The organism is Pyrinomonadaceae bacterium (genome assembly GCA_036277115.1).
In the GTDB taxonomy this organism is placed as follows: domain Bacteria; phylum Acidobacteriota; class Blastocatellia; order Pyrinomonadales; family Pyrinomonadaceae; genus UBA11740.
In genome coordinates, this window is the sequence record DASUNM010000023.1 from 115,343 (window position 1) to 173,013 (window position 57,671).

Sequence of the window (57,671 nt, forward strand, 5' to 3'; positions counted from 1 at the left end):
CAGCATCTTCCGCGTCAGGGTTGATGATAAAAACTATTTCGTAACTTCTTTGTTCTGCCACGCTAATCCTCCAAAACTGGTAAATCGTGAATGGTAAATGGTGAATAGAACGACGGTCCTAATTCACACATCCATTCACCATTTACGATTTACCATTCACTAGTTAAAAAGCGACATCGCTTTCCGGATGCCGTCCCGCAAAACCGAATGCACGGCTTCAGCGGCCTTGTCTAAAATCTTTTCAACTTCAGCCCGCTGCGGCTTTCGAAAATTCTCAAGCACGAAAGCTTTCGAGTCACTAACCGGATGATCCGGCTGGATTCCAATCCGCAGCCGGATGAACTCGTTTGTGCCAATTGCCCCGATAATCGACTTCAGTCCGTTGTGCCCGCCGGCGCTGCCACGCTCGCGCAAACGAATCGTGCCGAACGGCAAGGCCAAATCATCACTGATGACGATCAAGTCCCGCGATGTGTCGTCAACATTTTCTTTCGCGAGCAAACCTGCGACCGCTTCGCCGCTCAAGTTCATGAACGTTTGCGGCTTCACCAGCCGGACACGTTCACCCTCAATCACCGCCGACCCAATCAGGGACCGACATTCGCGCCGCTTGACGGTCACATCTGCTGCCGCAGCCAACTTGTCAATCAACATGAAACCCAGGTTGTGGCGCGTCCACGTGTACTCTTCGCCCGGGTTTCCTAATCCAACGATTAACCGCATTGCCAATTGCGTGCGTTCAGAGTACCGACTTTAGTCGGGCTTTTCGCAAGTAAGAGCCCAACTGAAGTTGGTACTCTAACCGGATCGGCAATGTCACGACTTGGCGTCTTCGCCCTCGCCTTCGTCTTCCTTCTTGCCCTTGCCGATGACTTCGGGTTCGGCCGGCGCCTCGCCTTCCACCGGCGCAGCTTCGACGACTTCTTCCTTCACCAGTCCGACCGTAGCGATTACGGTTTCGGGAGATTCGAGAATTTCTATCCCCGCCGCGACCGGAATGTCGGAAACGTGCAGCACGTCGTGCACCCCGAGATTCGTCACGTCGACGTCTATGTGTTCAGGAATCTCGCGCGGCTCACAACGAATGTCGATGTTGCGCACGATCTGCTCGAGCACGCCCGACTCCTCGCGCACGCCAAGCGGCTCGCCAACCAGTCGCAGCGGAACTGTCGCTTCGATCTTCTCGCCCTTGACCAGTCGTTTGAAATCCGCATGAACCAGCCGCATGCGCACCGGATCAATCTGGCGATCCGCGAACATGACTTCGCTCGCACCCACGCCCTCGACATCCACCGTGAAAATCGTGTTGCGTCCGGTGTCCGAGCGAAGGATCGCGGCCAGTTCGCTGAGCTGCGCCAACGCCGCTACGCTTTCGCCCTCGCCGCCGTAGATGACCACGGGGACTTGTCCGTTGCGACGCGCGCGGCGCGAATCATTCTTCCCACGTCCTTCACGCGCCTGCGCTTTGATTACAATGTCTTTCTTCTCTGCCATGATTGCTCTCCAAAAATAAAGCTGTCAGTTTTCAGCGTTCAGCTATCAGCAAGCGAGAACACGAAACTAGTCGATGTTCCGCTCGCGACTATCTCAAATTGTTTTACTGAAAGCTGAGAGCTGACGGCTAAAAGCTGTTCAGTTTTTGCCCTTCATACGAAGAGCGAAGAAACCGAAGTCTCTTCATGGATCGACTTAATTGCCTTCGCCAAAAGAGGCGCAATACTAAGAACCGTAATGTTCTTGAGCTCGGCTGCCTTAGAGTTTAGCGGAATTGTGTTCGTAACTACAATCTGCTCGATGTCCGAAGCCTCCAGGTGCATGGCCGCGCGGCCCGAAAGTACCGGGTGCGTGAAGCATGCGTGGACGCGTTCCGCACCTGCTTTTTTCAATGCTTTTGCGACCTTCGTGATCGACCCGCCGGTGTCGCACATGTCATCGACAATCAAGCAGTTACGGCCTTGCACGTCGCCGACAACGTTCATGATTTCGGCCTCGTTCGGCTTGTCCCGGCGCTTATCGCACAGGGCCAGTTCCGCATCCAGCCGTTTCGCGTAAGCCCGGGCACGTTCGGCCCCACCTGTATCCGGCGCTACAACCGTCAGATTCGGCATCCGATTCTCGAGATAGTGCCGAATCATCACCGGCGCTGCGTACAAGTGATCCACTGGAATATCAAAGAACCCCTGGATCTGCGCGGCGTGCAAATCCATCGTCACAATGCGATCGGCGCCGGCGGTGCGAATCAAATTCGCGACCATCTTTGCCGCGATTGGCACGCGCGGCCGATCCTTTTTGTCAGAGCGCGCGTACCCGTAATAGGGCAGCACCGCCGTCAGCCGCTCAGCCGATGAACGCCTGAACGCATCCAGCATCACCAGCAACTCCATCAAATGAGAGTCAGTCGGCGGGCACGTCGGCTGCACAATGAAAACGTCCGCACCGCGAACGTTCTCTTCAATCTGAAAATTGAACTCGCCGTCCGAAAAGCGCGCGGTTTGGGCGCTGCCCAAATCGCAGTGCAGCTCGTGGCAAATCTCTTTTGCCAGAGCGCGATTCGCATTACCGGAAAAGACTTTTATGCCGCCGGTGGTGCTCATTAACTAGTGGCACAGACTTCAGTCTGTGAGTTTTAATCCTCACGCTTGGATCCACAGACTGAAGTCTGTGCTACGTGGAAAAATTGGCTGGGGCGGAAGGATTCGAACCTACGAATGCCGGATCCAAAGACCGGTGCCTTACCACTTGGCGACGCCCCAACATTATCGGTCTAGTACAAGACCAAATCACGAGATTTCGCCCGCCGCGCCCATCGCGCTTCGATAGCGGTTGCGCCCAACCGTCTTACAAGGAAACGCGCGCCAACCAGTTTCGAGTTCGATCGCCTGAATGGCGCGCTCCTGAGCGTCCTGATTTTCAAAAATCCCGAATACCGCTGAGCCGCTGCCGCTGAGCATGGCCGCGCCTGCTCCGGATTTCAGCAAGGCGACTTTCGCACGTTCGATCTCCGGTTCAAGCTGAAAAACTACCGGCTCGAAATCGTTGTGCAGCGAATTCAAATCGATTGAAGCGGAAGAGTCGCTCGCCTGCGAACGAAGTAGAATAGGTTTCGAGTCAGAGGATGTCAAGGCTGCCCGATTCAGCATACCGTACGCTTTTGCAGTGGAAATACTCGCGTTCGGTTTGATGACAAGAAGGTGCTTCGGCAAATCTTCGAGTGATTCAACTAGATTGCCACGACCTGTCGCGCGCGCGGTGCCTCCGTGAAGAAAGAAGGGCACGTCCGAACCGAGACCTTCGGCTACCAGGGCAAGATCGTCTGCTGAAATTTCGATTTTCCACAGTAATGCCAGGGCGAGCAGCGTTGCGGCCGCGTCAGACGATCCACCACCCAGACCAGCTTCCGCTGGAATGCGTTTTTCGAGACAAACCCTGACTCCCCGTCTGATCGAATAGCGTTCGCGCAGCGCCGCTGCGGCCCGCCAGACGAGATTGGTTTTATCAGCAGGAACCGACTGATCGTCGCACCACAACCGTATGACGTCGTCATTGGTTTCTTCGAAAGTTAGTGTGTCGTGAAGGCTGATGGTCTGCAGGACCGTGTCGATTTCGTGGTAACCGTCTGCCCGCTTGCCGGGAACGCGCAAGCTCCAATTGATTTTCGCGAACGCCGGGATTGTGATCGATCTTAAACCCATAGATGGTTTTAGAGGCGGGCTACCGCCCGCCAGCTTCTTGCGCATCACGGGCGGGCAATAGCCCGCCTCTAAACGGATGTAGGTAGGTTTGCTCGCTCAGACAACGACTTCGCTTCGCGATTGGCGTCGGCGATCACTTCGGCTTCGTTCATTGTCTGCAACTCGCCGTCGCGCATGACGATGCGGCCGTCAATAATCGTGGTCCGCACGTCGCTCGACTGCGCTGAGTAAACTACGGAAGAGACGACATCGGTTTCGGGCGCTGCATGCAGGCGATTCAGATTAACTATGATCACGTCAGCGCGTTTACCGGCTTCGATGCTGCCGATTTCGTCACCCACACCCAGCGCCCGCGCGCCGTCGATCGTTGCTATGCGCAACGCGCGCCCCGCCGGCAGCACCTCGGGTCCGTGTAGAACTTTTTGCAGCAGCGCCGCGGTTCGCATCTCGGTAAACATATCGAGGCGGTTGTTGCAGGGCGCTCCGTCAGCACCCAGCGAGACTGAAATCCCGCGTTCGAGCATCGCCGTCACTGGCGCGACTCCGGAACCAAGCTTCAAGTTCGACGAAGGACAATGCGCCACGTTCGTTTGCGTTTTTTGCAGCGTTTCGAATTCACGATCACTGACGTGGACGCAGTGCGCCAACAAAACGTGCCGGCCTGAAACGCCTAACGAATCCAGATATACGATATTCCGCAAACCGGTTTCGTTCTCGACCATTTCACACTCGGCCATGTTTTCGGATGCGTGCGTGTGAATCATCACGCCTCGCTCGCGTGCCAGCTTCGCCACTTCTGTAAGCAGCTCGCGCGTGCAACTGACTGCGAATCGCGGCGCGAAGCAAACGCGAATGCGACCGTCCGCCTTACCGTGCCACTGATCGATCAGCTGGAGCGATTCATCGATCGAGTCCTGAGTTCTTTCAGCCAGTGCCGGTGGAGTGTCCTCTCCCTTGTCCATCATGCACTTGCCGACGGTGGCCCGGAATCCCGTTTCTTCAACCACGCGAAAGACTTCTTCGGTGTGGCTTACAGTTTCCATTGTCAGCGCGCACGTTGTTCCGCCTTTGATTAGTTCTGCTATTCCCAGACGCGCCGATGCGCGAATTGACTGCGGAGTGTGCGCCGCTTCCATCGGCCAGATGCGCTTTTTCAGCCAATCGATGAGCGACAAATCGTCGGCCGCTCCGCGAAAGAGAGTCTGACAAAGATGAATATGCGTCTGAATAAATCCAGGCAGGACGGCGCAACCTTCAGCATCGATAACTTCATCAGCGCTGCTTGTATTCTGCTCTCCGACCGCCGCAATTCGTCCCTCGCGAATCAACAGATCGCCGCGCACGATGGAATTTTCAGAATCCATCGTCACAATCGTGCCGTTCTTAATCAGAATTGATTCGCTCATGAAATCGCCGCGCGGATTATGCGGAGATTATGGGAGGACTGTAAAGGTGAGGTCAGTACCAGGAGCGGTAACGACCGGGTCTTTGCATAACGCCGAAGATGCCTGCCGTGACCCGGTCGCTACCACCACCCCACGCCGGCTGCCCGCGCGGGGACCCCGGTCCGCTCCCGGTACTGACTCCATTGTCGCCCTACTTCTTCTCGCCTGCTGCCGCAGCTTTCTTTTGCTCGCCACCGTTCGGCGCAGCGGCTTCTTCACGCACCGGAAATCCCAAGGCACGCTTCACATCGTTCTCAATCTTGCGCAGCAATTCCGGATGATCTTTCAGAGTCTGTTTTGAATTCTCACGGCCCTGGCCCAGGCGGTCGCCTTTGTAAGAGAACCACGCGCCACTTTTTTCGACCACGCGATTCGCAGTAGCGAGATCGAGCAAATCGCCCTCGCGCGAAATTCCCTCGCCGTACATGATGTCGAATTCGCATTCGCGGAATGGCGGTGCGACTTTGTTCTTTGCGACTTTGACCTTGGTGCGGTTGCCGACCACGCGGTCGCCGTCTTTGATGGCGCCAATGCGACGAATGTCCAGACGCAGAGACGAATAGAACTTCAGCGCGCGTCCGCCGGTAGTCGTTTCGGGACTGCCGAACATCACGCCGATCTTTTCACGGATCTGATTGATGAAGATGAAGCAGGTGTTTGACTGGGAGACAATCGCGGTCAGCTTGCGCAATGCCTGAGACATCAGGCGCGCCTGCAGACCGGGAAGCGAATCGCCCATCTCGCCGTCGAGCTCCGCGCGCGGCACGAGCGCGGCCACAGAATCCACGACGATGACATCGACGCCATTCGATCGCACGAGCGCCTCGGCGATTTCCAGGGCCTGTTCGCCTGAGTCGGGCTGTGAAATCAGCATGTCATCGACATTCACGCCGAGTTTCTCAGCATATTGGGCGTCCATGGCGTGTTCAGCGTCAATGTAAGCGGCGACGCCTCCGGCCAATTGCGCTTGCGCCACGATATGCATCGCCAGCGTGGATTTACCCGAACTCTCCGGCCCATAAATCTCAACGATGCGTCCGCGTGGCACTCCACCAATCCCAATCGCCGCGTCCAGCGACAGCGACGTCGTCGAAATCGCCGGCACGTCCGAAACGTCACGCTCGCCTAGACGCATGATCGATCCTTTGCCGAAACGCTTTTCAATGTTGAGCAGCGCGGCTTCAATGGCGCGACTGCGATCTGCAATTCTGTCTTCTGACATGGGCATCTCTTTCTTCTGCTCCTCTTCGTTAGCTCAATTTGTGTTTTCACGTCCACGACCGCTCAAGACCGTCGCTATCCCGACTTGTCGGGATCCTGACACGAGCGGAGGATAACACAACTCAAGCGGGAATGGAACAGAGTTTCATGTGTGCAACACGGATTATTTCGGGAGGGTGGAAGCGTTTAGACTGCGCGTCTCGGCAGCCCTCTCTGCGCCTCCCGATGGGGAGTGAGAGCGCGCGTCGAATCATCAAGAATCCAACAGTGCCGCGCCAGCATACTCCAGTAGCGCCGCTTTGGTCGATGCCTAGATTTTAGCTACCAACGATCCGGCAAACTGACCAACTTTACCGACCATGTTGGGCTCACCGGCATGCTGCTCAATGACCTGGACAATCGCTGATCCGACGACCGCGGCATCAGCATAACGCCAAACATCCTGGACATGTTCGGGCCTTGAGATGCCGAAGCCGACGGCGACCGGCAGGTCAGAAAATCCACGCAGGCGAACGACTAGTTTCTCCGCCTCCGCGCTCATTTTTTCGCGAGCGCCCGTAACTCCCGCACGCGACACAGCGTAGACGAACCCGCTGGCGCGTTCGGCAATCATCTGCAAACGAGCATCGGTCGAAGTGGGCGCCGCCAGAAAGATTAGGTCAATATCATGAGCGCGCAGCATCGCCGAGAAGCGGCCGGCCTCCTCCGGAATCAGATCGGTCACGAGAATGCCGTCGATTTCCGCGTGTTCAGCTTCGCGAGCAAGTTTCTCCAGGCCGAATTGCAGAAGCGGGTTGAAATAGCTGAACAGAACGATGGGCACTGTCGTCTGCTTTCGGACAGCGCGCACCACGTCCAGGATAGCGGCCAAACCAAAGCCATGTCGCAAGGCGCGCTCAGAAGCTCTTTGAATCACCGGCCCATCAGCCATCGGATCGCTGAACGGGACGCCGAGCTCGATGACGCTGGCACCAGCGCGTGCGAGTTCGAGAATTAACTCTTCCGTAGTGCCGAGATCAGGGTCGCCGGCGGTGATGAAAGGAATGAAGCCCTTCTTGTCGTTGCGTTTGAGAGCCTCAAATGTGGCAGCGATCCGTGACATTCATGGCTCCGTAGGAGCCTGATGTTTATAGCTCCCGTCCAACCCAACAACACAGCCCCGTAGGAGCCGCAGAATTACGCCCCTCACGAGGCTGCCTCAAATTCAGAGCAGCCTTTTGACTGTAAACATTTTGTGGCTAACGGGACGGCAGAGCATCGCGAACACTGTCGACGTCTTTATCACCGCGACCAGAAAGATTCACAATCAGAATTTCTTCGGATTTCAATTCACGCGCGACGTTCATCGCGTGCGCGACGGCGTGCGCCGATTCCAGCGCCGGAATGATTCCTTCCAAACGCGATAACGTTTTGAAGGCCGCCAGCGCTTCATCGTCAGTCACCGAAGTGTATTCGACGCGATGCTGGTCATGAAGATACGCATGCTCCGGCCCAATCGATGGATAATCGAGTCCCGCCGAGACTGAATGCGTCGTCGCGATTTGTCCGCGCTCATCCTGCAAAACGTAACTCATGGTGCCCTGGAGAACTCCTGGTCGACCACCGCCATTCGCATTGAATCGCGCCGCGTGTTGCCCGATTTCGCCCCCCATGCCGCCGGCCTCGACGCCAATCATACGCACCGATTCATCAGATAAGAACGGGTGGAACATGCCGATTGAATTCGACCCGCCACCCACGCAGGCGACCAGGCAATCCGGCAGGCGTCCTTCCTTTTCGAGAATTTGTTCACGCGTTTCACGTCCGATGACACTTTGAAAGTCGCGCACCATCAAAGGATATGGATGTGGCCCCAGCGCGCTTCCCAGCAGGTAGTAACTATCCTCAACATTCGTCACCCAATCGCGCAGAGCTTCGTTGATGGCGTCTTTCAAAGTGCGTGAGCCGCCATCGACTTCACGAACTTCGGCGCCCATGAGCTGCATGCGGAAAACATTCAACGCCTGACGCTTCATGTCTTCGGCGCCCATGTAAACGACGCATTGCAGTCCGAACAAGGCACAGACTGTCGCAGTGGCGACGCCGTGCTGACCGGCGCCAGTCTCCGCGATGATGCGGCGTTTGCCCATGCGCCCCGCCAGCAGAATCTGGCCCAGCGTATTGTTAATTTTGTGAGCGCCGGTGTGAAGAAGATCTTCGCGCTTGAGATAAATGCGGGCGCCGCCCGAACGCTCAGTCAAACGTTGCGCAAAGAAAAGCGGAGTAGGCCGGCCAGCGTAGTCGCATAACAGCTTGTTGAGTTCGTTTTGAAAATTCTCGTCCGCGCGCGCAGATTCATAGGCCGCCGTTAGTTCTTCCAGCGGCGCCATCAGCGTTTCAGGCACGAACCGCCCGCCGTAGGGACCCCAGTGGCCGAGCGAATCAGGTTGTGTAATTGGCTTCACAAAAAACCAAATCGTTTAGCGGGGCTACTACCCCAAATTCGGCAAGCGGTGGCCCGCCCTAAACGACTTCTGGAGCGGTTAAGGAGTTTTCTTAATCGGATGCGTCGAGCGCACCCGCCCCGGCGATTGCGAGCCACCCGGGTCGTCAACGACGACGCGATTCTCGCGCCGGTACATGGTCAAACGATTGCCGTCGGTTGATCCTTGTTCGGCATCTTCGACGTGGGCCGGCTTCCCCTTCAAAACCGCAACTTCATCAACGGCCGTGTATTGACACCAATCACCTGTCCCTCGCTTGCCGGGTTGAATCAACACCACGTTGCGTTGCGCGATCACTCTCTCAAGTTCGTTAACTTCCTTTTGCAGGTAAACGTCGGCAACGCCCGCTGTCATGCGGTCAGTTCCCTGCTTAATGTCGACGTTGGTTTCGTAGTGCACCACGCGCTCGGCATCCGAGTAACGCATGTACTCCGACGTCACGAACACCGGCACCACATTGATGGTGCTGCCCGTTTTTTGCTTTGCCTGATAGAGCGCGGTCTGGACGTGTCCGCGCGCATCCATCTGCTTTTGTTCTCGATAAAGATTGATGACATCGCCGCGGACGAAGTTATCGTCCTGCCACATCCGTCCGTTGCCGGTGTATGTCGCGTTGCCGGAATCATGGGTAATCTCGGCGCGATCGGCGAGCAGATACACGGGACTCTTCACCTTGCGGAAAGGCGCAGCCCCGTTTGTTTGTTCCTGGCTGTAGTAGGTCGTCTGGACTTTTCCGCGACAGTAAGAGACGCGGGTCGAGTTATTCGAATCGATCTCGACGGCTTGAGTGCGCGCGCGCGAATCCCAAACGGTGGGTTCACCGCCGCGCAAACGAATAGTTTCATCTGCCGCCGTGTAGACGGCCGCGTCAGCAGTTCCATTGCGATCCAGCTCGTTAAACTTCGCTTCGCCCGTCGCATCGACCTTCTCTACGTCCTGTGTTTCGCGGACGAAGTCAGCATTCATTTTCTGCGACGTGATAGTTCTCGTCCCACGTTTGTCACTCGTTTGATAAGGCTGAATGACCGCTTTGGCTCCCCCGGTCGCGACGCAATTTCGCGTGATGTTGCCCACCTCAAAGAAATCACAGTCGAACCGCGTCGCGGTCAAAGTCTTCGCGTCGGCCTTCGCCGTTTTCTGCACCGGCTCAACGTACAACTCGGCATTGCCGGCCGCTTCGGCCTTTTCCAGGTCTTTGCCTTTCAGTCGCCAGATCATTTTGATCGAGTCCGCAGTCAAACGCTTGCTCGCGGCGCGCGGATCGCTTGCTCGCGTTTTCGGGGCCGACAGATTCACGACTGAGCGTCCCTCGCTCTTCATCTCTTTTATGACGCTGCGGTCACCCTGCGCCTGAAAGTTGATGTCCAAAATGTTCGCGCCGGAAAGCTGCACGTCCGAATCCGCATTCAGCGTTTGCGCGCGAATGTCGCGAACTGCGTAAGCGCGCTGCAATTGCTGATTTGCGTCAAGATAAAAGTCGATGTCGATTGCGTGAGCTTCCGCCGCATGTCCTTCAGTCAGCGAACGCAAATACGAGTTGCCGCGCATCTCGAGCTTCTGAAGCTTTTTCTCAGCATTGAGATTCGCGGTTAACGTTTCTCCGCTCATGATGTCCTGTTCCTGCTCGGCCGTGGCGCCGCCTGAGAAAATCAGACGCATTGACCCCTGCTCGAAAACGGCTTGCTTTGAACGGATCGTTACCGGCTTTGCCCGCGCGCCTTTTAAATTCGCGTTGTTCGTGGCTTCCGGTGCGACGGTGATTTCAACATCGTTCTTCAATTCGAGTCGTTTGTTCCTATCGTCGACGACTGCGCCCGTAGATTTACCTGAAATATTTTCGCGCTCAAACGTAATCGGCGAAGACGTTTCACCCATCTCTTGTTTCTGATGGTAGAGCAGTGCATCCGTCTTCACCTTCAGGGCTTCGTGCGTTTCAATCTGCACGTTGCCGTTGAACTGAATCAATTCGTTCGCTTGATCGTAGAGCGCTCGGTCGGCAGTGATGAGATCCGGCTTCGCACTGTTCGCGGGAAAGACCTGGAGATTGACCTGTTCCAGCTCGTGATGACCATCAGCGTAGGTTACATCGCGCGCGGCCCGCAGCCAGATATAGAGCCGGTTGTCTTTGGTGACGCGCTGCTCGTATCCGTTGATGATGCCGGTGATTTCTTTTGAGAGGGCGGGCGCTTCCGATCGCAAGCGAAACGGAGTGTTGTTGCGCATCTTGTAATAAGACACGCCGACGAAAATTGAGCCCGCGATTAACAGAAACAGCGCCAGCGCGCGGGCGATGGCCGGCACGCGCGCGCGCAAGTCAACGGCACTGATTCGTCTTTTGCGGTTAACGGCTTCCATTTAAGATCGAGTCGATTGTTTCGCCGCGGGCTACTGCCCGCCGGGCCTGGTTCATAAACGGCGGGCGGTAGCCCGCCGCTAAACAATCTCAGTTGTTGCTGCCTTCATGTCACGAACATTTAACTGCAATCTGATATCGCCCATCCACGATTGCGCCTCGAACTCGTAAGCAAGATCGATGCGCTGACCGGGCTGTGGCGTTGCTGCCGAGTCTTCAACTCCTCGCCACCAAATCGCTTCCACCGGCCGATTGTTCTCGCCGGCGACGCGGAACTTGAGATGCTGCGCCTTTATTACCTTTGGATCGCCAAGCACGCGCAGCCCGCGCGTCAGGAACACCGGACGCGGATTTCCGGCGCCAAACGGCTCCATCTGCCGCAAATCCTGCGACAGCGCGAAGGTCAAATCGTTCGCGCCTACTTCCGCATCAATTGTGATCGCCGGCGTCAAGTCATCTTCAGTCAAACACGACGCCGCATGTTCATTCAAGCGGCGTCGAAATTCCGCCACACATTCGCGACGAATCGAAAGCCCGGCCGCATGCGAATGCCCGCCGAATTTCTCAAACAGGTCGCTGCAGGCCGTCAGGCCATTGAACAGATGGTACGCCTCGATGCTGCGCGCGGATCCGTGGCCCATGTCGTCCTCGAACGAAATAACGACGCAGGGGCGATGCAATCGCTCGGCAATTTTGGACGCCGCCAGACCGATAACGCCGCGATGCCACCCGTCACCGGCAATCACCGCCACGTGCGTCTGCGAGGCGCGATCACTGCCGGTTTCGAACTCTTCGACCGCGCGATTGAAAATCTCGCGCTGCATCTCCATGCGCTCGCGGTTGCGCGTGTCTAGATGTTCAGCCAATCGACGCGCTTCCTCTCGATCTGTCGCATTGAACAAATCGACGACCGCGCTGGCTGCATCCATGCGACCGGCGGCGTTTATACGCGGGCCGATGCGAAAGCCAAGGTCGTATGCGTTCACTTCTGCGCCATCGCCGCAACCGGCAATCTCGATCAGCGCGCGCAAGCCGCAGTTCACAGCTTTCGGCAAATCCGAAAGGCCGAGCGCGACAATCGCGCGATTCTCGCCAACGAGTTTCGCGACGTCGGCAACTGTGCCGATCGCAACCATCTTCAGGAAGCCCGGCACAACTGATTCGCGCCCCCGCTCGCGAAACAACGCGTGCACCAGCTTGAAAGCGACGCCCACACCGGCGAGGTTCTTGTCGGGATAACTGCAATCGTGCTGATTCGGATTCAGCACCGCGAACGCGGGCGGCGCGCCTTCATCTTCGTCGGGCAGATGATGATCGGTAATGATGACGTCGAGCCCATGCTCGCGCGCCCAAACCAGCGGTTCATGCGCGCGAATACCACAGTCGACGCTGACCACCAGCTTGTAACCTTCGCTCGCCGCCTTCTCCAGCGCAGGTTGTTGAATGCCGTACCCTTCGGTAAAGCGATGCGGCACGTGATAGCCGCACGTCGCGCCGAGCATCCGCAACGCGCGCAGCAACACCGCCGTGCCCGTTGTGCCGTCCACATCGTAATCGCCGTAAATCAGAATCGGTTCTTGATGATCGATGGCCTTGAGTACGCGGGCGACGGCTTCCGTCATTCCTCGCATACGCATCGGATCGTGAAGCTGTTCAAGAGCGGGTTTTAAGAAGCGTTCCGCGGCCGCTAAGTTTCCATAACCGCGTGACAAGAGCAGGCCGGCGACTATCGGCGAGACGCCCAGTTCCCTGGCGAATTCGCGGACTTCAGCAGCGTCGCGCGAGCGCAGAATCCACTTCTTCGGCCGCTTCTCAATCGCGCGCGCGGGGGTCATGGCGGGAGTTTACTTGTTGTTTTGCGGAAGGGCTAATTATTTGGAGTGCTGCGGCTTGCGGCCTCTTTAGCTTCCTACCCTAAGCCTACTACTACAAAGCCGCGTCAAGCCGGACCAGTCCAAATCAGAGCCCCGTCAACCGGCCCGTCAGCAGCATGACCAGGATCGCTCCCCCAACCAGAATGCGATATCCGATGAAAACTCCGGTCGAGTGCGTCCGCAGAAAACGAAGCAGAAACCAGATCGAAAGGTAACCGACAATCGCGCTCACCACGGTGCCGGCCGCGAGATTAACCAGGCTTCCCGGCGGCAGCGTGTTTATCGCCTCAAATAATTCCAACACGCCGCTGGCGGCGATTGCCGGAATTGACAGGAGAAAGGAGAACCGCGCGGCCGTCTCGCGTGTTTGGCCGACAAATAGTCCCGCCATCATCGTCGAACCCGACCGGCTCGATCCCGGAATCAAAGCAAGGCATTGAGCCAAACCGACGGCCAGCGCGTCACCAAGACCGAGATCCTGAAGTCGCCTTTTTCTTTTGCCCACCACCTCAGCCACGATCAATAGCAGCGCGACGAGGATCATCATCGTCGCGATGATCCAAAGATTCTTTGTAAACGACCCTTCTATCTGTTTCTTAAAAGTGAGGCCGACAATAACGACCGGAATTGTGCCGATGATAATCAGCCAGCCGAGCCACGCATCGGTTGAAAGGCGCGCATGTTCATTCTCGCGGTTGAACTGATCGCGCCGGCCGTCTTTCAGAATCACCAGATGGTCGTGGATGAACGCGCGCGTGATTCGCCAGATATCGCCGGCAAAATAAACCAGCACCGCCAGCAACGTGCCGAGTTGAATCACCGCCATCGACGCCGTGGCTTGTTCCGGCGTCAGAGCCAAATCCATCGCGCGCATCGCCAGCACGAGGTGCGCCGTCGAGCTGATGGGAATGAATTCAGTTAAGCCCTGGACAATGCCGAGAAGGATCGCCTGGAACAAGGTCATGTCTGGTTTAAGCTTTGGACCTGACTAATCTGGATTTGAAGAGCTGGATGTGCCATGCGAGACGGCAGAGTATAAACTAACTTTGCCGTGAGTTGCATGCTTAGTTTGATGACGCGGAGTCAACCGCCGCCCATCTATGTCTCGGCAGCGGCAGATAATTTATCAAATACACAGGAGGCTTTTCGGCAATGGAGGTCATCCGAAAAATATTTACCGTTGGCTACTCTGGCATTATTGTCCTGTTCGTTTGCTGCGCCGTGGCCTTAATTTCCTTTGCCGCATTGGAACTATGGCACGGAATCAACCCGGGCGCGGTTTTGCCGCTGCGCGACCGGTTTAATTCTGTTCTGGAGAGCATCGGGTTGTTGACCATCGCCGTGGTCGCGCTCGAACTCGGCCAAACAATCATTGAAGAGGAGGTGCAACGGAAGGTACAGGCCAGTAGTCCCACGCGCGCGCGCCGCTTCGTTTCGCGCTTTCTGGTGGTCGTGGTCGTGGCGCTTTCTATTGAATCGTTGGTGGCCGTATTTAAACTCGCTCACGAAGATCCCTCACGGTTACCCCAGGCCGCGATGGTTGGCATTGCCGCCGGCGTGCTGCTCGCTAGTTGGGGAGTCTTTGTTCGTTTGAACCGGAGCGCTGAAGAGCTGGAGCCGGAAGCGATGGAGGAGACCAAGAGCGAGGATCGAAAGGTTAAATAGTCACGCAATTCCCCTACTCTCGGAACGAGTTTCTCCGCGAGATCCAATCGTACATCGCATTTGGCATGATCATGCCGGCGCGCACAATGCTCGCGAGCTGCCACGGAAAGGCGTAGGACTTTTTGCGTTTCTCGATCGCCGTTACGATCTTCTTTACCGCGGGGCCGAGCTCCTGAAGCCAGGGGAGTTTCGCTTGCCGTCCGGCGGTCAACGGCGTCTTGATGAATCCCGGATGAATGATCGTCACGTCGATCCCGTGCGGTTCCAGATCGAGACGCAAACTTTCGAACATCGCCGAGACGGCTGCCTTGCTCGCGCAGTACGCCGCTGACTTCGGCAATCCGCGATACGCCGCGAGGCTCGAAATCACCACCAAGTGGCCGCTGCGGCGCTTGACCATATCAGGAACAACCGCGGCAACACTGTTCGCCGCGCCCAGCACATTCACGTTGATTACGTTTGCGAGGCTGGCGGCATCCAGCTCGGCGGCATCGTTTGACGCCCCGATGCCTGCGTTGGCAATCAGCACGTCGACACGGCCGAATTCGGACTGCAATCGCGCGGCGGCGGCACGCATCGATTCGGCATCCTTAACGTCTCCTGGAATCGCAAGCACGTTCCCGGATTGTTGGTTGCCGTTCTTACCTGTTCCAATCTCAAGAACGATTTCGTCGAGAATGTTTTTGCGACGCGCGACCAGGCCGAGCTTCGCGCCGCGCGGTGCCAGATCAACGGCGAGTCCACGTCCAATTCCGGAAGAGGCTCCGGTTATGAGAACAACTTTATCGGTCCAGAATGACATCGGTGTGAAGTTCCGGAGGAACGGAATGTTTATAGCACACGCGCCGACAACCCAAAATGACTCCGCCTGAGCGATTCATCGCTCAGGCGGAGAAGAATTTGGAAATGAACGAGTTCTAAACATCAGGCTCCTTACGGAGCCCGGAATTGCAGAACTCGAAACCTGAAACCTGAAACTTGAAACTTAGACTTGCTGAATCACCGGCACAATCACAGGTCTCGCGCCCGTTTCTTTCTGAATGAAGCGCTTCAATTCCACCCGCACGTGCTCTTTTAGAAGCGATGCGTCCTGGAATGTTTGTTTCGACGCGCCGGCCAGCGCCGCCGTCACTACGCGCTGCGCATCTTCGGTCATTCCGTTCGACGATTCGAAACCGCGCACGCCCTGCGCGATGATCTGCGGCGGTGACCGCAATTCTCCGGTTTCGCGATTGATGACCACGACAAGCGTGATCATGCCTTCGTACGCCAGCTTCTTCCGCTCGCGCACCGTATCGTATTCAATTTCTTCAAAGCCCGAATCATCGATGAATGTCCGCCGGATCTCTTTCTTGTCGGTGATCACCGCGCGCTCGCCATCCAGCTCGAGCACATCGCCGTTTTCAATAAGCACGATGTTCTCTTCGGCATAACCGAGATGGTTCTTGACGAACTCTTTGTGGCGAAACAGCATGCGATATTCGCCGTGAATCGGCACGACAAATTTCGGCCGCACTGCTTCAGTCATGATGCGGATGTCGTCCTGCGAAGCGTGGCCGCTGACGTGAATCAGACGCCGCTTCTCTTCAATGATGTTCGCGCCGCGCTTGTAGATGTGACCGATCAGTTTCGAAATCGCGCGTTCGTTTCCGGGAATGATGCGCGCCGAAAGCACCACCGTATCGCCCTCTTCAATGGTGATGCCTTTGTAAAGCTGCGTGGCCATTTGATAGAGGGCCGCCCGCGGTTCAGCTTGCGAGCCGGTCACGAGCAAAACAATTTCATTGTCTGGAAGATTCTTGGCATCGTTGAGGCTGATGAGCATGCCGTCGTGAAGATCCAGGTAACCGAGCCGCTCGGCGATCTCCACGTTCTTCTGCATCGAGCGTCCAAGCACGCATACCTTGCGATCGAACTGCTGCGCCACATCGAACACGATCTGAAGCCGATGAATCGACGAGGCGAAGGCGGCCACAATGATGCGCCCCTGGGCTTCGGCGAAAATCTCTTCAAAGGCCGGAATTACCGCGCGTTCAGAAGGAGTCCTGCCGGGCACGGTCGCGTTCGTCGAATCGGAAAGCAGCGCGAGCACGCCTTCCTGACCATATCGCCGGAGGGTTCGTAGATCTATCGGTTCGCCGATGACCGGCGTCTCGTCAACTTTGTAATCACCCGTGTGAATGATGGTGCCGACGGGCGTTTTGATGGCGAGATGAAAACAATCGATAAGCGAATGCGAAGCGCGAATGAATTCAATCGTGAACGATCCAATCGTGACTACGTCGCGCGGTTCGACGCGATGCAGCAGCACGTCGTTGAGCAGGCCGTGCTCGTGCAGCTTGCTTTCGGCTAACCCGAGGGTGAAGTGCGAAGCGTAAACCGGAACGTTGATCTTCTTCAGGACATAAGGCAGCGCGCCCAGGTGATCTTCGTGACCGTGCGTGAGGATGACGGCCGTGATCTCCTGCCGGTACTGCTCAAGGATTTCGAAATCGGGAATGCAGATATCGACGCCGTAGACGCTCTCTTCGGGAAAACCCATACCTGCGTCAAGCACGAGCATCTCGTCGCCGTAACGCAGCAGAGTACAGTTCATCCCGAACTCGCCGATACCGCCGAGGGGAATGATTTCAAGGACGTTAGCCACTTATTGGATTTTGCTCGACTCTCTGGACGGGGATGAAATGAGTATAGCATGATGTGATCGCCATGCCCGACATGTTGGTAAATCTGCTGAAGCTGCCGCCGCTTCAGCCGTTACTCGATGAGATGAGCGCAGCCGGCGTCAACATTCGTCGTGCGCAACCTTTCGAGCTCACCCTGGTTCGCCAATTTATCGAACAGAATTTTTCGGTGGGCTGGGCTGATGAAGTGTCCGTCGGCTTCGCGCACAAGCCTGTCACGGTTTACGTTGCCACGCGCGACGCGGCCGTGATTGGTTTTGCCGGATACGAGTGCACCCGCAAGGCGTTCTTCGGGCCGACGGGCGTGGATGCGCGGGAACGCGGCCGCGGCGTTGGCCAGGCTTTGTTGGTTGCCGCGCTGTGGGGCCTGCGCGAACTGGGTTACGTTTACGGAATCATCGGTCATGCGGGTCCGATTAATTTTTACCAGGACGCCGTCGGCGCAGTTGTAATTCCCGACAGCGATCCCGGAATCTATACCGATCTGTTGAAGCAAGTTTTATAGCAATGCGTCTTCGCCGCTCCGCGTGGTATGTTGTGGCCAGAATGGGACTCGTTAGCGGCCATGTAACCCTCAAAAACCCAAGGCTGCCGGATCTCGCTCCGCTCGAAGTCGAGGCTCTGGTAGACTCAGGAGCAACACATCTTTGCATTTCCGAACATGTGCAGCTTCAACTTGAGCTGCAGCCAATCGATACAAAAGAAGTGACACTGGCTAATGGCTCGAGAACGTGCGTGCCTTACGTCGGGCCGATTGAATTGCGCTTTAAGAATCGGGTGGGTTTTGCTGGCGCATTAGTAATGGGCGATCAGGTTTTGCTCGGGGCGATACCGATGGAGGATATGGACTTGGTCGTTATTCCCAGAACGCGGACGCTCGACATAAACCCAGACAGCCCCAACTTCGCATCGTCGATCGCAAAATCGGGCCAGCTCGGTTCCGCAAGCTGGCGAACAGCAGCCCGCGTCTGAACGGTAATCCGATCACACTATTTACATTCACCTGGTTGAATGATCGCATTCACCAGCACCGCCCATTCTTCAATAGCCAATGTTTCCGCGCGACGCAGCGGTGGAATGCCGGCGTCGCACAGAACGATGCTCGCGCCGCCGCGTTTTGTAAGCAACTCCTGAATCGGCGCAGGCGCCTCGCGCAGATTATTGAGAATGGTCTTGCGTGGATGCGCGAACCCGGCACTGACCACTTGCCACAATAACGATTCGTCTTTTACGTCCGCGGCGATCCGTTCGCGAACCCGAAGACGAACCACCGTGCTCACTACCTTCGGGACAGGCCGAAAAGCGCGTGCCGGCACGTCGAAGAATTTTTCCGCGTGGCAATAGGCTTCAACAAAAACTGAAAGATAGCCGCGCTCAGACGAATCAGTTGTCGCCGTAATGCGATCGGCGACTTCGCGTTGCAGCATCAGAAACATTTCCGTGATGCAGGCGCGTTGTTCGATTAGTCTCTGGAGAATCGCCGTGCCGATGTTGTAGGGAAGGTTCGCTACTACGCGCGCTGCTCGTGCGGGTTGGATAAGCCGGCAGAAGTCTACCGTCAGCGCGTCTGCTTCGATCAGGGTGAAATTCGCATAGTCTTTGAACTGCTCACGGAGCTGCGGAATCAGACTTCGATCAAATTCGATCGCTAGAACGCGCGCGCCGCTTTCGAGTAAGCGATCGGTCAGCGCGCCCCGACCCGGACCGATCTCAATAATGGTTTCGTCGGATTTCGGTTGCACCGCGTCGATGATGCGGCTGACGACATTCTTGTCAACGAGGAAGTTTTGTCCGAAACGGCGCTTGGGAGAAGGATTTGTTTGTTGCATCAGGATGCTCCCTCCCTCACGGTCGGGCTACTGCCCGTGTTTTGGATAACCGGTGATTTCGACGTCGTCGCCATGTGGCCGAACCTCAACGTCCTGCAGCCGCATCGCGTCAGCAATACTCTCGGCTCCCGCGCCGGCGATCGCTGACGGCGCGTCCTGCCCCCCGATCAACATCGGCGCGACGAAGAACGTCACTTTGTTAACCAGGTTCGCTTCGAGAAGTAACGCCGCGAGTGACGGGCCACCCTCAACCAGTACGCTTTGAATCGATCGCGCGCCGAGTTCCGTCATGATGCGCTCGAGGTCGAGCACAGATCCTCCGGCAACGACTTCTACGCCGTGCGACTGAAGCGCCGTAAGTGAATCCTCTTTCGCTTCCCCGCTGGCAAAAACGATGACCGGCGCTTCATTACTCGTCTGCGCCAGCCGCGATTCGGGAGAGACGCGCAGGAACTGTTCGACCACCACCCGGACGATCGGCCGTCGCCTTTTCTTTCCTGAACGATCCGTGAGCAGCGGATCGTCGGTGCGCGCGGTGCGTCCGCCGACCATGATCGCGTCTGACTGATGACGCAACTCATGCACGCGCGCCCGCGCAACCTCGCCGGTAATCCAACGCGAATCGCCCGTCGCGGTCGCGACTTTTCCATCCAGTGACACGGCCATTTTCAGGTGCACGAACGGCCGGCCGGTGCGCATGAAATGAATATAGGCTTCATTGAGCCGCGTGGCTCCTTCCGCCAGCAGCCCCGTTTTGACTTCAATGCCGGCTTCGCGCAAATGAGCAAAGCCGCGCCCCGAAACTTTTGGATTCGGATCGTCGATGGGCGCGACGACGCGTCTGATGCCGGCTTTGATCAAAGCATCAGTGCACGGCGGCGTACGGCCCTGATGGGCATGCGGCTCTAAAGAAATGTAAGCCGTCGCCCCACGACCGCGTTCACCAGCTTGTTCGAGCGCGATTGTCTCAGCATGTTTGACATCGTCGAACGCGTAGAAGCCTTCGCCGATGATTTGCTGGCGGTCGTCGGCGATGACGCAACCAACCAGGGGTCCCGGACTAACCAGTCCAGTTCCCTGCGCGGCGAGCTCAAGCGCGCGCTGCATCATGCGTCGGTCGAAATCGATGGATTGGAGTCTGGAGTCTGGCGACAAAGCGACGTGATTGTGCCGCGTCGGCGGGAGCTTTGCCAAGCAGAGCTGAGATCTCAGATTTCAAATCTGAAATCCCAGACAGCTAGCCGCGTTTACGCGCCGGTTTACCTTCAGTCTGACTGAACTGCGCGTACGCGACGCGGAATAGCTCCGAAAGAGCTTTTGCCGTTTGCGGTGTCAGTTGCCGATCCGCGCGCAGGTGCGCCTCAACGATCTCAGGCGTCGATTCGTGCGGATAGTAGACGACCGGGTTCGGATCGCTGGCGGCACGATGGCCGTGGTGCATGACGCGTTCAATTGGCATGTCCAGCCACGCGGCGAGCCGGGCGATGTTATCGGCGTCGGGTTTGCCTGTGCCGTTTTCAATCCGCGACAGAGTAGAAGCCGAAACGCCCGTTTCATCAGCGACATCGCGCAGACTGAGTCCGTGCTGTTCCCGACGGCGCCGGATGGCACTGCCCAGTTCGGCGGTGTTGACTCGGGTCTTATTAGTCATGCGCGAAGCTTACCACGCAGCGGGTTTTAGCCGCAAGACTCTGTTTTACGGCCGCAACACGCGGGCAAAAAGAAAGGCGGGCCGTGACCCGCCTTCTGTTGCGACTGAGTGTGTGAAATTAAGGTTGCGTGGTGCGCGCTCGCATCGCGGCCATGGCCAGGTCGCGTGCTCGCGGCAGAACCTCGACGGCTTTCGCCACCTGACTGTCATGTCTCATCAGAACTTGCGTCGCGGTGACCGTTCCGTAGGAAGCCATCGCCAGGTTGTAACGCAACTGACTCTCGACAAACTGCCGGTTCCGATCGACGGTGGGAAGCAACGCTTTGAAGTTCTCGTCTTTCGCGACGTAGTTCCGGAACGCCTGGTAGAACTCGTTCGAAGACGGAAAATCATCTGCGTCGATCACGTGGTCGTAATCGATCGCGCGATCGACTTTGAATTTCTCAAAGCCCGCCACGCGGCCGCTCGCGACTTCGCGCGCGAAAAAGAATATCGGGCTGCGCAAACGGTTTTGAGCCGCGTTCACCAGGTCGGGATTCACCTTTTCGTCCGGCGTAATTCCACCGCCACCGTACACGGTGCGGCCCGTGTCGGTGCGCATGGCCGGGCCGGTCGGCTGAATCGGGGCGTTGTCGCGCGCAATGCCACCCCGATAGATGTAGTTGTACCAGCTGCCGTCCGAGAAATCGCGTTGAATCAGGCGCCCGGAAGGTGTGTAGTAATACGCTGAAGTGAGCGTCATTCCCGCGCCATGATCCAGCCGAATAATCGTCTGCACCAGCCCCTTGCCAAAGCTGGTCTGGCCCACGATCAATCCACGATCGTGATCCTGAACCGCGCCGGCCACGATCTCGGACGCTGACGCGCTGTACTCGTTGATGAGAATCACCAGCGGCACGCGATCCGGATTCGTTTTGTTTGAAGTGTAGATGCGATCGTTCATGCCGTGGCGGCCTTTCTGCGACATGATGATCTGTCCGGCCGGCAGGAATGTACGCGCAACGTAGATTGCCTGATCGAGCAAGCCACCCGGATTGTTTCGCAGATCCAGCACCAGCGACGTCATACCCTGCGAATGGAGGTACTCGAGGGCTGCTTGCAAGCCGTCATCGGTGTCCGAGTTGAACCCGCGCGTCATGTCGATGTAGCCCACACCCGGTCGAATGAAGTAAGCATCAGGCACGGAAGGCTGTGGCACCGCGTTGCGAATAATTTCGACGCCTTCCTGCTTTCCGCTTGACGCGCGTGTGACCGTCAGCACCACGCGAGTGCCGCGCGGGCCGCGAATCTTGTCGCGCACTTCGGCGGATCCCTTGCCGTGCATCGTGACCCCATCAACCGCGTCAATCCGATCACCGTAACGCAGTCCCGCGCGGGACGCCGGCGAATCCTTGAAAGTCGCACTGATGTACGTGTCTACCGAATTGCCGATCGCGTAGTTCAAGATTGAGGCGCCGATGCCGTAGTACTCGCTGCGCTGATCGCTCAACATGTCTTCGAATTCCTGGCGGTCGAAATAATTTGAGTGCGGGTCAAGCGACCTCAGCATGCCAAAGATCGAAGACTTGTAGACGTCGTTGTAGTCCAGCTTATTGCCGTCAATATAGTTTTGCCGGATGACTGCGAGTGCTTCCTGAAAATCCTGGGTAATCGCAGTTGGGTTGGAGCCGGGCGTGTTGACGCGCCGGCTGCGCGCGGCTGGGGGCGCCACGGTCTTGCCGGTTGTGTTACCGGAAGAGCGAGGCTGCGCCAGCACGAAGCCTGGCATAATGACCGCCAACAGAATTAGGGTTGCGAGTGCTACAGAAATCTTGTGCTTCACTGAGAACCTCATGTCGCTACCTTGAAAATCGAAGCGAAGACCTGAATGTGGGGAGATGCCACACCGAACACCGACGCGTGCTCGCTTACAATCTTAACGGATGCGAAAAAAGCGAGCAAGGTTGCGTTTTAGGAAAAGGCGGTCTTTGGACTTAGGACTTTGGATTTTTGTTTTAGGTTTTGGGTCTTGGGTCTTTGGGTTGGTCACTCCGACGGCAAAACAAGGCCAAAGCCCTAAGACCTAAGACCTTCTTAGGCCACATGCATCAGGGCCGTCCGCATAGCCGCGGCGGATTGCCAGCGATGAGCAGGATCTTTTGCCAAAGCGCGCTCGATCACTTCGGCCGCCCGTTCCGGGACTTCGGGCGCGCGGCGGCGCAAAGGCACTATCTGGCCTTCAAAAATAGCGCGGACCATCGCGGCCATGTCGCCTGAAGGGCCGACGTCCAGGGCAGTGTCGCCGGCGAGCAGGCTATACGCCGTCATGCCGAGGGCATAGATATCCGAGGTTGGTTTGACGTTACGGAAGTCTTTGATTTGCTCCGGCGGCATGTAGGCGAAAGTCCCCGCCATGTCTCCGGCCATTGTGATTCCGCTCATGCCGGTGTTGGTGAAGCTCTTCGCGAGACCAAAGTCCGTCAACTTGGCGATATAGTTTGGGGCCGCGCCCGTCAGGAGAATGTTCGACTCTTTGATGTCACGATGGATGTAACCCTGGCCGTGCGCGTAGGCCAGGGCGTCCAGCGACTGGGTGATGACATTGATGGCCTCTTTGTACGGCATGCGTCCGCCCCGCGAATCGGCCAGTCGCGCGGCGTCAGAGCCTTCGACATATTCCGTGACCAGATACACCGCGCCATTGTGAGTTCCGCTCTCGATGTAACGCACGATGTTGGGATGGTCGAGCGCCGCGGCCACGTCAATCTCGCGCATGAAGCGACGCAGGGCTTGATCAGTGACGGCAACCTCCGGCAGCAAAGTTTTGATGGCGACCGCTCCGCCCGTCTGTTCATTCCGCGCCAGCATCACGCATCCCATGCCACCGCGCCCAAGCATCTTGATCATCTCGTAGCCGGGAACGGGTTGTGGCTGACGCTTCAGCTCTTCACGGCACTCTTCACAGATAAAAGTCATCGGCTCGTTCGTGGCTGAGCCCTGGACACATTCGCGCCGGCCGCAATTGACGCATTCAATAGTGATTTCGAGAGGCTTGGTGAGCGTGGGCGCCTCAGCATCCAGCGCTTGCTTCTCGACTTGCACATCGACTTCGAGAACGGTCTGGCCGCCTTGAAGCCGATCACCGCTTTTCAGAAAAACTTCCTGGACCCGGTCGCCGTTGACGAACGTTCCGTTGGTCGAGCCGAGGTCGCGCAGGAAGCAACGTGGTGGCGCGATTTCGAGCAAGCAATGATGGCGGGAAAAGAAGCGATCTTCCGGAAGATAAAGGTGGGCGTTTTCGCTGCGCCCGATCAGAAACGTATCGTGCTGATCGAAAACAAACTCCTGCCCGTTGTACGGGCCGGCCAGAACTCGAAGCGTGACACGCATCAGCGAATTATCATTTGCTGATTTCGAGATCGTCGAACGCAACTTCGTTGGTGTCGCTGCTGTAGAAGCCGACGCGCCCGCGCAGAAAATCTTCGGAATCAGTTATCGAGGTTACAAATTGTCCGTTGATGTAAAAGTCGAGCCGTCGATCGCGAATTCGCACCTCGAGCTGATTCGGAGTTGTGCCGGTGCGAATCGTGCTGGTGGCGGTCCAGGTCACCAGTTTGGTCTCGGTGCTGTTCTTGTGCTGCACAATCGCGTACTTGGGATTGTCGCCGCTGTAGATCAGAAAACCGTAGTCGCGGAACTGATTGTTTTCCCGGGCGCCGTGGACCAGCAACCCGTACCCGGAATCCGGCGATTCGCCTTCGATACTGCGAACCGTGGCGCGCACCGTCGCATTGTCATCGTAAAATTCCGGCTTATCAGGCGCATACATCACGATGTAACCGTTGGTGCTCGCCTTAATATGATACTCGTCATCCTCGTACCAGGTGCGGCCGTACTGGGATGAGCCCGTGTACCAGGTCTCGGTCGAGAAATCGTCCGTGTGAGAAGCCAACGTCGAACGCGTATTTGCATTCGCATTCGAGCCGTTCGAATTGCGAGTCGTCCGATTCGAATTCGTGTTTGTGTTCGTATTCGTGTTGCCGTTGTTATTGTTGTTTCCCCCCATGCTCGCCAGCACGAGGACCAGAACTACGACGCCGATTCCCATGAATGCGAGCACGGCTCCAATGCCCAGAACCCATGGCCAAACACTGCGTTTCTGCGGGGTCATCGGAGGCATCGGCGACCACTGCGGTGGTGGCGGCGTCGAGGGTGGCGGCATCGATGGCGGCGGCTGTCCCGGCCCGTAAGCAATCGTCGGCTGCGGCGTGGTGTCCCGCGACTGCGGATACTGGATGGTGGCGCTCGGGTCGAAAGAAGACGGCGCGCTTGCGCTCACTAACGGTGAACCGTCATCCAGGCAAAAGCTTAGAGCATCGTCGGTATAAGTACGGTTACATTGCGGACAGCGCTTCATCTTCGGGCCTCGATTCGTGGAATTCCGTTAGCGACGCGATAACGTGGAAGCATCGTGAATCGCGCCGAGAGTCTATACGAGAAGGTTAAGATCGCTCAAGTGATGGGCTTCAAAGTGTCCGTCCGCAGCGGCCGCAGAATTTTGTGCCGGAAGGATAGGTGACGCCGCAACCCGGGCACAGCACTTCCACCGGTCGCGGCGCCGCTGACCACGCGATTTGTGCGCCGCCAAGTGACGCGCCGCATTTGCCGCAGAACTTTGTACCGGCAGGTTGATCGACGCCGCAGCGCGTGCAACGAATGCTGCTGCTCGGGCCAGGTGGGATGGGACGGTTCAGACTCGGGCTTGGAGTGATGCGTCGGGGCGGAGACGGCCGTCCGCTACTCTCGGCCGTCACTACATCGAACGACGTGCTGCCGCAACGTCCGCAGAATTTTGCTCCCGCCGCGAATCGCGAGCCGCATTTTGTGCACGACACAATTTGCGGCGCCTTGATGTCCACACCCGATACGCTGCCGAGACTCCCACCTTTTGATGGGGACAGTCCGCTGGACGCGGCGGACTTAAACTGGGCCTGAATGATTTGCTCCTCGGCGTCCCGGCGAATCTCGATTACGCGTTCGTCGTCTTTGTCCCCCGCGTGCGCAATGCGCAGCACGTGCTGTCCCGGCGGTATTGAACTGAGAATCAAGCGCCCCGAACGACCGACGCTGCCGTGGCGCTCGTCATCCACGTAAACCTCCGCACCCGCCGGCGCCATGACCACAACGCGCGTTTCTCCTTCTTCCTCTTCCTGAATCGAGGCGCTGCCGACGGCCTGATCGAATTCGTGAAACCATTCGGCAACAGTGGCCGAGCGCGCATCAGCGTCCTTAGTTAGCGCGTGCATGACGGCTTTTTCGACCGCGCTCGGAATGTCCGAACGCAGAGTACTCAGCGCCGGCGTTTCCTGCGTCAGCTTCTGCGCGAAGATCTGCATGATCTCGCCGGTGAATGGCGGACGGCCGCCCAGCATGTGATAGGCGATCGCGCCGAGTGCATAAACATCAGCGCGCGCGTCGAGCACGGCGCCCGCATGCATCTGTTCGGGGGCCATGTATTCAGGCGTGCCGAGAATTCCGCGCGAAGCCGGCCCTGAACCCGAAGTGATTCCGGCGAGACTCTGACTAATAATTTTAGCGAGGCCGAAATCCCCAACTTTGACGATGTCATCGCCCGCGAGCGTGCTGCCGTCTTTCTTTTTCTTTTGCACGATGAAGATGTTTGCGGGTTTAAGGTCGCGATGGAGAATGCCTTCGTCGTGGGCTGCTTCAACTCCGGCACAGGTCTGCCGCAAAAACGTCAGCGCGCGCTGCACCGGAATCGTGCCTTCGCGCCGCAGCAGTTGATAGAGAGACTCGCCTTCAACGTATTCCATCACGAGAAAGAAGACGCCTTCCTCGCTTTTGCCAAAGTCCGTGACGCCGATCACATTCGGATGCTGTACGGACGCGGCGGTGCGCGCTTCACGTTCAAAACGCGCGATCGCTTCGCCTTCCTGCAAGTCTTCATCAGACAGAACGTCCGGCCGAATTGTTTTGACCGCTACGCGGCGCGTGATCAGGTTCTCATCACGCGCGACGTACACCTGGCCCATCGCGCCGCGGCCCAGACGCTTCTCCAATCGATACCGCGCATTCAGCAGCGTGGTGCCTGGAAGAGTGAGCTTGGTTTTCGCTTGATCGTCAGGACAGAGGAGTACTTCGTCGTCGTAACAGCGTTCGCAGCGGGGACATTCGCGCATGTAGAGGTAAATCGGTCGCTAAAGCTGAACCGCCAGAATAAGTCGTCGCGCCTAAGCGGTCAATCGCAAGTTGTTTGACTGGAGCGCAAGCGTCCTCGCTTGCTGTGTTGTTTAGTCAGCATGCAAGCGGAACGCTTGCGCCCCAGTCTACGCAACAACATATTGCGGCCCGGGCCCGGCGACCCACTGGAAACTGGGCCAGAATAAATGTCTTTACTTGGTGGCCCAAGTGGTCTCATAATTTCGGCCCCTCGTGAATCATTTTGAGGGCTGGGTCGATGGCCCAGAGGAATGCGGGCGTCAGGCCCGCGTTTGTGTCTAGTGGCCCAGACTTTTGTCTGTGAGCGCTTCACGAATCACAGAGTGAAGTCTGGGCGACCCAACGGAGGATCCTCGATGCGTTCGATTTGGAAAGGTCACATACGATTTCTGCTCGTCGCGATTCCGATTCGCGTCTACAACGCGCTCGAAGCGTCTGAGCGAATTCAGTTCAATCAACTGCACCGTGACGATTTTGGTCCCATCGGTTACGACAAGCGCTGCAAGAAGTGCGGCGAGGTTGTCACGAACGATCAGATCACAAAGGGTTATCAGTACGAACCCGATCGTTACGCGATCGTCGAGCCGGAAGAGATCGCTAAGATCAAGATTAAGACGACGCGCGCTGTGGACATTCTCGGCTTTGTCGAGAGTGCCGAAGTCGCGCCGATGTTCTTTGACTCGCCTTATTACATTGGGCCCGACGGCCCGGTCGCGGAAAAGCCCTTCGCCCTACTGCGTCAGGTTTTGAAAGACACGGGCAAGATCGGCCTGGCAAAAGTTGTCCTTCGCGATCGCGAAGACCTCGTGGCGGTCTTTCCGCACGATGACGGCATCGTGTTGCAGAAACTGCGGTATCCAGCCGAAGTACGCAAGGTTGAAGACGTGCCGGAGATCGATGCGGCGCCGAAACTCGACAAGAAAGAGTTGGCGCTGGCGACCAGCCTGGTCGAACAGATGATCACAACCTTCGCTGACATCGACACCGTCGATCATTATCACGAAGCGCTGCGCAAGCTGATCGATTCGAAGATCAAAGGCAAGAAGGTTACGGAGTTTGAGAAGTACGAAGAGCCGCCCAGCATGGACATCATGACAGCGCTCAAGAAGAGCCTGCAGGCATCATCGCGCAAGCCCATGGTCAAAGCTGCGCCGGTCGCTTCGAAGAAGGCGCTTACTCTCGTCAAATCAAAACCCGCGACGGCGAAGAAACGGAAGGTTGGGTAGAGGGGTTTTACGTAGCCCTGCCGTTTACACCTCGCAAAAACCTCTCGTAGCCCAGCTTCGGATTTACGCCTTGTACCCAGCCGTAAACGGCTGGGCTACAGAAAGGCGGTAATCCGTTAATGAACAGTCCTCACACCGGCCGCACGGCTTTTTGAAACGCTTTCACTCCCAAAGCGTTCAGCACTTCCCCTTTTCGAACCCAGCCGCGGCGCGCGATGCCAACGCCGTACTTCACGTTATGCAGCGCGTTCATTGAATGCGCGTCAACGGAAATTACGAACTTGATTTTGCGTTTGCGAGCTTCGCGCACCCAGCGCGGCTCCATGTCCAGCCTGTACGGATCACCGTTGATCTCAACCGCCGCGCGTGATTCGGCAATCACATCGAGAATCCTTTCGACATCGCAATCAAAGGGCGGACGTCGCTGAATCAGACGCCCGAGCGCGTGTCCCCAAATCTTGAACACCGGCTGGCGCATGGCCGTGACCACCCGCTTCGTCATCTGTTCAGAGTTCATCTTGTAACGCGAATGGATGCTCGCGACGATTACGTCGAACTGCTCCAAAATCCAATCCGGATAATCGAGCGATCCGTCCTGAAGAATGTCTGACTCAGTGCCTTTCAAAATCTTAATCTTCGTTTGCTCCTGAACGCGGTCGATTTCTTCCCACTGTTGCTGCAGGCGATCGATCTTCACGCCACCGGCGTAGAACGCGGTCGGTGAATGATCTGTGATCGTTATGTACTTCATGCCCAGCGCTTCGGCGGTGCCCACCATCTGTTCGACGCTGTGCTTACCGTCGGAATACATCGTATGACAGTGCACCATCCCCCGAATGTCTTCGGTCGTGATCAAATCTTCAGGCAGCTTGCCTTTCAGTGCCGCTTCGATCTCGCCCGCGTCTTCGCGCATTTCGGGTGGCACGTATTGCAGTCCCAGTCGTTTATAGATCTCGCTTTCTGAGTGTGGAAGAGCCTTAAACGTCGATTGAGACACTCGGGCACTTTCCCCTCTCCGCACGCGGAGAGGGGTTAGGGGAGAGGATGGCAAGCGTGCCGAACCCCGCCCCAACCCCTCCCCGCTTGCGGGGAGGGGCAAAGCGAGCTTTTTCTTCGCGGCAATGGGCTGAAGCTTGTTTAAGTGCGCTTCGGAACCGGTGGCGCGCCACAGTGTGATCGCGAACTCCTCGGGCTTAACCGCGAAGAGCGTTGCCTTATAGCCTTCGCTCAGCACCACGGAGCAATATTCTTTGGTTTTTGATTCAGTTCGAATGACGAGGGGGAAACGCAGAAAATGTTCAACGACCGTCTGAGGTTTCTTTGCCGACGCGACGATCACAATCTGCGAGACCGTCTCTTGCCAGCGTCGCGTTGCGCCTGCCGCTTCAGCCTTCAACACACCGCGCGCCGTCGCGAGATATTCGAGAATCCGCTCGCTCAAGCGCCAGGCGTGATGAATGTGAATGAACTGCTCGCGCTTTTCATGACCGGCGATTGCATCAAGAATCGCAGCTTCAGTCTTCGCGCCAAAGCCTTTGACATCGCGCACCTTGCCGGCCTCGCACGCGGCGCGTAACTCTTCGACGCTGGAAATCCCCAGCGCTTCCTGAAGACGTCCGACTTTCTGAACGGACAAACCGGGTATGTGCGACAGCTCGATGATGCCGGCCGGGAGTTGACCGCGCAGCTCGTTCAGCATCGAAGACTCGCCGGTCGTATAAAGCTGATCGATTTGCCTCGCCAGTGCATGGCCGATTCCCTTCACGAAAGTCAGACGGTTCTGCTTGATCAGCTTGCCGACGTCTTCGCCTAGTTCGGCCACCGCGCGCGCGCCTGCTTTATACGCGCGAGCTTTGAAGTACTGCCCGCCTTTCAGTTCGAGCAATGCGCCGATCTCCTGCAGCGCGGCCGCGATCGCAAATTTGTCTTTCAGTGGTTTAGCCAACGTTTTTAGTTGTACTCGTTGAAATGTGAACGATGGACCCCGTCTATATGGCATAGCGAGTGCCTATTTCCAAATACACAGACTAGCTCGGCCTTTCGCAACACGAACTCCAGACGCGCGTGAGGATTCTGTAAGAATGGCGGACGAACTGCGCACCGAAGTCGAACAGGTGATCGAGCGTGAAGATGTTAAGCAAGCGCTCAAACAAGCCAGTCCGACTGAACCTGAAGACAAACCGAAAGCCGAAGCCAAGGACAAACTTTGGCTCGGCACTCATTTCGTTGTCCTCGTCGCGTTGGCGGCGGCGCGTTTGTTGATGCAGCTCAGCTTGTTTGGCTACGCGGAAAGATATCCGCGGGTCATCGAGTTGGCCCAACGACTCACACTGAGTGCGATGGGGGTTGTGCTACTGCTCGCACTGGCAAAGCTGGTCGACGTCTATTGGATCGGAAGAATCGACAGCACAGTTTCTCGTTACAACCTGCGGCGGGTCGCGAAGCTGGCACTGGGGCTGTTTCTGGTGCTGGTTGTCGTCTCCGGCCTATTTCAAAACTGGTACACGACGGTCGTATCGATTGGCCTGCTGTCGTTGATTCTCGGTTTGGCGGTCCAGACGCCGGTCACGAGTTTCCTCGGTTGGATTTATATCCTGGCCCGCTCGCCGTATCGCGTTGGCGACCGGATTAAGATTGGCGATGCCACTGGCGATGTGATCGACGTCAGTTACCTGGACACGACGTTGTGGGAATTCGGCGGCGGCGACTTGCTCTCGACCGATCACCCGACGGGGCGCATCATCAGGTTTCCTAATTCCAAGATTCTCGACTCGACGATCTACAACTACACCTGGCCGCTGTTTCCTTACGTCTGGAACGAAATCAAATTCAGTGTGGCCTATGAAAGCGATCTCGAGTTTGTAGCCGAGACGATGCAGCGCATCGCCGCCGAAGAAGTCGGTGAGCACATGATGAAACAAGTGCGGGTCTTTCGCGAGATTCTGGCGCAGACCCCGGTCGATCAATTGGAAGTGCGCGAATATCCGGCGGTGCTGTTTCGCCCCAATACGAACACGTGGATCGATGCGATCGTGCGTTACCTCGTGCATCCGAAGGAAGCCGGCCGCACCAAGACACGTTTGATTAAGAAGTTACTGGTGGAGCTCAACGCTGCTCCCGATCGGGTGATGTTCCCGAAGAGCAATGCGAGATAAGGGTCTGTACGGTACGCACGCCTGGGGCGTGCTAAACCGTCCTCGAGGCACGCCGGAGGCGGCTTACCGATATGAAAGACTTATTTAGAAAATTCGCGCATGCAGTCTCGCTTGCCACTGGATCGCCGTGGGCCTTTATTATTGCCGCCCTCATCATTGTGGTCTGGGCGGCGACCGGGCCTTTGTTTGGCTATTCAGACACCTGGCAACTCGTCATTAACACGGGCACCACGATCATTACTTTTCTGATGGTCTTCCTAATTCAGAACACGCAGAACCGCGACGCGAAGGCCATTCACCTCAAGCTTGACGAACTTCTCAAAGGCGTCACCGGCGCGCGCACCGGCATGGTTGATTTGGAAGACATGTCTGATGAGGAACTGGAAAAGTTGCAAGAGGAATTCAGACGTCTTCACAAGCGTCTGGAGGGCAAGAAGGACAAGCCAAAGAGCGAGAAGAAGGCACGCCGCTGATGGTTGATTGCACGTTTCCGACCGTGCTAGGCTGCATCGCCCTCGGGCAGAAAAACTTAAGGAGAAGTAAATGAACAAGTTGGCTTCGAAGACAAAACTATTAGTCGCCTTCAGTGTGCTGGCGATGATTGTGACCGCCACTGCCATGGCGCGCTCAGGCAAGCAGGACTTCGTACTTCACAACGAAACCGGCGTCGAAATTCATGAGCTGTATGTTTCCCCGACCACTACAGACGATTGGGAAGAAGACGTGCTGGGCGTGGATACCTTGCCCGCGGGTGACAGCGTTAAGGTCACTTTTGAGGACCGCGAGCACCGCGCGAAATGGGACTTGAAGGTCGTGGACAGCAAAGGCAACAGCATTGAGTGGGAGAGTCTGAATTTGATTGAGATTTCAGACGTTACCCTGCACTACAAAGACGGCAAAGCCTGGGCTGAGATTAAGTAGTGGTTTACCAACCGCGCGGGCGGTTGAATTTAATAGCCGTGGGCGACGCCCACGGTCACGCGACGAGCACAACCCGACCCTGGAAGGGTCGAACCTTTAAAGCGATTCGAGCCCTTCCAGGGTCGCCGTGCGTCTATCGTCCATACCGGTGGAGATTAGAGCGCGTCTCGACGAGGGGCATTAGCGCGACCGTCAGGGAGGGCTCCAAATTTCGCGACTTAATGAGCCCTCCCTAACGGTCGGGCTAATGCCCCGAACCAGCCCCACGCACTAACACCGATACTTCATCTTGTAATACCTCGCACTTTCAGTAGAATACGCGCGCCGTTTCCAGCTTCTCTGCGGAAGGAATTTCGTCCATGCGCCTGCGTCTGGTCTTGCTCTCCGTCACGGTTGTATTTGTTGTCTGCCCGGCTCTCGGGCAAAAGCGAAACATCACTGAAAGGGATCTGTTCAGCTTCAATTGGATAGCCGATCCGCAGGTGTCGCCGGACGGGTCGCGCATCGCGTTCGTTAAAGTCACCGTCAACGACCGGAAAGACGGATACAACACGGCGATCTGGATTGTCTCAACGGCGAACGGAGAGACGAAGCAACTGACAGGTGGGACGCGCGACACTTCCCCGCGCTGGTCGCCGGACGGAAAGCACCTGGCGTTCGTGCGCGTACCCGAGAAAGACGGCCGGCCTGAGTCGCCACAGTTGTTCATGATTTCGCTTGAGGGCGGCGAAGCGTGGCAGTTCACCACCCTTCCGCGCGGGGCCGGCAATCCGCAGTGGTCGCCCGATGGGAAGATGATCGCGTTCGCAAACGGCGCGACAGCCGAGGAACTCGCGAAGCAAAAGGAAACTTCGCCGGTGCCGCCTCCAACATCGAGTGTGCAGCCCGTGGCCTCGCCGACACCGACGCCGACTTCGTCACCGAAAGCCAGTCCGGAGCGCGAGAGCGACGTGCGCGTAATCACACGCGCCGTTTATCGATCTGATTCCAGCGGCTACCTCGACTTCAAACATCCGTCGCACATTTGGATCGTCAACGCGCCGCGCACTGGAGCCGACAAAGTCACTCCTAAGCAACTCACCTTCGGGAAATACAGCGACGGCAACGTGGCTTGGGCGCGCGACAGTCTGTCGATCTACTTCGTGTCTGATCACCGTGACGAGCCTTACTACGAGGTACCCAGTACCACTCTGTATTTGGTTTCAATCTCGGGGGGCGAGCCACGAAAGCTGACCTCATTCGAGATGGGCGCCGGCGCGTTAGCGGTGAGCCCCGACGGTAAGCGGGTCGCGTTCTATTCTTCCACGACCAAGCCCGTCCGCTCGTATTCGCAACCGGATCTCTGGGTGATGGATCTCAGCGCTAATGCGCAGCCGCGCAACCTCACGACGACTTTCGATTGGGATGTGGGTGCGGGCGTGGGCGGCGACAATGCAGCGCCGCGAGGCGGCAGCGGCAACCCGCCGATTTGGAGCGCCGATGGCCGGACGATCTACGCCCCGTTTGCGAAAGAAGGTCGAGCGAACATCGGCGCGTTCGATGCCGCCAATGGCCGGCAGACAAATGTGACCACCGGAGATCATGCCGTCATGAACTTTCGCGCGACGGCCGATCGTTCGCGCTTCGCGTTGTTGATTTCGACGCCGACCCGAATTGGCGATTTGTTCTGGCTTGAGAAAGCAGGCGCGGCGCCAAAACAGTTGACGCGCATCAATGATGAGTTGTTCTCAAAACTGAATCTGACTGAACCGGAAGATGTTTGGTACACGAGCTTTGACGGCAAGAAGATTCAGACCTGGGTGCAGAAGCCGCCGGATTTTGATCCGAACAAGAAGTATCCGCTGATCCTGAACATTCACGGCGGCCCGCACGCCGCGTATGGCTATATCTTTGACCATGAATTTCAGTGGATGGCGGCGAAAGGTTACGTCGTGTTGTATCCGAATCCGCGCGGCAGTACGACCTACGGGCAGGATTTCGGCAACATTATCCAGCATAAATATCCCGGCGATGACCACAAAGATTTAATGGCCGGGGTCGATGAACTGCTCCGGCGTGGCTACATCGACGAAACGAAACTCGGTGTTACAGGTGGCAGCGGCGGCGGGCTTTTGACGAACTGGGCCGTCGGTCATACGGATCGATTCAAAGCCGCCGTGTCCCAGCGCGACATCTCAAGCTGGACCGATTGGTGGTACACGGCGGACTTCACCCTGTTTCAGCCAAGCTGGTTCAAAGCACCCCCGTTTGAAGATCCGGAAGATTTCAAAGCCCGTTCGCCGATCACGTACGTCAACAACATTAAGACGCCGATGATGTTCATCCTTGGCGAAACCGACTGGCGCACGCCAACCTATTCGGGCGGCGAACAACTATTTCGCGCGTTGAAGTACCGAAGGATCCCGACGGTGATGGTGCGCTTCCCGAACGAGACTCACGAATTGTCGCGTTCCGGCCAGCCGTGGCATCGCATTGAGCGGCTGCACCACATCGTCGGCTGGTTCGATAAGTGGCTGATGGGAGCGAAGAAGCCGGAGTATGAAGTGGCGCAATGAACGGGTCGGTTGGTAGAGAAGGTTTTCCCCGTGTCTCTGTGTGTCCTCTGTGCCTCTGTGGTTAAAACATACAAACCCCACCACAGAGACACGGAGGTTTTCACTGAGGCACAGAGCGAATGAGGACACTTACTGCACAACGAGACACATTGTTTCCTTAAACTTCACTCTTCTGTAAAATACCGACTCCCGGTAATCATCAGATAGAAAGTTAGACTCAAACAATGATCAGGAAATCTCTGGCATTTATTTTCTTGTTGTTGGTAGTCACGGTCTCGACCGCGGCGCAAACTCAAACAACGCCTTCGCCGACACCAACACCTTCGGCCTCACCTACCGCGACGCCCGCGCCTTCGCCGAAATCTTCCTCGAAAGAAAACCAGAAGTACGAGTCATTACTGGAAAAGGTGAAGAAGGGCGACCGCACCGTCAATTTTACCGAGCTGCGATTCGCGTTCTTTGAATCGTCTTACTACAACCCTTATGCGCCAATGCTTACCTACCGGCCTCTGTGGGGCGCCGTAGCGCAGAAAAACTACGCCGAAGCCATCAAGATCGCCCAGTCCGTTTTCGAGAAGAACTTTATCGAGGTTAACGCCAACATGGTCGCGCACATTGCCTTTCGCGAGACGGGCGATACCGAGCGGGCGGCGTTTCACCGATTCATGGCGGATGGATTACTTACTTCGATCAAGTCCACGAAGGATGGCAAAACCCCCGAAACGGCTTTTGAAGTTATTTCAGTAAGCGAAGAGTACGGCCTCATGCGCTCGATGGCGCTGCGGCCCATCAGACAGTCGCTGATTCAAGACAAGGGACACTTTCTTGACGCGCTCGTCGTCCTGGACAACGCGAACCAGGAAAGCACGGTCTACTTTAATGTTGATAAGCCGTTCACCTGGAAGAAGTAGGAACCAAAGGAACTGTCAGTAGTCAGTTGTCCGTGGTCAGTCGGTCATTGTCACTTGCAACAATCAACGTAACGAATCGAGTTGACTAAGCGAAACAACTGACAACCGACAACTGACCGTTCAGGACCACGGACTACTGACCACTGACTACGGACTTCATACTTGATGTCGCACACCACTCGACTCTTCAGAGCATTCCTGACCGGCTTTGTCGTAAGCATTCTATTCGCCGCGGCGGCGGCGGGCATTGCTGCTCAACCTGCCGGCGGCAAGACTACGACCACCGGCACAACGTCGAGCACAAACTCGAACAGCAGCACTCGCAGCGGTCCGGCTAAGACTACAAAGCCGGCAAAGCCACCGGCGTCGCCACGTAAACGCACGAACACTGCACCAGCATCGATTGACGGCAAGTGGTGGACCAGCGGTAACGACTTTGGCGCATCCGAAGTTGTCTTCACGCAGAGTGGCGCGAGCGTTACCGGCACGATTCAGTATTCCGGCGGAGGAAGCGGAACAGTTACCGGAACGATGGTTGGCAAGCGACTGCAATTCACGTTTGCCGATACGAGCGGGAGAACTGGTTCAGGTTGGCTGGAATTGAGCTGGAACAATTTTCTCGGCGGGCCTTGGCGGAATGCACGTGTTCGTGACGGCTCGTGGACAATGATGCGCGTCGAAGGCAAGTGGTGTTTCGGCGGCAGTCGCAACCGCATCCGAACGGTCACGCACAATCAACGCGGCGATATGTTCTCAACCGCCGAAGACGGCACGCAAAGTACCGGTCGCCTGGAAGGACCGTGGATCTATCTGACTTCTGACGACGGGATCACGATCAAGGGCGACTACGATTTCCGCGCGAACCGGGTCACATGGTCGACGGGATTTTTCTGGACCTGGTGTGGGCGGAACTAGGGAGACCCAAGTCTTAACTTAACGTCTCCCGTGACCTCGCCGCTGCTTCGCCACTTACTCCCGTGCATTCTTACTGATCGCTCACGTGGGCAGGTTGTTTTTCCATACATTGAGTTTCGCCGTCGGATCAATAAGATCTCTGCGCCGCCTGAAAGGCACGTTATCAGCTCTGACCGCGCCTCCCGCGCCCAGCACATTCAGATCACCGGTCGCGCTCTTGTCGTAAAGCTCCAGGTGCAACATGGAAGCCGTAATGTCGGTAAGGTCGCCAATCTTTGCGACCGGCTGCCCCGCAGTGACTTGATCACCCTCATTAACAAGTGTCGTCCGTTCTATCTCCCCGTAACGAGCTATAAATGTGCCGTGATCGATTTCCAGCGCAAAGGTACCCTGATAAAACTCATAGGGTCCGCGAACGACTCTTCCGGCAGTGATGGCGTGGATCACCGTCCCAGGCGGGGAATACAAATCGCAGCCGGCATGCGCGCGCCTACTACCGCTTGAGCTTGTGCGGTTCGCCCCAAAGCGGCGTATTCCCCCGGTCCAATTCTCAGCAGGCAACTGTTTCAAGGGAAAGAAAAACTCGCCGGGTTCGGTGACGGGTCCTGCGAGCGCGGCCACCAGTTCTTGCCAGGTCCGTTTGCCGACTTCGATCAGACCGTCCGGCGTCGTGACAAAGCGTCTCTGAAACGCTTCAATGGCCTTGACCGTATCCGAGTCCTGCTCGTCCTGATTTATCGTTCCGTCAACGCCCTGCGGGTCGTAGCGCGAATCTGCCAGGATCGTCGCAACTTCGGTAAGCATAGACTGGATGGTCCTGACATCAGCCTCGTTGTTTACTGCGCCTTTGCTCCAGCGTCCAACCGATGCACTAATTTCATTGTCGGGCATAATTTCCTCCTTAGGGGGTAGTGAATCTTTTCCACTTGTTGAGCTTAATTCCACGCCGGGACGCGACGTTCGAATCAGATCAAGCCTTACTATTCCGAGAGAAACCGCTGAAACTCAGCCACCGCGTCCTTGCGCAACCACGGGTTGATCTCTTTTCTTTTGACCGGCCCGTGATGGTTAACGGTAAACCGAAGCAATCGAGCACAAAATTCGAAGGCGAACGGATGATTCTGCTTGGTCAGGACGATGAATTTGCCGCAGTCGGTTGTGCCCCCGGAAACGCTCCGCATCAAATCTTTCAAACTCGCGTCAAAGTCCATCGCGTTTCCCGAGCACTGGAAGACTCCGGCTTCTTCGGTGCACGGAGTGTTTGACGTTGGGTTGGTGATGTCTCGCCCCGCGTTGAAGTCCCATGAACTCTCAAACCCTCCGAGCACCCGCAATGCTTCCAACATTACGGCCTTGCGGTGCAGGAGATCCGAGAACGGACCCAGCTCCGGCTTCACGTTGGTGTACACATCGTGAAGGTTGTTTCTCTCAAAGATCGCGTCCGGCGCCTGTTTCGCCCAATCGATTAGCTCGTTCAGAAATGCATCGGATGGCTTTCCCCGATTGAGGACTTTCTTCTTACACGCCACAAAGTCTCTGGCCATGGTTGCACCTTTCTGTTGGCGCGCGGCGCGGCATTCTCGCTACGTCGCGTGCTTCATTACCGTCGTCAGCGGCTATTCGCCGAATCGCTCTTTCATGATTCGATCGATGTCGGTAAGCGACATAAGGTCGTCCGGGCTTCCCTGAGGCTTGAGCTGCACGTGCGGCCAATCCTTGAAGCCCGGCCACAGTCCGCCGGCAGCGAGGCCCATTTGTTTCGCCTCTTCGGCGTAGACGCGATACCCATTAAGGCCATTTACCTTTTTGCTGGAGGACCATTCAGCGTCGCCGTTCACGAGCCAGAAACAATCCATGGCTTCGCCCCACTGGTGCCAGGACAGGCCCGGAATAGCCTTCGTAACCTCGTCGCCCGTTGGTTGCGGTCCGACGCTCTCGAGGCAGAACGCCAGAAAATCTGCGCCCAAACTCCGCAATTGCGCAATCTTTGCGTGTACCGTCTGCTTGGTTCGCGATTGCCGCCATAGCCTGGCTTGTTCAAACGGCGAGCGCAGGGTGTCATAGGGTCGCATTTCGATTCCTCGTGCCCGGCATTTCGCAAGCAGTGTTCTTGCTTGCGGTTGAAACTCAGGAATCAAATCCTCTATGCGGCGTGAAGGCATCTGAGAATCCTCTCTAAGGGGCCAGCTTCTGTGGCGGGCCGGTATTTACCACTCATCAAATATGTTCCCCAACGCCATTTCATTTCACCGAATGGTTGCGACCAGTCGCGACTGTTCATTTTCCATTCTCAGGCGGCCGGAGCTGGTTGCGGCTGGAAAGAATTCTTTTGTGCTAATAAGATGGGCGAGAATCTTGCCGGCGAGCGGCTAAGGAGCCTCACGCAAGGCGAAGTACTTTCAAAACTGCAGCTAACTCAGATGACAACTGTTGGCATCATCGGCGGCATCGGGCCCGAGTCAACCGTCGAATACTACCAATACATCATCGCCGGTTATCGCGAGCGAACGAACGACGGCAGCTATCCCTCGATCGTAATTAACAGCGTGGACCTCGATCGGCTGGTCAAATGGATCAATGCCGATGAGATGGAGCCGTTTACCGATTACCTGGTTGCAGAGGTCGAACGGCTCGAGCGCGCAAACGTTGATCTCGCGGTGCTGGCCGCGAACACCGCCCACATTGTTTTCGATCAGATTAGCGCGCGGACGTCGTTGCCGCTGGTCAGTATTGTCGAGGCGACGCGCGACAAAGTTCAGACACTCGGACTGAAGCGCCCGGGACTGTTCGGGACAGGATTCACGATGGGGGCGCGATTCTATCCGGACGCATTCGCGAGAGCAGGTCTGCCGATTGTTACGCCAAACGATGAAGAGAAAGCCTTTATCCACGAAAAGTATTTTGGCGAGTTGCTAAAGAGCGTCTTTCTGCCCGAGACACGAACGCGCTTGCTAGAGATCGTCGATCGAATGCGCGAGCGAGATAACATCGATGGCCTGATTCTCGCCGGCACAGAACTTCCGCTGATCCTGCGCGCATCGGAACACAATGGTATTCCCTTGCTCGATACGACGAAGATTCACGTCGAGCGCATTGTCGATCGTCTGTTGTCATAGCGTTCTGGCTATAGTTTCTTGAAATTGCGCTACACCGTAGGCGTATCTGGATTTAATTCAATGCAATTCAGCTTCATGGTCGGCATCACGGAACCACACCGGGTTGATTTCTCGTTCGATCAGTTCGCGGGCCGTTTGGAAATCAAGGTTGACGGAATTTCCGTCGTCGACGAAATACGCACGCTTTCAACGAGTCTTACCAAACGATACGATTTCGTCGTCGGCCTCGCAGAACAACATCACGTGACGATCGAAAAAGAGAGAAAGCTTCTGCTCGCCGGTCTTCAGCCCCAGCAATATCGCATCTTCATCGACGGTCAACTGGTGCAGACTTACGAAGGCTGAAAATCTCGGTACGCACGCCTCCAGCGTGCTCAGATAGTTTAGAGGCGGGCTACCGCCCGCCAACGATGAAAAAAAGGGCGGGCAGTAGCCCGCCTCTAAACGATTTCAATTTAATGAGAACAAAGGCGCAGGAGCCACGCGGCCCCTGCGCCTTTTTCGTAATAGTCGGAACCGCCAGTTGTCAGAACACAAACTTAACAGCCAACTGCAATTGTCGCGGGTCGCCGACGCCCTGACGAAGGAAGCCGTCAAAGTTAAAGAGACTGGGCGCGGTGAGTGAGTTCTGATTTCCAGCGCCAACCAGCGAATTGATTCGGTTCTTTGAGTTGAAGGTATTGAACATCTCAACCGTAGGAATCAGCGCGTATCGCTCGCCAAACTTGAACCGCCGCGACAGCCGCCAATCAAACGAGAAAAATTCGTTGTCCTTGCGCAGCGTGTTGCGATTTGTCGCCGTCCGCGGCGCCGGGGTCGCAGGTTGGGCGGTACGGCCCTGCAGGCGCGGAACGAATTCAAACCCCCAGGGCAGCTCAGCGAACATGTAGAAATTGAACTTGTGCCGAATATCTCGATCCGAGAGCGCATAGTCCAAACTCAAGTTGAAGATGTCGAACGAGCGATCGAGGAATGGATCACGTTCATTCGAATCGTCATCCTTGTCCCTCGCCAAAGTGTAGTTCCACTCTAACTGGTAACCTTTGCTAAGCCGCTTTCTCATGCCGGCCGTGAAGCCCTGGTAAGACGCCTTCCCTACCGCGCTGGCGACCATAGTCTCGCCCAGGAAGGGAGCAAAGAAACCAGTGCGGGCATAGTCGAGAAAGCGTGTCAGATGGACGCCCTTCGAGTGCGTGAAATCAAAGTACAAGGAAAGATCGCTTAGCAGTTCCTGTTCGAAGGCTGCATTGAATGTGTAGATACGCGGGTTGGCGTAATCGCGGCTGAACACGCGCACGCCGGAGAAGCACGGGAAAGGATTAGTGCGTCCCCCGGCCGTACAGGTGCTGGCCGTCGGCGTCACCAGCCCGGGCCACGTTGGACGAACAGTGGGATTCGCGAAAAGGCCTCCGGCGATCGTCTGCTGCTGCACGCCATTGGTCGTGATCGACCCTACCTGCGTGAGCATGTTTTGCCTGCCGTAGTAGATTCCATAACTGGCGCGGAGGACAGATTTTCCGTTGCTGCCAATGTCCCAGGCAAACCCCACGCGCGGCTGGAACTCCTTCTTCGGGCTATGCAGGGTTCCATCGGAAGGAAATCGCGGGTCACTCAAAAACATTCCATAAGCAGTCGCGGACGGCGCGACTGTCGGTTCGGGAAAGATTTGGGCTTCCCAGCGGAGACCTAGATTGAGCGTGAAGTTGGGCCGCACCTGCCATTTGTCCTGGACGAAGAGCGCGAAGTCTTCGTTCTTAATGGAAGAAGCGCCGGCGGCGTCGGTCGCGGGACCGTTGGGACCTGCGCCCTGGAGGAAGAGCAACAATGGCGTGGTCGCCCCGGTGCATGGTGGCATGGCTAAAGTTAAGTCCGTCCAGGCGCCATTCGTGCAGCGACCGGCATTCGGCCCAAAGCCGGAGCCGGGGGCACCCGGTGTCGCATAGTGTAAAAAGCCCGACACGCTATCAAAGATGTAGCGCCCTTCGAAGAACCCGCGGAAGACTTGATCGTTGAACGAATGCACCCACTCCCCGCCGAACTTCAGGTTATGGTTGCCCGAAACGATCGAGAAGTTATCTTTAACGTGAGTACGCCAAAACAACTCGTCAACTGTCGGGCCCAGAAAGAATGGATGGCCAAAGCGGAACGTGTTGACGAATCCCCCCATGGCTGTATCCGCGGGCACATTGGACGTGACCGCCGAGCGCGGCCGCTCCTCGCGCGTGTAGGAAAAATGAGCCTCGTTCAGCTTGGTGGTTGAGACAGTGCTGAAGAGATTCAAGTTGAAGTTGTTGATCTTTGACGGGCCTTCAATGCCGTTCGCCGAGTTTCCGTACGTGGGCACATCAAAAGTTTGGTTCTCGTTCCTCGAGTAATCAAAGTTATAAGAAGCTGCGAGCCTGTGCGCGGAGCTAAGTTCCCAATCCAGTTTGCCAAGAAACGCGTTGTTGGTGATGTCGTGTTCGATCGGCAGACCCTCTTCCTGATTACGAGCCGTGCGGAAGAAATTCAGTAAGGCCACGCGCTGACATTCCGCGCTGGCGTTGATGGCCGTTTCATGCGCCGGATTGGTAATCACCGGGGTCGTCACTGAGCACGGCGCCCCCAGAGGCACGCTCAGGTTTTCGCGGGTGAGCTTTTCGCGGACACCTTCGAACGAAAGGAAGAAGAAAGCCTTGTCCCTTTGGATAGGACCGCCGATGGTCCCGCCGAATTGGGAGCGCATGAAGTCCTGCAGAGGCTTTCCATCCTCGGTGTTAGCGCTCAGATTCTCGTGTCGCAGAAAATAGAAGGCACTTCCGTGGACGTCGTTGGTTCCTGACTTTGAAATGACATTGATAATCCCGCCGGCGGTGCGGCCAAACTCGGCGGAAGCGCCGGTTGCCACGACCTGAAATTCTTTAACCGCGTCGAGAGGCACGTCGATGGCCGCGCGCTGGCCGCCGAGCTGCTCTCCAAAAAAGCCATTATTGTAATCGCCGCCATCAAGGCTCACGTTGTTGAAAACGCCTCGCTGGCCGTTGAAGTTAATCTCATCGCCGTCCGGGCCCTGGGTGATGCTCACCCCCGGGGTCAGGGTCAGCAGGTCCTCAAATTTCCTTCCCAGAATCGGAGTGTTGTTGACCGCGGTCTCATTCAGAGTCGTACTTGACTCAGTTTTCACGGTGTCCACGGTTGGCGTTTCAGTGATGATTACTTTGGCTTCGACACCGGCAACCGGCATCTTCACCGGAAGACTGAACGCCTGACCAACGGTTACCCCAACTCTCTCTGCGACAGAAGTCGCGAAACCTTGCTTGGTGACGGTCACCGAATACGTGCCGGGCTGAAGCGCCAACGCCACATAGCGGCCATCTTCGTCGGTGATCAGTGTTCGCGTCGCGTTCGTCGCCAGATTCTTAATCTCGACAGTCGCGCCCGGGATCGCGGCGTCCTTATCGTCGGTGACCACGCCCTGGATCGTTCCGGTGGTGATTTGTGTTTGCGCGTAGCCGCCAATCGCTGTGGCCATTACGAACAGACCGATGACGAAGGCTTTTGCCAAGCGGGCAAAGCCAGGGGTAACTGATTTGTGCATGTTCTTCTCCGTTTCCGAGTTTAGGTTGGAACTGACATCGCGATGACTTCTGCTGGGTCTGCGAGGAAAGGCTCAGCGGTTAAATTTCAAATGACGAAGCATGTTAGTTAATGCGAGTTGAAAGTGTCAATTTTTTTTGTAAACAGCGTTGCCTATTAACGCAACTCTCCAAGAGGAGGTGTAACCGACCATGGTCCTGATAATGATGAGATTTCCCCCTCCGCACACGGAGAGGGGGGTTGGGGAGAGAGGTTGGGCGCCCCAACCCCACCCCTTTATCCCTCCCCGCTTGCGGGAGGGGAAAGTCCATTTTGCATGAACCTCTCAGGTATTCCTCCGGCCAAAGCGGCTTTCAGCCCGCAAGTTTTGAAATTCGGGCCGTTCTTCTATCGGTTGTAAATGATTACGCACTCGCAAGGAGAATTCGCACCGATGAAGACGCACATCCGACCCGTCCGGACATTCGCAATTTCCGCGACGTCATTTCTATTCACTTTGGCCGCGACGCTGCTCGTAATTACGGCGCTGGCCGCTTGTGCCGGCACGCCGACCAACACCGCCGCCGCCGGCAATGCGAAGAAAACCGACAAAAAGACGATGCGCGCCTTCACGTCGGAAGAAGAGCTGAAGGCTTACTTTCGAAAACTCGCCGAAGAGCGAAAGCAGGCCGCGCGCCGCTATCGCGCCGAGTCCAGCGGTCTCGCAAACGCGTCACCACCGCCCGCGCCTGTGGCCCAGGCAAACGACGCGGCGAAGGCAGGCGCGAAGGATGACGAGTCGGTCACAAACACGCAGCACGCCGGCGTCGATGAGGGCGGCATCGTCAAGCTGCACGGCGATCACCTGGTTGTGCTGCGACGCGGCCGTTTGTTCACAGTCGCAGTCGGCGATAACGCGCTGAAGCCGATCTCGGCAGTTGACGCTTTTGGTCCGGAGATCAATCCGCGCTCGACCTGGTACGACGAGATGCTCGTATCGGATGACACCGTGGTCGTAATTGGTTACAGCTACGAACGCGGCGGCACGGAAGTCGGCCTCTTCAACATCGACGGAGCGGGAAATCTTTCGTATCGATCGACTTATCACCTGCGCTCGAACGATTACTATTCGTCTCGCAACTACGCGAGCCGCTTAATCGGCAGCAAGTTGATCTTCTACACGCCGCTGTACATGAATCCTTATGCGGACGATCCGACCGTCACGTTTCCGGCCGTGCGCAAGTGGCACAAGGGCGCGACGCCTCAGGAATTCCAGCGCATCGTTTCCGCCACGCGCGTCTATCGTCCCGAACGTGAGATCAATCCGAATTCCGGGCTCGCGCTGCACACGGTAACGGTTTGTGATCTCGCGAGCGACTTCAAATGCGATGCGACGGCCGTGCTTGGACCTCCGGGACGCGTGTTCTACGTCTCGCCTGAATCCGTTTACGTGTGGACGACTGAGTGGTCTTACAACCGGCAACGCAATGTCGAGCGTTCGATGGTTTATCGCATGCCGCTCGACGGCACCGGACCGAGTGCGCTCGGTGTTTCCGGCAGTCCCGTCGATCAGTTCTCGTTTCTGGAAAGCAGCGACAAGCACCTGAACGTGCTGGTGCGCTCAAACGGCTCAGGAGACGGCATGTGGGGTGCGGAGCGAACTGCGGGCGAAGTTGCCCTGCTGCGCGTGCCCGTGTCGCATTTCAATGACGGCAGTGACAGCGCGTCGTCCTGGGACTATCACGGATTGCCAAAGCCCGCCGGCTACACTTTCCAGAATCGCTTCGTCGGCGATTACCTCTTGTACGGCACGGGCAGCGGCTGGGGCGCGCCGCAGAACAAACCGCAATCGAACCTCTACGCAGTGCGTTGGGCGGATGGCGATCTGAGCGAATTGAAAGTTAATCACGGCGTCGATCGGATCGAGGCACTCGGCTCAGACGCGATCGTCGTCGGCACGGACGGCAGCAACCTGCGCTTCTCAGCGATTCGCCTCGGCGGATCTCCGGAAGTTGCCGACGAGTACATTCGCAAAGGCGCTTCGCAAGGCGAGCTTCGCAGTCATGGTTTCTTCTACAAGCCTGATGGACCGAATTCGGGCGTGCTCGGTCTGCCCATCAGTGTGCCGGGACGTTCAGGTTACAAGCATCTGTTCCAGGACTCGGCGGCGATTCTCTTCCTGCGCAACAACGGTCTGCACTTCGAGGAGATCGGTGAGCTCGGTGCGCAGTCTGAGAAAGCCGTGGATGATGCGTGCCGCGCTTCGTGCGTCGACTGGTACGGCAACTCGCGGCCGCTGTTTGTGCGTGGCCGAATCATCGCGATGCTCGGATACGAACTCGTCGAAGGCACCGTGAAAGATGGCCGCATGCGCGAGTTGCGCCGGGTGAACTATTCACCGCAAGCGGTGAAGATCACTCAACGGTAAGTTTAGTGGCACAGACTTCAGTCTGTGGTTACTAACAAACGAAGTCACAGACTAAAGTCTGTGTCACTTCAACAAGGCTCGTCTCGGTTTTCCGCGACGAGCCTTCTTGTTGTAACCTTCCGCGACCCGACTTCAGTCATGCAAACATTCGATTGTCCCAAGTGCGGCGCGCCCGTTTCGTACGAACCAAATGCTTTTCGCGCCGGCAGCGCCAAGTGTTCGTACTGTCAAAGCCAGCTTGCCGTTCCCTATCACGGTCAACCGGCACACGTTATCGACATCAAATTAAGTCCGGAGGTCACGGCCGGCGCGAAGAAGGCAGTCGGCGTCATGGTCCTGATTCCCGTTTTGATCGTCTTGATCGTCGTCGGGGGAATAGCGATTGCGATCTTTGGCGTGTTCGCTTCGGTGTTTAAAACGACCCGGCCTTCTTCAGGGGTACCGATCAGTGCGCCCCGTAGCGGGCCCGCCGGTTCGAAGGCTTCCGATCCGGCCAACGCATTCGCGCGCGAAGTCTTAAAGTTTGGCAGCGAAGGCATCGGGCCCGGCATGATGACCGACGCGCGCAGCATCGGCGTTGACGGGAACGGAAACATCTACGTTGGCGAATATCTCGGCGGACGCGTGCAGGTCTTTGACGCGAACGGAACTTTCGTCACGCAGTGGATGGTCGATCGAAAGATGCCGCTACGCGGTATGGCCGTCGATCGCAAAGGGACTGTCTACATCGCGCAGCGCGGGACCATTACGCGCTACGAAGGCCAAACCGGCAACTCGCTCGGAGATGTGCAGGCCGACAGCGCCGGGTTTGACGATGTGAACGCGACACCGGATGGCGGGCTAATTGCCGCCTCGTATCGCGGAGGCAACGACAACATTACGCGATTCAACAGCAGCGGCAACGTCACCCTGACGATTCCCAAAGCTATCAGCACGGTGGCGGATCGATCTGAGCTGGATACGAGCGTCGCCGTTGACGGCCTCGGAAACATCTACGCACTGGGCAGTTTCACCAGTGCTGTTTTCAAGTTCAGCCCTGAAGGTAAATTTCTGAACCGCTTTGGCGGCTCGGGCGACCAATCGGGACAATTCAGGGCCGCGCACGCGATTGCGGTTGACGGCAAAGGCCGCGTGTTTGTCAGCGACATAAAAGGAATTCAGGTATTTGATTCCGACGGCCGCTATCTCACCGTCTTTAAAACCGACGGCTCTGCCTTTGGAATGGTTTTAAATGACAAGAACGAACTGGTCGTCGCGGCGCGGACTAAAGTCATCAAACTCGCGTTGAATCAGTGAGGGCTTTGTCCGCAGGTTAAGCAGACTCCGCAGAGTTAAGAATCCACGTTTAAACGGCTTACCCGTTCCCGAAACTGTGGAATCGGCGTAATCTGGGATTGAATCTCCCGGTTAGTCATAATTCTTCTCAACGTTTCTCTCCCAACCCAGGTATATGAAACCAGGAAGGCGAATAATTCTGAATGTGCCGAACGGAACTGCTGACATGGCTTTGGCTTTAGAAATGCCGTTGCTGGTGAATGGGCCGACTTCAGATCAGTCTTCGCTTTCATTTTTGATTGAACGCGCGGCCAGCGGTGACAAGGCCGCTTTTGAACAGGTGATGATTAATTCCGAACAGCGAGTGATGGCGATGACTTGGCGCATGTTAGGCAACGAAGCCGACGCGCGCGACGCTTCCCAGGAAGTTTTTCTGCGCGTTTATAAGTACCTGGGACGTTTCCGCCGGGATCAGGACTTCTTCGCGTGGCTGTACGGCATCACGGTCAATGTCTGCCGGGACTTCCTGAAAAAGCGACAAAACCATACGAGCCGATTCGTATCGTTCGGCGAAGATTCAAGCGTGGCCTACGAAGTTGCTGACGAACACGCCAACGCCGAACAAATGCTCGTCCAGACCCAACAACAAGACTTGATCGCGAAAGCGATGGGCACGCTACCCTTTAAAGAGCGCGCCTCGATTGTGCTGAGAGACATCGAAGGGCTGTCGACCGATGAAGTCGCCCGAATAATGAAGTCGAGTGCGACGACTGTACGTTCGCAGATTAGCTCCGCACGAAAGAAGATCAGAATCTACTGTCAGCAGCATCAACCGGGATTTGGCGAGGGGAGGGCGCGATGAATTGCAAGCAGCTTGATGAATTACTGCCGCTGTACGCCGGACGCGACCTTGATGAGAAACGCGCGCGGCTGGTGAGCGAGCATATCCAAATTTGTTCAGCTTGCGCGCGCGTCGCCGGCGAATACCGGGACGCAGTTGAGCTGACGCAACATTTCGCGCCGCCCGTCTTCTCTGACCCTGTGTATGCGAGTGTGCGCCGCCAAGTGATGCAGCAGATTGATGAGCCAACCACGCCGCTGCTGCCGCAATTGTTTGCCAGTTGGTTCCGGCCTCGGGTGGCTTGGGCCGTCGCCGGCGCGCTGATAATCGCTTTTGGCTTCTTCGCCCTTTATGTAGTCGTCAACCGGACGACTGACGTTCAGCCAGTTGCGGAAACTCATCCTAAAATAATTGAACATCCAGGGTCGACGGCGACTCCGGGAACAACTAACCCCGCCAACGCCGGCACCACGTGGAAGCCCACGGAAGACAAGGGCAAGGTCATCCGCCGATTTGTGAATCGAACGCCCAAAGCAAGGGATTCTTCATTGCGGACGGCGAGTGTCTCGCGAAGGTTGCGCGACCCTGAGGCGACGAACAGCTTGCCGGCCCGCGATGCAGCCCCGGGCGAATCACCTCTGCGCGTCGAGATTCAGACGCAGAACCCAAACATTCGCATCATCTGGTTTTCTCAACAGAGCACTAAACCAGCATTACCAAACTCGAAAGGAATCTAGGTTTCATGAAAGTCTTCAAACACCTGCCAGTGACCCTGGCGCTCTTACTGTCGATTGCATCGGTATCGTTTGCCCAGCAGCCAACGGCGAGTGCGTCCCCCACTCAACCCGACACGATTACCGAAAGGAATTTTAAGAACAAGGTTTTTCAAGTTAAGTACCGCGATCCGAACAACCTCGCGAACGCGCTGCACGCGCTCGGAAGTGGATTCACCGGTTCAATGATCACGCATAACGCTGAGTTCAGGACCATCACTGTGCGCGACTTCCCCGAGAACCTGGCCATCATGGAAGAGGCGATCAAGCGCCTGGACACGCCCGCCGCACCGCGTCCTAACATTGAACTGCGTCTTCATGTACTGATCGCCTCCAACGCCGGCCCTGGCACGCCGGATATGCCGGCCGAGCTCAAAGAGGTCCTGACACAGTTGCGGGGAACGTTGAATTATCGGAATTATGAGCTGGTATCGTCGATAGTTCAGCGCCTGACCGAAACCCGGGAGATCCTGCAGGGATCGGGGATCGCCGAAGTCCCGGCCATCAACGCAGGCACGGCGAACATTGCGACGCCCTACGAGTACTACCTCCGTAATGTCTCGCTGGTAGCGAATCCGGCGGGCGCTCCAACTGTGCAGATTAACGAATTCACATTCAAGACCCACACCGCGACGGAACAGTCGAGAATCCAAACGGCGCTCAATCTCAAAGACGGGGAAAAGGTCGTGGTCGGGACGGCGACGCTTAGGAACCGCGCGCTGGTGCTCGTGTTGACGGCGAACGTCTTGAAGTAAAGATGGAAACTTTCGTTTAGTCCTGGCTCGGCAGGAGCCAAATGAAGTCTTGATTCAAAACAACGCCGGCAGAAGCGAAATTGCCTCTGCCGGCGTTAACATTTGGGGTTGAGGTTAGGCACGCGCGCTCATCAACGACGCGAATCGCTCCGGCGGAATATTGCCGCCCGTTAGAATCCCGACAACTTTCTTACCTCTTAAGCCAGCCCTAACGGTCGGGCTACTGCCCCGAGTTTTGTCACGCAGCTTGAGCGCGCCGGCGAGTGATGCCGCACCCGAACCTTCCGCAATCTGCTTTGCGTTGACGGCCAGCAAACGAATCGCTTCGTTGATCTCGCCATCGGTAACCAGCAGAAAATCGTCGAGCAGTTCCCATAGGATGCGGCTCGGCATCTCGAACGGGACGCGCGTGGCCAGTCCTTCGTGCTCAGTCTTCATCGTCGGATATTCGTCGAGCGATCGGTTCTTCCAGGCATGCCACATCGCGGGCGCGGCTTCGGATTGAACGGCGATCACTTGCACGTTCGGCTTCAGCTGTTTTGCCACGATGCAGTTTCCCGAAGCACAACTGCCGCCGCCCGCCGGCGCCAGAATGACGTCAACATCGGGCAAGTCTTCAAATATCTCCAGCCCGATCGTGCCGACACCGGCGATCAACTTTGGCTCATTCGCTGAGTGGACGTAGAGATACCCTTCGCGCTCCGCTGCGCGTTCGGTTTCCAGGCGAGTTTCGTCAAAGTCGCGACCGTGCAGACGCACTTCGGCGCCCAGCGCGCGCATCGCCTCCATTTTCGTTTCGTTAACATTCTCAGCCGGCGCGTAGACGATCACAGGCACGCCGAACAAACGACCCGCGTATGCGATCGACTGGCCGTGATTGCCGGTGCTGGCGGTGACTATGCCGGCGCGCTTTTTCTCATCAGGTGTCGTGCCGACCAGATTTACTCCGCCACGCACTTTAAACGCGCCGATGGGTTGCACGTTCTCGCACTTCAAGTAGTAATCACAGTCGAGCAGCGCCGAAAGTTTTTCGCTGCGTACGAGCGGCGTTTTCGGCAGATACGGCGCGATGAATTCGCGCGCGGCCAGTACATCATCAAGGCTAACGGGCAGAGTTGATTCGGTCTTTGCTGCAGGTGTCATGATTTTTCAGGATGGTATCGTCGATTTTAGGTTATCGCTTCGGTTCGCCTCTTCGGTGAGACGTTTCAGTCTCGCCGCATGTTCAGCAGTCAAATTACCATCGGCAGAGTCGGTACGCACGTCTCCGGCGTGCTCTGCAGGCCAGCGGCCTGCGTACCGCCAACGCCAATTGCCGTTCGTCGTATTCGGCGTGTTCATGCGCGCTTCGGAGCCAAGCCCGAGCACATCCTGGAGCGGGATAATTGCGATGGCGGCAACTGAAGCCATCACCGCGCGAATAAAATCCCAGTTGATCTCACGACCCTCGCTCTCCAGGTAATTGAGACAAAACTCTCGCACTTTTTCGGTGTCCGGGTTGTTCGTCTCGCTCAACTGGTTGAACCAGCCGACAGTCGTGTCGTTGTCATGTGTTCCCGTATACGCCACCACATCCGGCTCGAAGTTCTCTGGCAAATTAACGTCGTCTTTCTCTCCGCCGAACGCAAATTGAAGCACGCGCATTCCCGGAAAGCCGAATTCTTTTCTCAACTCAACAACGTCGGGCGTAATTAGTCCTAAGTCTTCGGCGATGATGGCGACCTCGCCCAGCGTATTTCGAACTGCGGTGAACAATTCCCTTCCCGGCGTCTCGACCCATTCGCCATTTTGCGCCGTCGTCTCCCCCGCCGGAATTTCCCAACATGCTGAAAAACCTCGAAAGTGATCCAGCCTCACCAGGTCGAATAGCTGAAAGCTCGAGCGCAGTCGTTGAATCCACCACGCGAAACCGTCTTCGCGCATGCGGTCCCAATCGTAAAGCGGGTTCCCCCAGAACTGTCCCGTGTCGCTGAAGTAATCCGGTGGCACGCCCGCGACAACCGTAGGGCGTCCAAGCTCGCCGAGCTTGAACTGATCGCGGTTCGTCCAAACATCGGCTGAGTCATGCGCGACGAAGATCGGCACGTCGCCAATGATTCGAATTCCACGCTGATTACAAACCGCTTTCAGCGCATGCCACTGTTTGAAGAACAGATACTGAAAGAACTTCTGGGCTTCGATCTCGTCGCGCAGCTCCATACGCGCGCGCGACAATGCTTCGGGTTCACGGCTGGCGAGTGGTCGATCCCATTCGACCCAGGCCTTGCCGCCGTTCGCTTTCTTCAGCGCCTGAAACAGCACGTAATCATCGAGCCAGAACGCGTTCTCCTGACCGAAAGATGCAAACGAGTCGCGCAAGGCTTTGCGGTTTGCCTGAAATCGTTCGAATGCTTTCTTTAAAAATGCGTCTTTTGTTTTTTTGGCCTCGTGAAAATCAACGCGCTCCGACTCGCCGATCTCATCCAGATCGCTTCTCTCGAGGAACCCATCTTCAACTAACTTTTCCGGGCTAATTAAGAGAGGGTTACAGGCAAACGCCGAGTAGGAGGAATAAGGCGAGCCGCCTTCATCAGTCGGCCCAAGGGGCAGAACCTGCCACAGACTCTGACCGCTCGCAACAAGAAAGTCGGCGAAGCGATAGGCCTCGTTACCGAGATCACCAATGCCAAAGCGCCCCGGCAGTGAGGTGGGATGCAGCAGAATGCCGCTGGCTCTGGAAAAGTACACTCGTCGTTGCCTCGGGCGAAAGAATAGGGTGTCTGTCGCTTGGGTAGCAACAACGAAGGGTTACATCCGTGTTTAGTTGCGGTCCAAAAAAACTATATAAGCAGGCAAGCAATCTTCCGATTCGCCGATCTCACCGGTTCGATATTTTGCGAACCAAGCTTAACTCCGGCGGCCTCACCAGGCGCCGTTCTTATCGACCCATCGGATGGCAAGAAGGTACCAGAGAGTCGCCAGGTAGATGATCGCGCCCGTCCAACTCCAGTACATCATCCACCCCGTGGCCACAAGAATGCTCAGCACTACAAACGCCCAAGCGGCAGCGCGGGTTTTGAGTCCCCATAATCCAAGGGCAACCCAGATCGGACGTTCCGCTGCAGACTCTCCCGACCGCGTCGCGGCGACGGTCGCAGCCGCGAGGACTTGACCGCCAAGGCCGGCGGCTTGAGCAAGCGTTAATTTACAGCGGAGACACGTCAAGGAATCCAAACGATTGACGAGGCCGCAATGAGGGCACTTAATGTTGTTCACTGTATTTGGTTCTCCTAAAAGGTCGGCGGGCGGTGGGAAACAACCTCGAAAATCGAGGTACAAAGAATTCTATTGGGCTGGGAGTGCGCCGGTCAACGTTTTTTTAAGAAGAACTCGGCCGACCGCGCAGTGGTTTTGCCGCTGGCCCGAGCGTTCGTTGACCCTGCCACGTGAGAAGAATAAGCGGCGGGCGCGCTCGCGGCGCCTACTGTAAGAGGCTTGACTCACAAATGAGGTTTGTAATTGCGGACCCGCTAAACCCTCATCTCATTCCTTCGGGTTCGAAATCTGCGGACCTTTGACAGTAACTTTGAAACTGCACTCCGGGCCCGCTTCGGTATAGCAGGTGACAATCGTCTCACCCAACGGGAAAAAAGATCCCGAAGGCGGAACACACTTCACCCTGCCGCAGCCTTTTGCTTCAGGCATCTCGTACTTGACGATCGCGCCCCGCCTGCCTCTATCGCTCGGCACGGTAATGTTGTTCGGACAGCAGAGGTCGCAACGACTCTGGCGCGGCTGACGTTCGAAAGCGCCAATGTCGGTTCCGTCGCTGGTCGGAGCGTTCGCGACCCCAGGATCGTTAAAGGTGCGCGGCAGGCCGCGCTGGTCCGTCGTGGCGCCGGCTGCCACACCCGCATCGATCGCCGCGCTTCCGGCTTGAAGCGCCATTGTTTCAGTCGGGCCACCATTGTTGGCGAGGGCCGCCAGCATTGGGTTCGCATTGATCTTGTCGCCGGCGCCGCCAAAGCCACCGGCTTCCGTAGAAACGCCGAGCAGGTTGTGACCGTTGCTGGTGACTGTTCCATCCACATTAGGACCCGGCGTCGGAGCACCGGCTGGATCACCGAGACCGTTGGCCGCAGTGTTGTTGGCAATGATTGTGTTTTCAAGAGTCACGCCGGCCGTGCCAACGCGGATACCGCCACCGGTGCCTTCGGCCCGCGGACGCGGCGGGAGATTAGCACCGGCTTGGTTGACGCCGGTGTTGCCGGCCCTGGCTTCGTTCAAGCTGATCGTCGCGTGGTTGATATTGAGCGTGGCCGCGTTGTTGTTAGTAAGCGCGCCGCCATGCGCCAGGCCGCCCGCACCGTGTGAGGTCTGAGCGCAGGGCGAACCGCCGTTGGTTTTGCCTCCATCACCACCATGGCCACCCTTGGCAGAATTGCCGGCAAAGGTTGCGGTGTTGATGATTAGACTGCCGCCGTCGGCCAGGATAGCGCCTCCGCGAGCGGCGCCGCCGTCGCCGGACATGTGAGCGCCGAAGCAGTCCGGGCCAAAGGAATCGCCTGAGTTACCGCCCGTTGCGATATTCAAAGCGAAGGTCGAGTTAGTGACTTTGACATTACCGAGACTGAAAAGCGCGCCGCCGCCACTATCCGCACCGTTGTTGGTACCGTTTTGGCCAGTGCCTGAATTGCCACCCGTGGCTGAACAGCTCTTGAAAGTGGAATCGTTGATACTCACGTTCCCACCACCGATGTAAGCGCAGCCACCATGCGCCATCCCACCCATGCCGCCGTTCTGTTGGTTGCCCGGACCGTTGCCTCCGTTACCACCGATGGCAATGCTTAATAGGACTCGCGACCCATCGATGACCAGCGTGCCACCTTCGAAATAGATCGAGCCACCCTTCACATTGGATCCTGCGCCGTTGTTAAAGTTGCCGCCATTGCCGCCTGAGGCAGTGTTCCCGGTAAACGTGCTGTCGGTAATGGTCACATTCGCGTTCGCGGCGACGCTGGCGAGGCCGCCGCCAAAAGCGTCAAGAGTCGTGTGCTCATTTACGATGCTATCGCCCTTGCCGATCGCCTGGCACGATTGGACGGTCACTCTCTCGAGAGTGATTCTCCCGCTGTTGTTGAGAATGCCACCGCCGATTCGAGTGGTGTTTTGAGCTGTAGGGTTGGTGCTGGTTCCGGCCGTACCGTCGTCCCCGGCCTGGCCGTTTCGAATCGTCAGTTCACGCAGGATGACCGTTACATTCGAACCTGTGACATGAAATACGCGGTCACGCCTGGCGCCGGCATTCAATCCAGTCGCATCGATAATCGTCGTCGAGCCGCCTCCTTCGATAGTCACCGGGTGCTGGCTTGTCGTAATGTCCAGATCACCAGTGGCGGCCGCGTTCTCCTGGTTAGCGTTGCTGAGTGTGAGGTTGTAGGTGGTCGCGGGTAGCAAGCTGATGACTACGGGCTCCGGTCCGGGCGCCGTGTTCGCTTTCCTCACCGCGCCGCGCAGACTGCAGTCATTGGGAGCGGCGGTACACGCCGAAGCCGCCGCCACATCGTCGGTGCGATCGACACTTAAGGTCGTGACGAATGCCGGCGCTAGGGCTGGATTCACCCCCTCGGCGCGCAGCCTTGCTGGTGCCCGGTAAGATGACTTCGAAGATGCGGTTTGGGTGTACTTCGGCGACGTCAAAACCAAAGCAATAATCACTAATGATAAGACGGCGAGTTTGGTTTGCATTATTAGGCTCCAACCTGGCTGTGGTTTGCGACCGTGCAAGCAGTTCGCGACGCGACGCTGGGTGAATGGCGCACCCTAATTACACCGTTTCCAGTCACGCGGCAAGAAAAATTCTCGAGGTTAGGTGAGCCAACCAGCGCATTTAGGTTGATTTGGCAATTATTTGGTAGCAGATGTCGCGTCCCGAAAAACCTGTTGACTTTCCCGGTTAAGGATCATATTGTCCCGCGGATTCTCGCATAGTCGTCATCCCTTAAACCCTTAACGACTGCCGTGACTTTCAATTACCTACTCAGAGACTCCGCAGCGTGGACACTTTTCTTCTTCGGCCTGGTGGTGGTTGCTGTAGTCACGCAACTTATTAAGAACCACAGGAAACGTCTGAAGAAGAAACTAATCTTGCCGTATCTGCTTAGCGCATTGATCAAGGCAGCACCGGCATTGTTCCTGAGCGGACTTTGCTGGTACGTGGGTCTGAATCTGATTGCGGCGGGGTTTTTGTTATGCGCCGTCGGCGACATTCTGCTGGATCTTCCGGAGGAAAAATTTCCCCTGGCATTTGAGTTTGGCGCGGGATCGTTCGGAGTAGCGCTGATCGTTTTTGCCGTGGCGAGTTATTACAAACCGCTGGCGGGTCATCCCTTGCGGCCGCTCGTTCTGACAAACGTCATTATCGCCTTGTTCATTATCCGCTGGGTGCTTCCTTTGATTCCTCGATCGCGGCGAAAGCTCGAGCTCGCGTATTTTTCCCTATTGATCATTTCAAACTTCTTTGCCGGGCATTCTAACGCCGCGGTCTTCCTCGGAAGTTCTTTGTGGTTCATGTCCGATCTATCGATCGGGCTGAGCACATACGTTCCCAAAACTCCGACCAACAGCCTCGACACGCTCGGCCTTTACGATCTTGGGCTCTATTTTCTCGCCATTGGGTTCCTGAATTTTAACTAGCTGGACAGAAACTCTGCCTCTTTGTGATTGAACCACCGCGCCCGCGCTCAGCCCGCGCGTGCTGCGCCGCTCGCAACGATTACGAAATCACCTCGCCCAGTGAATGCAACGCGGCGAACGGCTCTTGTTTCGGTGTCAGCAAAAGCCGCTGTAACGGATCCTGCACAGCACCATTCAGGAAGGCCGCCGTCCGTTGCTCGCGCGTTTGACCATCGATCGTGCCCGTGCTGTTAATCCTCTTGGCGATAGCGTACTGGACCTTTTTGGTTCTGAGATCCACGATCAAGGTAGCACCACCGCGAAAATCAAACTCCTCATTATCGACTTTTAGGCGGCGCGACTGCGTCAGTGCCAAAATGATTTGCGGCTTGTGCTGGCCATCTGAGCCCATCCTCATCGCCCGTCGCATATCGCAAATCTCGAAAGGCAAATCAGGATCGAGACCAATTAGCTCACCAAACTGCTTCCGCAGGTTCGGTTTGAGATCCTTGAAAATGCTGGTGAGCATTTTTTTCAGCGATTCGAGGTACGTACAGGTTTCGTCGTACAACGCTTCGCGCGTGGGCGAGTAGAAGCAAATGTCCGCGTACCGCTTTAAATGCTCGAGAAACTTTCCTAGTTGCGCTTCCAACGCTTTCTCAGTTGCTTCGTCCTGCTTAAAGCCTTCAAACAGGTCGACGCCCTGCCAGCGCAGCGTCTCCACGGACAGCGTGTCCAAATCCAACGGATATATGCCGCGTTTGCGAAAACTTTCAACGAAAGCGACCCGATAATGATAAGGATCGTCCGGCACCAGATCGGCATCCGCGGTAATCAATCCGCGCAGATATTCGCCAAAAGTGATATCCACCGGCGGAATGTAATCGAGCGCGCGGATGCAGATATTCAACATGTGACCCGCTGTTTTCGACGCCTCAGCCGATAGCCGGTGTACGAGATCAGGATGGATGGCCCCCGCCTTAAGGACGCCGGTGCCGCCCGTGTAAATTCGCAACAGGTCCGCAGTACGAGTCTTGTAAATTGCCAGGAAGGCATCGAACACTGCCGCTACCAAAAGCGCTCCACGCGCGTGGGGTTCTTTCGTCTTCTCGTAATCCGCCGGGTCTGGCTTAATCCTCGTCCAGGTTCCATCTTTACCAAACTTTCCTATCGCGTCGCGCAAGGCGCCCCGTCCGCCGATGGCCCTGCCGAATTGCACCGCCAGGCTGCCAAGAATCGATTCCTCCTCCAGATTGCCTCTGGTTCGGGTAATCACATTCTCGAGGATCTCGGAGATGGTGAAATGCTGCATAAGTGCGACGATGTCGGCGAAGGCCTCGTGGAAGGCCAGCACATCCAGATTTGTCGCTTCATTAAACTCCCGGTGCATGCCGTCGAGGATCGCATGGGTTGTTTCATGGGCAATGATGTCATGCGACAAGCATGAATAAACTCTGCTACCCGGGACATGATCG

At 56.7% G+C, this 57,671-nt stretch carries 49 protein-coding genes and 1 tRNA gene (2 of these 50 running past the window's edge); 18 read left to right on the plus strand and 32 right to left on the minus strand.

The annotated features are described in order from the left end of the window. The 13 genes from rpsF to uppP all read right to left on the minus strand — a co-directional run. Positions 1-61, minus strand: partial view of a 30S ribosomal protein S6 gene (gene rpsF, locus VFX97_07500; GenBank protein HEX5703027.1) — the 5' end (the start) only. Its footprint begins 368 nt before the window's first position; 61 of the gene's 429 nt are visible here — the first part of the coding sequence; it begins with the start codon at positions 59-61; its stop codon lies off the left edge, out of view. Between the two features lie 98 nt (positions 62-159). Then, the gene (gene pth / locus VFX97_07505; protein HEX5703028.1) at positions 160-723 is read right to left on the minus strand and encodes an aminoacyl-tRNA hydrolase; all 564 of its coding nucleotides are present in this window, start codon (positions 721-723) and stop codon (positions 160-162) included. A gap of 93 nt (positions 724-816) precedes the next feature. Beyond that, positions 817-1,494, minus strand: coding sequence for a 50S ribosomal protein L25 (locus tag VFX97_07510; protein ID HEX5703029.1), 678 nt, complete (start codon positions 1,492-1,494; stop codon positions 817-819). Between the two features lie 152 nt (positions 1,495-1,646). Further along, complete coding sequence (locus VFX97_07515) at positions 1,647-2,594, minus strand: ribose-phosphate pyrophosphokinase (protein ID HEX5703030.1); 948 nt, start codon at positions 2,592-2,594, stop codon at positions 1,647-1,649. A gap of 84 nt (positions 2,595-2,678) precedes the next feature. Then, positions 2,679-2,753, minus strand: a tRNA-Gln gene (locus VFX97_07520). Between the two features lie 27 nt (positions 2,754-2,780). Next, positions 2,781-3,692, minus strand: a complete 912-nt coding sequence (ispE, locus tag VFX97_07525) for a 4-(cytidine 5'-diphospho)-2-C-methyl-D-erythritol kinase (protein HEX5703031.1) — start codon at positions 3,690-3,692, stop codon at positions 2,781-2,783. Between the two features lie 68 nt (positions 3,693-3,760). Further along, the gene (locus VFX97_07530) at positions 3,761-5,098 is read right to left on the minus strand and encodes a 5'-deoxyadenosine deaminase (protein HEX5703032.1); all 1,338 of its coding nucleotides are present in this window, start codon (positions 5,096-5,098) and stop codon (positions 3,761-3,763) included. Positions 5,099-5,288: 190 nt separating this feature from the next. After that, entirely contained in the window at positions 5,289-6,359 is a 1,071-nt protein-coding gene (gene recA / locus VFX97_07535) for a recombinase RecA (protein ID HEX5703033.1), read from the minus strand. A 309-nt stretch (positions 6,360-6,668) separates the two neighbouring features. Then, complete coding sequence (trpA, locus tag VFX97_07540; GenBank protein ID HEX5703034.1) at positions 6,669-7,460, minus strand: tryptophan synthase subunit alpha; 792 nt, start codon at positions 7,458-7,460, stop codon at positions 6,669-6,671. Between the two features lie 136 nt (positions 7,461-7,596). Further along, complete coding sequence (gene trpB, locus VFX97_07545) at positions 7,597-8,802, minus strand: tryptophan synthase subunit beta (protein ID HEX5703035.1); 1,206 nt, start codon at positions 8,800-8,802, stop codon at positions 7,597-7,599. Between the two features lie 78 nt (positions 8,803-8,880). Next, positions 8,881-11,196 (minus strand): LPS export ABC transporter periplasmic protein LptC, encoded by a 2,316-nt coding sequence (lptC, locus tag VFX97_07550; protein HEX5703036.1) that lies wholly within the window; start codon positions 11,194-11,196, stop codon positions 8,881-8,883. A gap of 78 nt (positions 11,197-11,274) precedes the next feature. Next, a complete protein-coding gene (gene recJ / locus VFX97_07555; protein ID HEX5703037.1) occupies positions 11,275-13,029 on the minus strand; it encodes a single-stranded-DNA-specific exonuclease RecJ in 1,755 nt (584 codons plus the stop codon). Between the two features lie 124 nt (positions 13,030-13,153). Then, a complete protein-coding gene (gene uppP / locus VFX97_07560; protein HEX5703038.1) occupies positions 13,154-14,032 on the minus strand; it encodes an undecaprenyl-diphosphatase UppP in 879 nt (292 codons plus the stop codon). Between the two features lie 188 nt (positions 14,033-14,220). Here uppP and VFX97_07565 point away from each other — a divergent pair, with 188 nt between their 5' ends. Further along, positions 14,221-14,733: a hypothetical protein gene (locus tag VFX97_07565; GenBank protein HEX5703039.1), complete on the plus strand. Its 513-nt coding sequence runs from the start codon at positions 14,221-14,223 to the stop codon at positions 14,731-14,733. Between the two features lie 13 nt (positions 14,734-14,746). Here VFX97_07565 and VFX97_07570 read toward each other — a convergent pair whose 3' ends face one another. Both VFX97_07570 and VFX97_07575 read right to left on the minus strand, forming a co-directional pair. Next, positions 14,747-15,535, minus strand: a complete 789-nt coding sequence (locus VFX97_07570) for an SDR family NAD(P)-dependent oxidoreductase (GenBank protein HEX5703040.1) — start codon at positions 15,533-15,535, stop codon at positions 14,747-14,749. Positions 15,536-15,718: 183 nt separating this feature from the next. Further along, positions 15,719-17,380 (minus strand): ribonuclease J, encoded by a 1,662-nt coding sequence (locus VFX97_07575; protein ID HEX5703041.1) that lies wholly within the window; start codon positions 17,378-17,380, stop codon positions 15,719-15,721. Between the two features lie 71 nt (positions 17,381-17,451). Between VFX97_07575 and VFX97_07580 the strand changes: the two genes are divergently transcribed. Further along, positions 17,452-17,922 carry a GNAT family N-acetyltransferase gene (locus VFX97_07580; GenBank protein ID HEX5703042.1) on the plus strand — a complete coding sequence of 157 codons (471 nt, stop codon included), beginning with the start codon at positions 17,452-17,454 and terminating at the stop codon, positions 17,920-17,922. A gap of 2 nt (positions 17,923-17,924) precedes the next feature. Next, the gene (locus VFX97_07585; GenBank protein HEX5703043.1) at positions 17,925-18,389 is read left to right on the plus strand and encodes an aspartyl protease family protein; all 465 of its coding nucleotides are present in this window, start codon (positions 17,925-17,927) and stop codon (positions 18,387-18,389) included. Positions 18,390-18,406: 17 nt separating this feature from the next. Here the strand turns inward: VFX97_07585 and rsmA are convergent, their stop codons facing one another. The 7 genes from rsmA to VFX97_07620 all read right to left on the minus strand — a co-directional run bounded on the left by rsmA (position 18,407) and on the right by VFX97_07620 (position 27,076). Further along, complete coding sequence (gene rsmA, locus VFX97_07590) at positions 18,407-19,246, minus strand: 16S rRNA (adenine(1518)-N(6)/adenine(1519)-N(6))-dimethyltransferase RsmA (protein HEX5703044.1); 840 nt, start codon at positions 19,244-19,246, stop codon at positions 18,407-18,409. Between the two features lie 27 nt (positions 19,247-19,273). Beyond that, a complete protein-coding gene (ribD, locus tag VFX97_07595; GenBank protein ID HEX5703045.1) occupies positions 19,274-20,440 on the minus strand; it encodes a bifunctional diaminohydroxyphosphoribosylaminopyrimidine deaminase/5-amino-6-(5-phosphoribosylamino)uracil reductase RibD in 1,167 nt (388 codons plus the stop codon). 43 nt (positions 20,441-20,483) lie between these two features. Next, positions 20,484-20,897 (minus strand): helix-turn-helix transcriptional regulator, encoded by a 414-nt coding sequence (locus VFX97_07600; protein HEX5703046.1) that lies wholly within the window; start codon positions 20,895-20,897, stop codon positions 20,484-20,486. Positions 20,898-21,015: 118 nt separating this feature from the next. Further along, on the minus strand, positions 21,016-22,719 hold the full coding sequence (locus VFX97_07605; protein HEX5703047.1) for a S41 family peptidase: 1,704 nt from the start codon (positions 22,717-22,719) through the stop codon (positions 21,016-21,018). 251 nt (positions 22,720-22,970) lie between these two features. Next, positions 22,971-24,266 carry an FHA domain-containing serine/threonine-protein kinase gene (locus VFX97_07610; GenBank protein ID HEX5703048.1) on the minus strand — a complete coding sequence of 432 codons (1,296 nt, stop codon included), beginning with the start codon at positions 24,264-24,266 and terminating at the stop codon, positions 22,971-22,973. Between the two features lie 10 nt (positions 24,267-24,276). Then, entirely contained in the window at positions 24,277-25,293 is a 1,017-nt protein-coding gene (locus tag VFX97_07615; GenBank protein HEX5703049.1) for a hypothetical protein, read from the minus strand. A gap of 109 nt (positions 25,294-25,402) precedes the next feature. Beyond that, the gene (locus VFX97_07620) at positions 25,403-27,076 is read right to left on the minus strand and encodes a protein kinase (protein ID HEX5703050.1); all 1,674 of its coding nucleotides are present in this window, start codon (positions 27,074-27,076) and stop codon (positions 25,403-25,405) included. 396 nt (positions 27,077-27,472) lie between these two features. Here VFX97_07620 and VFX97_07625 point away from each other — a divergent pair, with 396 nt between their 5' ends. Continuing rightward, entirely contained in the window at positions 27,473-28,342 is an 870-nt protein-coding gene (locus VFX97_07625; GenBank protein ID HEX5703051.1) for a Ku protein, read from the plus strand. A 130-nt stretch (positions 28,343-28,472) separates the two neighbouring features. Here VFX97_07625 and VFX97_07630 read toward each other — a convergent pair whose 3' ends face one another. Then, on the minus strand, positions 28,473-30,287 hold the full coding sequence (locus tag VFX97_07630; GenBank protein HEX5703052.1) for a PHP domain-containing protein: 1,815 nt from the start codon (positions 30,285-30,287) through the stop codon (positions 28,473-28,475). Between the two features lie 136 nt (positions 30,288-30,423). Here VFX97_07630 and VFX97_07635 point away from each other — a divergent pair, with 136 nt between their 5' ends. From VFX97_07635 to VFX97_07660, 6 genes are all read left to right on the plus strand, one after another. Then, positions 30,424-31,497, plus strand: coding sequence for a mechanosensitive ion channel family protein (locus tag VFX97_07635; protein HEX5703053.1), 1,074 nt, complete (start codon positions 30,424-30,426; stop codon positions 31,495-31,497). Positions 31,498-31,568: 71 nt separating this feature from the next. Next, positions 31,569-31,970, plus strand: coding sequence for a low affinity iron permease family protein (locus VFX97_07640; protein ID HEX5703054.1), 402 nt, complete (start codon positions 31,569-31,571; stop codon positions 31,968-31,970). Positions 31,971-32,040: 70 nt separating this feature from the next. Next, positions 32,041-32,418: a hypothetical protein gene (locus VFX97_07645; GenBank protein HEX5703055.1), complete on the plus strand. Its 378-nt coding sequence runs from the start codon at positions 32,041-32,043 to the stop codon at positions 32,416-32,418. A 359-nt stretch (positions 32,419-32,777) separates the two neighbouring features. Beyond that, positions 32,778-34,973 carry a S9 family peptidase gene (locus VFX97_07650; GenBank protein ID HEX5703056.1) on the plus strand — a complete coding sequence of 732 codons (2,196 nt, stop codon included), beginning with the start codon at positions 32,778-32,780 and terminating at the stop codon, positions 34,971-34,973. Positions 34,974-35,197: 224 nt separating this feature from the next. Then, positions 35,198-35,884 (plus strand): DUF4919 domain-containing protein, encoded by a 687-nt coding sequence (locus VFX97_07655; GenBank protein ID HEX5703057.1) that lies wholly within the window; start codon positions 35,198-35,200, stop codon positions 35,882-35,884. Between the two features lie 165 nt (positions 35,885-36,049). Next, on the plus strand, positions 36,050-36,799 hold the full coding sequence (locus VFX97_07660) for a hypothetical protein (GenBank protein ID HEX5703058.1): 750 nt from the start codon (positions 36,050-36,052) through the stop codon (positions 36,797-36,799). 81 nt (positions 36,800-36,880) lie between these two features. On the opposite strand, the gene VFX97_07665 is transcribed toward VFX97_07660, so the two are convergent. From VFX97_07665 to VFX97_07675, 3 genes are all read right to left on the minus strand, one after another. Beyond that, positions 36,881-37,690, minus strand: a complete 810-nt coding sequence (locus VFX97_07665) for a peptidoglycan DD-metalloendopeptidase family protein (GenBank protein HEX5703059.1) — start codon at positions 37,688-37,690, stop codon at positions 36,881-36,883. An 89-nt stretch (positions 37,691-37,779) separates the two neighbouring features. Further along, complete coding sequence (locus VFX97_07670) at positions 37,780-38,343, minus strand: hypothetical protein (protein HEX5703060.1); 564 nt, start codon at positions 38,341-38,343, stop codon at positions 37,780-37,782. 72 nt (positions 38,344-38,415) lie between these two features. Then, the gene (locus tag VFX97_07675) at positions 38,416-38,961 is read right to left on the minus strand and encodes a M15 family metallopeptidase (protein HEX5703061.1); all 546 of its coding nucleotides are present in this window, start codon (positions 38,959-38,961) and stop codon (positions 38,416-38,418) included. A 180-nt stretch (positions 38,962-39,141) separates the two neighbouring features. Between VFX97_07675 and VFX97_07680 the strand changes: the two genes are divergently transcribed. After that, on the plus strand, positions 39,142-39,915 hold the full coding sequence (locus VFX97_07680) for an amino acid racemase (GenBank protein HEX5703062.1): 774 nt from the start codon (positions 39,142-39,144) through the stop codon (positions 39,913-39,915). Positions 39,916-39,975: 60 nt separating this feature from the next. Continuing rightward, the gene (locus tag VFX97_07685; GenBank protein HEX5703063.1) at positions 39,976-40,260 is read left to right on the plus strand and encodes a hypothetical protein; all 285 of its coding nucleotides are present in this window, start codon (positions 39,976-39,978) and stop codon (positions 40,258-40,260) included. Positions 40,261-40,441: 181 nt separating this feature from the next. On the opposite strand, the gene VFX97_07690 is transcribed toward VFX97_07685, so the two are convergent. Beyond that, positions 40,442-43,492 carry a carboxypeptidase regulatory-like domain-containing protein gene (locus tag VFX97_07690; GenBank protein ID HEX5703064.1) on the minus strand — a complete coding sequence of 1,017 codons (3,051 nt, stop codon included), beginning with the start codon at positions 43,490-43,492 and terminating at the stop codon, positions 40,442-40,444. 432 nt (positions 43,493-43,924) lie between these two features. Between VFX97_07690 and VFX97_07695 the strand changes: the two genes are divergently transcribed. The 5 genes from VFX97_07695 to VFX97_07715 all read left to right on the plus strand — a co-directional run bounded on the left by VFX97_07695 (position 43,925) and on the right by VFX97_07715 (position 49,542). Continuing rightward, on the plus strand, positions 43,925-45,898 hold the full coding sequence (locus tag VFX97_07695) for a beta-propeller domain-containing protein (protein HEX5703065.1): 1,974 nt from the start codon (positions 43,925-43,927) through the stop codon (positions 45,896-45,898). 138 nt (positions 45,899-46,036) lie between these two features. Next, positions 46,037-47,194, plus strand: a complete 1,158-nt coding sequence (locus VFX97_07700) for a hypothetical protein (protein ID HEX5703066.1) — start codon at positions 46,037-46,039, stop codon at positions 47,192-47,194. 154 nt (positions 47,195-47,348) lie between these two features. After that, complete coding sequence (locus VFX97_07705; GenBank protein ID HEX5703067.1) at positions 47,349-48,035, plus strand: RNA polymerase sigma factor; 687 nt, start codon at positions 47,349-47,351, stop codon at positions 48,033-48,035. Next, positions 48,032-48,751 (plus strand): zf-HC2 domain-containing protein, encoded by a 720-nt coding sequence (locus tag VFX97_07710; GenBank protein HEX5703068.1) that lies wholly within the window; start codon positions 48,032-48,034, stop codon positions 48,749-48,751. Before VFX97_07705 ends, VFX97_07710 begins: the two co-directional genes overlap by 4 nt. A gap of 5 nt (positions 48,752-48,756) precedes the next feature. Next, entirely contained in the window at positions 48,757-49,542 is a 786-nt protein-coding gene (locus tag VFX97_07715) for a secretin N-terminal domain-containing protein (protein HEX5703069.1), read from the plus strand. A 114-nt stretch (positions 49,543-49,656) separates the two neighbouring features. Here the strand turns inward: VFX97_07715 and VFX97_07720 are convergent, their stop codons facing one another. The 4 genes from VFX97_07720 to VFX97_07735 form a co-directional block, all read right to left on the minus strand. Then, positions 49,657-50,685, minus strand: a complete 1,029-nt coding sequence (locus VFX97_07720; protein ID HEX5703070.1) for a threonine/serine dehydratase — start codon at positions 50,683-50,685, stop codon at positions 49,657-49,659. A gap of 6 nt (positions 50,686-50,691) precedes the next feature. Then, a complete protein-coding gene (malQ, locus tag VFX97_07725) occupies positions 50,692-52,269 on the minus strand; it encodes a 4-alpha-glucanotransferase (protein HEX5703071.1) in 1,578 nt (525 codons plus the stop codon). 174 nt (positions 52,270-52,443) lie between these two features. Beyond that, positions 52,444-52,569 carry a hypothetical protein gene (locus VFX97_07730; GenBank protein HEX5703072.1) on the minus strand — a complete coding sequence of 42 codons (126 nt, stop codon included), beginning with the start codon at positions 52,567-52,569 and terminating at the stop codon, positions 52,444-52,446. Positions 52,570-53,064: 495 nt separating this feature from the next. Then, positions 53,065-55,269: a choice-of-anchor Q domain-containing protein gene (locus VFX97_07735; protein ID HEX5703073.1), complete on the minus strand. Its 2,205-nt coding sequence runs from the start codon at positions 55,267-55,269 to the stop codon at positions 53,065-53,067. A gap of 273 nt (positions 55,270-55,542) precedes the next feature. Between VFX97_07735 and VFX97_07740 the strand changes: the two genes are divergently transcribed. Then, positions 55,543-56,217 (plus strand): lysoplasmalogenase family protein, encoded by a 675-nt coding sequence (locus VFX97_07740; GenBank protein HEX5703074.1) that lies wholly within the window; start codon positions 55,543-55,545, stop codon positions 56,215-56,217. A gap of 79 nt (positions 56,218-56,296) precedes the next feature. On the opposite strand, the gene VFX97_07745 is transcribed toward VFX97_07740, so the two are convergent. Then, positions 56,297-57,671, minus strand: the final stretch of a protein-coding gene (locus tag VFX97_07745; GenBank protein HEX5703075.1) for a S8 family serine peptidase. The gene runs 2,237 nt beyond the window's last position; only the last 1,375 of its 3,612 coding nucleotides appear in the window; its start codon lies beyond the right edge, outside the window; its stop codon occupies positions 56,297-56,299.

Coding starts and splice junctions, on each gene's coding strand:
- VFX97_07655 (HEX5703057.1), top strand. CDS start 35,198: ATGATCAGGAAATCTCTGGCATTTATTTTCTTGTTGTTGGTAGTCACG.
- VFX97_07635 (HEX5703053.1), top strand. CDS start 30,424: ATGGCGGACGAACTGCGCACCGAAGTCGAACAGGTGATCGAGCGTGAA.
- pth (HEX5703028.1), bottom strand. CDS start 723: ATGCGGTTAATCGTTGGATTAGGAAACCCGGGCGAAGAGTACACGTGG.
- VFX97_07510 (HEX5703029.1), bottom strand. CDS start 1,494: ATGGCAGAGAAGAAAGACATTGTAATCAAAGCGCAGGCGCGTGAAGGA.
- VFX97_07530 (HEX5703032.1), bottom strand. CDS start 5,098: ATGAGCGAATCAATTCTGATTAAGAACGGCACGATTGTGACGATGGAT.
- ispE (HEX5703031.1), bottom strand. CDS start 3,692: ATGGGTTTAAGATCGATCACAATCCCGGCGTTCGCGAAAATCAATTGG.
- VFX97_07735 (HEX5703073.1), bottom strand. CDS start 55,269: ATGCAAACCAAACTCGCCGTCTTATCATTAGTGATTATTGCTTTGGTT.
- VFX97_07700 (HEX5703066.1), top strand. CDS start 46,037: ATGCAAACATTCGATTGTCCCAAGTGCGGCGCGCCCGTTTCGTACGAA.
- VFX97_07600 (HEX5703046.1), bottom strand. CDS start 20,897: ATGACTAATAAGACCCGAGTCAACACCGCCGAACTGGGCAGTGCCATC.
- VFX97_07690 (HEX5703064.1), bottom strand. CDS start 43,492: ATGCACAAATCAGTTACCCCTGGCTTTGCCCGCTTGGCAAAAGCCTTC.
- VFX97_07715 (HEX5703069.1), top strand. CDS start 48,757: ATGAAAGTCTTCAAACACCTGCCAGTGACCCTGGCGCTCTTACTGTCG.
- VFX97_07585 (HEX5703043.1), top strand. CDS start 17,925: ATGCGTCTTCGCCGCTCCGCGTGGTATGTTGTGGCCAGAATGGGACTC.
- VFX97_07710 (HEX5703068.1), top strand. CDS start 48,032: ATGAATTGCAAGCAGCTTGATGAATTACTGCCGCTGTACGCCGGACGC.
- VFX97_07665 (HEX5703059.1), bottom strand. CDS start 37,690: ATGCCCGACAATGAAATTAGTGCATCGGTTGGACGCTGGAGCAAAGGC.
- rsmA (HEX5703044.1), bottom strand. CDS start 19,246: ATGCAACAAACAAATCCTTCTCCCAAGCGCCGTTTCGGACAAAACTTC.
- VFX97_07610 (HEX5703048.1), bottom strand. CDS start 24,266: ATGCGTGTCACGCTTCGAGTTCTGGCCGGCCCGTACAACGGGCAGGAG.
- VFX97_07680 (HEX5703062.1), top strand. CDS start 39,142: ATGGGCGAGAATCTTGCCGGCGAGCGGCTAAGGAGCCTCACGCAAGGC.
- lptC (HEX5703036.1), bottom strand. CDS start 11,196: ATGGAAGCCGTTAACCGCAAAAGACGAATCAGTGCCGTTGACTTGCGC.
- VFX97_07720 (HEX5703070.1), bottom strand. CDS start 50,685: ATGACACCTGCAGCAAAGACCGAATCAACTCTGCCCGTTAGCCTTGAT.
- VFX97_07625 (HEX5703051.1), top strand. CDS start 27,473: ATGCGTTCGATTTGGAAAGGTCACATACGATTTCTGCTCGTCGCGATT.
- VFX97_07660 (HEX5703058.1), top strand. CDS start 36,050: ATGTCGCACACCACTCGACTCTTCAGAGCATTCCTGACCGGCTTTGTC.
- VFX97_07675 (HEX5703061.1), bottom strand. CDS start 38,961: ATGCCTTCACGCCGCATAGAGGATTTGATTCCTGAGTTTCAACCGCAA.
- recA (HEX5703033.1), bottom strand. CDS start 6,359: ATGTCAGAAGACAGAATTGCAGATCGCAGTCGCGCCATTGAAGCCGCG.
- VFX97_07620 (HEX5703050.1), bottom strand. CDS start 27,076: ATGCGCGAATGTCCCCGCTGCGAACGCTGTTACGACGACGAAGTACTC.
- VFX97_07670 (HEX5703060.1), bottom strand. CDS start 38,343: ATGGCCAGAGACTTTGTGGCGTGTAAGAAGAAAGTCCTCAATCGGGGA.
- trpA (HEX5703034.1), bottom strand. CDS start 7,460: ATGTCACGGATCGCTGCCACATTTGAGGCTCTCAAACGCAACGACAAG.
- VFX97_07685 (HEX5703063.1), top strand. CDS start 39,976: ATGCAATTCAGCTTCATGGTCGGCATCACGGAACCACACCGGGTTGAT.
- VFX97_07640 (HEX5703054.1), top strand. CDS start 31,569: ATGAAAGACTTATTTAGAAAATTCGCGCATGCAGTCTCGCTTGCCACT.
- uppP (HEX5703038.1), bottom strand. CDS start 14,032: ATGACCTTGTTCCAGGCGATCCTTCTCGGCATTGTCCAGGGCTTAACT.
- recJ (HEX5703037.1), bottom strand. CDS start 13,029: ATGACCCCCGCGCGCGCGATTGAGAAGCGGCCGAAGAAGTGGATTCTG.
- VFX97_07695 (HEX5703065.1), top strand. CDS start 43,925: ATGAAGACGCACATCCGACCCGTCCGGACATTCGCAATTTCCGCGACG.
- VFX97_07615 (HEX5703049.1), bottom strand. CDS start 25,293: ATGAAGCGCTGTCCGCAATGTAACCGTACTTATACCGACGATGCTCTA.
- VFX97_07580 (HEX5703042.1), top strand. CDS start 17,452: ATGTTGGTAAATCTGCTGAAGCTGCCGCCGCTTCAGCCGTTACTCGAT.
- VFX97_07645 (HEX5703055.1), top strand. CDS start 32,041: ATGAACAAGTTGGCTTCGAAGACAAAACTATTAGTCGCCTTCAGTGTG.
- VFX97_07515 (HEX5703030.1), bottom strand. CDS start 2,594: ATGAGCACCACCGGCGGCATAAAAGTCTTTTCCGGTAATGCGAATCGC.
- VFX97_07565 (HEX5703039.1), top strand. CDS start 14,221: ATGGAGGTCATCCGAAAAATATTTACCGTTGGCTACTCTGGCATTATT.
- VFX97_07570 (HEX5703040.1), bottom strand. CDS start 15,535: ATGTCATTCTGGACCGATAAAGTTGTTCTCATAACCGGAGCCTCTTCC.
- VFX97_07705 (HEX5703067.1), top strand. CDS start 47,349: ATGAAACCAGGAAGGCGAATAATTCTGAATGTGCCGAACGGAACTGCT.
- VFX97_07650 (HEX5703056.1), top strand. CDS start 32,778: ATGCGCCTGCGTCTGGTCTTGCTCTCCGTCACGGTTGTATTTGTTGTC.